Origin of the sequence: Macromonas nakdongensis (assembly GCF_002837145.1) — a bacterium.
GTDB lineage: Bacteria > Pseudomonadota > Gammaproteobacteria > Burkholderiales > Burkholderiaceae_C > Macromonas_B > Macromonas_B nakdongensis.
Map to the genome: position 1 here is coordinate 1 of NZ_NWMV01000020.1, position 43455 is coordinate 43455.

Consider the following 43455-nt stretch of genomic DNA (forward strand, 5'->3'; position numbering starts at 1 on the left):
CCCCCGCCCGGCAAGGCCTATGTACCCGGGCCGGCGGTGCGCGCCCACCTTGACCGCCTGGTGCTGCAGGTCGTCAAAAGCCTGAACCCCGCCGCCGCAGCGCCCCTGGGCCAGCTGGCGGCCGGCCTGGCGCGCGGCGCCACCGAGCCGGCCGAGCGCCACTTCTGGCTGGCCGCGGCCGCCTACTTCGAGGCCGTGGCCCAGGGTGGCCTGCCCGACAGCGTCTACGTCAAGCGCGCCGCCTCCAGCATCTTGCTGCAGTACACCCACCTGAGCCAGGGCGAAGTGCAAGGGCTGCTGCCCTTGACGCACGACCTGTGTTTCCTGGCGGCCCAGGCCCAGGTGCCCGACCCGAGTGCCGCCCCGGCGCTGCAAGCCCTGTGGATGGCCCAAGGCTGGCGCGCCGCCGAGCGCTGGGACTGGGAACGCCAGGCCCTGGGCCTGACCGACCCCGCCTTGCTGGTCCGCCTGCGCGAAGCGGTGGCCGCGGCCCAGCGCGCCTGGGCTTTGTGGACCGAAGGCGACGCCCAGGCCCTGGGTCGCGCCTGCGAACAGCTGGGGGCCCTGTCCACCGACTTGCCGGCCCTGCACCCTGCGGCCCAGCCCCTGGCCGAGGCCTGGGCGGCTGTGGTGCAGCGGCACGCCACGGTCGCCGCCAGCACGCCCTGGCCGGCCGGGCTGGCGCTGGAAGCGTCCCACAGTCTCCTGTGCCTGGGCGCCGAACTCGACGATTTCGACCCGCTCGACCCCGCCCTGGCCGCCCGCCACCAGACCTTGGCCCAACGCCTGCGGGGCGCGCTGGACGGGCAGCCCGCCCCGGCGGCCGAGCCGTGGATGACGGCGCTGTACCGCCGCCTCAGCGAGCGTCAGACCCTGGGCCATGTCGTGGCCCAGCTGCACCACGAACTGGCGGCCGTGGAAGCGGCGCTCGACGCCGTGGTCCGCCGTGCCCAGAGCGCAGACCCGGTCGATGGGGTCGCGGCCAGCGTACCGGGCCTGGCCGACGTGCCGGCCCAGGCCGAAGCCATGGCCGGCGTCGCCCAGATGCTGGGCCTGGACGCGGCGGCCGAGGCCTTGCAGGTCCTGCGTGCCGAGGTGGCCGGCTGGGCGCAGTCCCCCGGGCCCGACGCCGCCGCGGTGCGGACCGCGGCGACCCGCCTTGCCCCCAACCTCAGCGCCCTGGGGTGGTTGTTCGACACCCTGGCCCGCCAGCCCGATCTGGCCCGCGATGGCTTTGTGTTCGACCCCGCCACCCAGAGCCTGCGCTCCCTGCTGGGGCCCACCCCCCCGACCGACGCGGTCGAAGTCCCGGTGCCTGCCGCACCCACGCCCGAGGCACTGCCTGCGGTGCCGCCCCAGACCGCCACCGCCCCGGCCCCGGCATCGGCCGGTCCAGACATTCCCGCCGCAGGTGTCGACGAAGCCCCCGAGCCTGAAGACGACGGCGCCGAACTCCTGGCCATCTTCAGCGAAGAGGCCCGCGAGGTCTTCGTCCACGCCCGCGCCACCCTGGACGTGCTGCGCGGCCAGCCGGCCAGCCTGCCCGACCTCACCGCCTTGCGCCGCGCCTTCCACACCCTCAAGGGCAGTGCGCGCATGGTCGGTCTGGCCCAGGTCGGCGAAGCCGCCTGGGCGCTGGAGCAGCTGCTCAACGCCTGGCTCGCCGACCAGCGACCCGCCCAGCCGGAGTTGCTGGCCCTGTGCGAACAGGCCCTGACCCGGCTGGCCGAATGGGTCGATGCCCTGGCGGCCGGGCGGTCCGAGGCCGACGCCGTCGACCCCGCCCCCCTGCGCGTCAGCGCCGACGCCCTGCGCCTGCACGGCGAATACCGTCCCTGGTCCGCGCCGGCCGCCCCCCTGCCGCCAGAGCCAGAGCCAGAGCCCGACGCGCCGCCGGTGCTGGAGGAGGCGGTCAAGGTCATTGGGCCGCTGTGCATCGATCTGGAGCTGTACAACGTCTTCCTGAACGAGGCGGACGAATGGTCGCGTCGGCTCAGCCACGGCTTGTCGGAGTGGGCACTCACTCCTGACGAGGCCCTGCCTGCGGAACTGTCCGCCCTGGCCCACTCCCTGGCCGGAGGTTCCGGCACGGTGGGGTACATGGGCCTGTCGCGCCTGGCCCGTGGGCTGGAGCACGCGCTCGACCGCACCCAGGCCCTGCCGGCCGGCGCCGCCCTGGCACCGGTCGAAGTGGCCCTGCTCGTGGCCGCGGCCGACGAGGCCCGCCACCTCTTGCACCAGTTCGCGGCCGGCTTCCTCAAGGACCCGAGCGACGACACCCTGGCCCTCCTGGCCGATGTGGCCACGGCCGCACAGGTGGCCCCCGCACCGGCAGCGGAGCCGGCGTCTGTCGCGCCCAGCCCGACCGAGCCCCCGCCCGCCGAGCCGGCGCCCCCAATTGCCATCCAGGCACCCCCTGCTGAACGGGTTCCGCCGCCGACACCGCCCGCCGCAGCCGCACCCGCAGCCTGGCCGCCGTCCATGCCAGGGACTGCGTCACCGCTGCCCGGCCCCGTCATCGATCGGCTCGACACCGACCTGTTCGCCGTGTTCGAGGACGAAGCCCAGGAACTGCTGCCGCGCCTGGGCTCGGCCTTGCGCCAATGGGCCTCGCGCCCTGACAACACCAGCGCCCGGGCCGAGGTGCTGCGCAACCTGCACACCTTCAAGGGCAGCGCCCGACTGGCCGGCGCCCTGCGCCTGGGCGACCTCGCGCACCAACTGGAAGCCGACGTGCTCGCCCTGCCCGAAGTGCCGGGCGCGCCGGAGCAGGTGCGCCCGCTGCTGCCCGCGCTGGATGCGCTGGTGGCGCGTTTCGACGGGTTGCGCGCCGCCTTCGCCCCGGCACCGGCGGGCCAGTCCGCGCCCGTGGTGGACGGGGTGCAACTGCTGCCGCCCGAAGGCCTGCCCCAGCCCGCCGCGCCGCTGCGGCCAGAGGCGCCGGCCGGCCCGGGCGTGACGGTGCGCGTGCGCGCCGATCTGCTCGACCAGCTCATGACCCAGACCGGCGACGTGATGCTCACCCGCAGCCGGCTGGAAACCGACATGCGCGCCCTGCGCCAGTCATTCAAGGACATGTCGGGCAACATCGAGCGCCTGCGCAGCCAGTTGCGCGACCTGGAGCTGCAGACCGAAACCCAGATGCAGTCGCGGCTGGCCCAGAACCGCGACACCGACCCGCGCTTCGACCCGCTGGAATTCGACCGCTACACCCGGGTGCAGGAACTGACCCGGCTGCTGGCCGAATCGGTCAACGACGTGGCCACGGTGCAGCACCACCTGCAGCGCGCGGTGGAAGGCGCCGAGGGCAACCTGGCCGCTCAGGCGCGCCAGACGCGCGAACTCCAGCGCGACCTGCTGCGCACCCGACTGGTGGCCTTCGACTCGCTCGCCGAACGCCTGCACCGCGTGCTGCGCCAGGCCGCCGACGCTTCGGGCAAGCAGGCCGAATTGCTGTTGCAAGGCGCCGAGGTGGAGGTGGACCGTGGCGTGCTGGAACGCCTGGCCCCGGTGCTGGAACACCTGCTGCGCAACGCGGTGGCGCACGGCATCGAACCCCCGGCCGACCGCCATGCCGCGGGCAAGCCCGAGGTAGGTCACGTCACCCTGGTCTTGCACCAAAGCGGCAACGACCTGGCGCTGGAACTGGCCGACGACGGCGCCGGCCTGAACCTGCCGCGCCTGCACGAACGCGCCGTGGCCCTGGGCCTGGTGCCGTCCGCCTCGCCCTTCACCGAAGCCGAGGCGGTGCGCTGCATGTTCGCCCCCGGCGTCAGCACCGCCACCGAGGTGACGGAAACCGCCGGCCGCGGCATCGGCCTGGACGTGGTGCGCACCGAGGTGCTCGGCCTGGGCGGCCGCATTGAATACCTGCCCCCGGCTGGCGCAGGCACCGGCTTCCGCCTGGTGGTGCCGTTGAGCACCGCCGTCACCCAGGTGGTGATGCTGCGCGTCGGCGACTTCACCTTCGGCGTGCCCGCCCCCTGGGTAGAGGCGGTGCGCCGCGCACATGCGCCCGAGCTCACCGCGGCGTATGTGAGCGGCCAGTGGCGCGAAGGCCCCACGCTCATGCCCTTCTTCTGGGCCGGCGCCTTGCTGGCGCTGTCCACCGAAAGCACCGACCCGCAGGCCCACGCCGCCCGCAGCTGGCCGGTGCTGGAGTTCTACAGCGCCGGCCAGCGCGTGGCCTGGCACGTGGACGAGGTGCTGGGCCACCAGGAGGTGGTGGTCAAACCTCTGGGGCCGCAACTGGCGCGCCTGCCCGGCCTGGCCGGAGCCACGGTGTTGGCTTCGGGCGCGGTGGCGCTCATCTACAACCCGGTGGCACTGGCCTCGCTGTACGGCGACGCGGCCCGGGCCTGGGTGCGCAGCCAGCGGGCGCAGGGCATCCAGGGCGCGGTACCGGTGGCCCCGGCCTTGCCGCACACCGCCCCGGGGGCGGCCGGCCAGGCGCCGCTGGTGCTGGTGGTGGACGACTCCATCACCGTGCGCCGCGTCACCCAGCGCCTGCTCAAGCGCGAGGGCTACCGCGTGGCCCTGGCCTCCGACGGCCTGCAGGCCCTGGAGCGCCTGCGCGAAGAAGCGCCGGTGGTGGTGCTGTGCGACATCGAAATGCCGCGCATGGATGGCTTCGAGTTCGTGCGCCACCTGCGCGACGAGCCCCAGTGGGCCGACCTGCCGGTGGTGATGATCACCTCGCGCCTGGCCGACAAGCACCGCGACCACGCCCAGGCCATGGGCGTGGACCACTACCTGGGCAAGCCCTACTCGGAAGAGGAACTGCTGGCGCTGGTGGCGGCCTACGCACGGCTGGCGCCCCAGCCCGAGCCGCCCCGGGGCTGACTCAGCCTTTTTTCACCACCGCGTAGCGTTCCAGCGTCTGCGCCCGCGCCACCGCGTGGTCCACCACGGGCGCCGGGTAGTCGCGCCCGATCACCAGCCCGGCCGACTCCAGTTCCACCGGCTTGGCCAGCCAGGGCGCGTGCAGCGCGTGGCTGGGCAGCCCGGCCAATGCCGGCAGGTAGCGGCGGATGAACTTGCCGTGCGGATCGAACTTTTCGCTCTGGCTCACCGGGTTGAAGATGCGGAAGTAGGGCTGCGCGTCGCAGCCGCTCGATGCGGCCCACTGCCAGCCGCCGTTGTTGGCCGCCAGGTCGAAGTCGATCAGGTGGTCGGCAAAGTAAGCCTCGCCGCGCCGCCAGTCGATTCCCAGGTCTTTCGTCAAGAAGCTGGCCACCACCATGCGCAGGCGGTTGTGCATGTAGCCGGTCTGGTTGATCTGGTGCATGGCGGCGTCCACCAGCGGGTAGCCGGTGCGGCCCTCGCACCAGGCGGCAAACAGCGCGTCGGCGTGCTTGCCACGTTCCCAGCGGATGGCGTCGTACTCGGGCTTGAAGGCGCCGCTCACCGCGTGTGGGAAGTTGGCCAGAATCTGGTGGTAAAAGTCGCGCCAGACCAGTTCGCTCAACCAGGTGCTGGCGCCGGCCAGGCCCTGCAGGTGCATGACGTAGGCCACGCCTGCCAGCGCACGGATGCTGATGGTGCCAAAGCGCAAATGCACGCTCAGGTAGCTGGGGCCTTTGACGGCCGGAAAGTCCCGCGCCTGGTGGTAGTGGTCGATGCGGCTGGCAAAGTCCTCGAACAGTGCTTGGGCGCCCCGGCTGCCGGTGCGGACTTTGAGTTCGCGCAGGTTGCTGCGCACGAAGCCCAGGTCCTCCAGCGCGGGCACGCCGGGTGGCGTGTGGGCCGGGCAGGGTGCCAGCGTGTCGGCGTAGCGTTCCACCGGGTAAGCCTTCAGGTGAAAGTCGGTCAACGCCTTCAGCCAAGCGTTCTTGTACGGCGTGAACACGGTGAAGGGCCGGGCGTTCTGCGTCAGCACCTCGTGCCGCTCGAAAATCACATGGTCCTTGAAGGTGTGCAGCACCGCGCCCCCGTGGGCCAGCGCGCCCAGCACCTGGGCATCGCGCGCCTGGGCGGCGGGTTCGTCGTCGTGGTTGGCAAACACCGCCTGAACGCCCAGTTGCGCGGCCAGGCGCGGAATCTCGTCGCTGGCCGCGCCGTGGCGCACGATCAGCCCCACCCCCTCGGCGCCGTTGGAGCGGCCCAGGGCGCGCAACTGCTCGTCCAGGTCGATCAGCGATTCGTGGATGAACTCCACCCGCCGGTCGGCCACCAGCCCGCGGTCCAGCAGCGGCTGCAGGATGGTGGTGTCGAACACGAACACGCACCACACCTTTTGACAGCGTTTGAGCGCGTGGTACAGCGCGGCGTTGTCCGCGGCCCGCAGGTCGCGGCGGAACCACATCAGGCCGGTGTTGTAGGTGCGGTGGGCTTGCATAGAGGGAGTCAGCATATCAGCACCACCGACTACAAAAACAGCAAGGTCGATAAAACCGGTGGATTCTGCGCAGAGGCCGATACCTGACCATCCACCGCCAAGCGGGTCAAGAAAGAATCCCCCTCATGGGGCCCCAAGTCTTTGGGGTGCACTTGCCGTAGAACAGAACGAAACGCTTGACCCAATGGACGTACTGCCGCTTCGTGGACCGGCCATCGCGTCTCAGACGCACCTCATCACGCAATTGATTGACCAACTTGGGGGAGCGGGATGTGTTTGTAGGGGAAGTCTGCACAAGCACCGTTTGGGGTGCCCGTATCCCATGGATTGGGAGCATCACATGGACATTCATATCCCAAAAACTTCATTTTCAGCGTCTGGGGCGGTGGATCAAACCCGGGATTTGATCCACCGCCCCAGCGGCGCCTCCACCCAGCGTTCGAATGCCCAGCCGAGCAGCACGCTCACGCCCCACACCGCCAGGAACAACGCCACCCCGGCCGCCGGGCCGCTCAGCTCCAGGGCCGCGAACAGCGCGTTGCCCAGCAGCAGCACCGGAAAATGCACCAGGAACAAGGCGTACGACGAGCGCCCCAACGCGTGCAGCGCCGCGCCCAGGCTGCAGGGCAAGGGCAGGCGCCAGGAGGCCCAGCGCTGCGCGGTGGCCAGCCACAGGGCCACGGCCAGCGCCAGGGCGATGCGGTGTCGGAATTCCAGCAGCAGGGCCAGCGTGCCCAGCACGACCAGGCCGGCGAGCCACGCACCCCGGGCCCACGCCTGTGGCCATTGCCCGGACCAGCGCGCCATCACCCCCAGCCCGTAGGCGCCGAAGAAGTAGATCGACCAGTCGTCCAGCCCCGGGGCGCGGTTCCACCACAGCAGGGAGGCGGCCGCCACCCCCAGCACCAGCGCCTGTGCCGTGCGCGCTTGCCCGCCGCGTTGCCCCAACCACAGCAGCAAGGCCAGCAGCGCGTGCAGTTGGAAGTCGATGGCCACGTACCAGATGCCGGCCGACAGGGCTTCCACCCCCATCACCTCCTGCAGCAGCAGGGCGTGGGCCAGCCATTCGTCCAGCGAGGGGTGCTCGGGCACCAGGTCGGCGCTCAGCCAGGGGCGGGACACGGCCGCGGCCGCCATGGCCAGCGCCAGCGCCACCAGGAACGGCGGGGCCAGCCGCAGGTAGCGCCGCCACAGGCTGAGCCCCAGGGCCGACACACCGCCCGCCATGGCCGGCATCAGGCTGGGCACGGCCAGGTAGCCGCCCAGCACCAGGAACACCTGCACCGCCATGCGGCCGTAGCCGTAGAGCCAGTCCATCAGGGCCGGGGCGGCGTGTTCCATGGCCTCGGCCACCGGCCCGTAGGCCGACAGGTGGTGCAGCACGATGATTTGCGACGCCAGCACCTTCAGGGTGTCGATGCCGGGTTGGCGGGCGTGGGGCTTCATGGGGTGTCGGGCCAGTCCAGCTGGCGCGGGCTGACGAAGCGCCGTGGCGCGCCGGTCACCGGGTCGGTGAAGGCGATGGCCTGGGCCAGCAGGCGCAGCGGGTCGGCAAAGTCTTCGGCCTCGCCCGGCGCGCGCCGCACCACCGGGTAGAACTGGTCGCCCACCATGGGCAGGCCCAGGCCGTGCAGGTGCACGCGCAACTGGTGGCGTTTGCCGCTCACGGGTTCCAGCCGGTAGCGCGCCCACGGGCCGCGTTGCTCCAGCAGGTGGATGTGGGTTTCGCTGTTGTCGGGCAGGCCTTCGTGCGGCGCGGCTTCGCGCATTTTGTAGAAGGCGTCCTCGCACTCCAGAATGTGGCTGCGGCGCGTCTGCGGCCAGGCCAGGTGCGGCGCAGCGGGGGCGATGGCTTCGTAGGTCTTATCGATGCGCCGTTCGCGGAACAGGCGCTGGTAGGCGTCGCGGTCTTGCGGGCGCACGCTGAACACCACCAGCCCGGCGGTTTCGCGGTCGATGCGGTGCAGCGGGCTGAGGTTGGGCAGGTCCAGCCGTTTTTTCAGGCGCACCAGCAGGCTTTGCTGCACGTAGCGCCCACCGGGAGTGACGGGCAGAAAGTGCGGTTTGTCGGCCACCACCAGGTGTTCGTCCTGGAACACCACCGTTTCTTCGAACGGAATGGCCGGCTCCTGCGGCAGCGCGCGCCAGTAGTACACGCGGGCGCCGTTCTCGTAAGGCGCGTCGGGCAGCAGCACTTGGCCGTCGTCGCCCACCACCTCACCGGCCTGCAGGCGCTGCAGCCATTCGGTGCGCGGCACGCGCGGCAGGCGCTCGGCCAGAAAGTCCAGCAGCGTGGGCCAGGGCGCCACGCGCATGCGCGGCAGCGCCACGCAACTGGGCGAGACCCCGTCGCGCATGGGGATGGCGGCGTTTTTGGGCACGTGGGCCATGGTGGCTTTCGGGGGTGGGCGAGGTCAGCGCAGGAAGCGGGCGCGCACCCGCAGGTCCGGCCCCACGGGCGTCACCTCGTGGAAAGCCAGCTTGGGCCCTTGGTCCAGCGCGGTGAACGGGCCGATGTTCGCCAGTCCGGCGCCGGGGCCCAGCAATTGCGGCGCCAGGTAGAGCAGCAGTTCGTCCACCAGCCCTTCGCGCAGGAAGGAGCCGTTGAGCTTGTGACCGGCCTCCAGGTGCAGTTCGTTCACGCCACGCCGGGTCAGGTCGGCCAGCACCGCGGCCAGATCCACCTTGGGGTGGCTGCCCGAAGCGCCGGGGGCACCGGGACAGTCCACCACGGTGGCGCCTGCTTGCGCCAGCGCGGCGCGCTGGGCGGCGGTGGCGGCCGGGTCGCTGGCGGTGTAGACCAGCGCCTCGCCCGGTGGCGGCAGAATGCGCGCGGTCGGCGCGATCTCCAGCCGGGAGTCCACCACCACGCGCAGCGGTTGGCGCGCGGTGGACACCAGCCGCACGTCCAGCCGGGGGTTGTCTTCCAGCACGGTGCCGATGCCCGTCAGCACGGCCGAGGCGCGCTGGCGCCAGGCGTGGCCGTCGGTGCGTGCGGCTTCACTGGTGATCCACTGGCTCACGCCGTTGGCCAGCGCGGTGGTGCCGTCCAAGGACGCCGCCACCTTCAGCCGCACCCAGGGCCGGCCGCGTTCCATGCGGCTCAAAAAGCCGATGTTCAGCTCGCGGCTGGCCACGGCCAGGGGGTGTTGCGGGGCCAGCAGGTGCACGTCGATGCCAGCGGCGCGCAGCCGCGCCAGCCCTTGGCCGCCCACCAGCGGGTTGGGGTCGGGCAGGGCCACGACCACACGCCCCACCTGGGCGGCGATCAGCGCTTCGCAGCAGGGCGGGGTGCGGCCGTGGTGGCTGCAGGGTTCCAGCGTGACCAGGGCTGTGGCCCCACGCAGGTCGGCCCCAGCGGCCTGGGCGGCGCGCAGCGCCACCACCTCGGCGTGCGGGCCGCCGGCCTGCTGGGTGTGCCCTTCAAACACCTGCCCGTTGCGGGTGACCAGTCGGCACGCCACCCGCGGGTTCGGGTCGGACAAGCCAATGGCTTGGGCCGCCAGCGCGTCCAGGCCGTCCAGCCAATCGGGGGGGCAGGGGGCAACGTCGGTCATGGCCGGGGCGGCGAAAGGCGGCGCCAACGCGTCAGGTCCGGCGGCGGAACACCAGGTCCCACACGCCGTGGCCCAGGCGCAGACCACGGTTTTCGAACTTGGTCAGCGGCCGGTAGTCGGGCTGAGGCGCGTAGCCGCCCAGGCCGGCGTCGGCGGCGGTGTTGACCAGGGCCGGTTCGGCGCTCAGCACCGCCAGCATCTGTTCGGCATAGGGTTGCCAGTCGGTGGCGCAGTGGAGGTAGCCGCCGGGTTTCAGGCGGCTGACCAGCTTGGCCACCAGCGGCGGTTGGATCAGGCGGCGCTTGTTGTGCTTCTTTTTGTGCCAGGGGTCGGGGAAAAAGATGTGCACGCCGTCCAGGGTGGCCTCGGGCAGCATGTGGTCCAGCACCTCGACCGCGTCGTGCTGCAGGATGCGGATGTTGGCGATGTCCTGCTCGCCGATGCGCTTGAGCAGCGCGCCCACGCCGGGCTCGTGCACTTCGCAGCAGAGGAAGTTGTCGTCCGGACGCACACGGGCGATGTGCGCGGTGGCTTCGCCCATGCCAAAGCCAATTTCCAGGACCAGCGGCGCGCTGCGGCCAAAGGCGCTGGCGGCGTCGAGCGGCTGCGGCGCATAGGGCAGCACAAAGCGCGGACCCAGGTCGGCGAAGGCCTTGGCCTGGCCGGTGGTGGTGCGGCCGGCGCGTTTGACGAAGCTCTTGATGGTCTTGGGGTGGGCCACGCTGGCCGGGGCCGTTGCGCCGTCGGCGCTGGGCTGGTCGGGGGTGGGCGCGTTCGCCGAGGCGGTGGGGAAGGGGGCAGGGGTAGCGTTCACAGCCCGGCATTGTAGGCACCCGGGGCGGGGCTGGCCAGTTCGGTGCAGGGGTGCGGGTTCAGGCGGGGCGGTGGGGGACCGCCCAGGTCTGGGCCCAGTGTCCCGTCCACGTGGCCAGGGCCTGGTCCAGCGGGCCGTGCTGCGCCGGCAGGCCCAGCACCTGGGCGGCGGTGTTCAGGGCGGTCAGCGGGGCGCTCACGTCCAGCGCCGGGGCGCCGTGCTGTTTCGACAGCTTTTCGCCGTCGGTCCCCAGCACCAGCGGGGTGTGCAGGTACTGTGGCGTGGGCAGCCCGAGGGCGCGCTGCAGCAGGATCTGGCGCGGCGTGTTGTCGGTCAGGTCGGCGCCGCGCACCACGTGGGTGATGCCCTGGTCGGCATCGTCCACCACCACCGCCAGTTGGTAGGCCCAGAGGCCGTCGGCGCGGCGCAGCACGAAGTCGCCCACCGTGTCGGCCACGTCTTGCGCTTGCGGACCCAGGCGGCGGTCGTGCCAGACCAGCGGGCTGGGGGTGTGGGTGGCGCGCAGACAGGCCGGCACGTGCAGCCGCCAGGCGCGCCCGGGCCGGCCCCGCAGGCCCCCGAGTTCGGGGCGGCAGGTGCCGGGGTAGGGGCGCTCCACGTGGCGCTCGTGCGCCCAGCCCTGGGCCGCGAGCGCCTGCGCAATGTCCTTGCGGGTGCAGGCGCAGGGGTAAGCCAGGCTGGCAGACACCAAATGGTCCAGCGCTTGCTGGTAGCGTTCGCCATGGGCCGACTGCCAGACCGGTTCGGCGTCGCCCACCAGGCCCAGGGCCGCCAGCTGGCGCAGGATTTCGCGGTCAGCGCCCGGCACGCAGCGGCCCAGGTCCACGTCTTCGATGCGCACCCGCCACGCACCGTGGTGGGCGCGGGCGTCCAGCCAGCTGGCCAGGGCCGCGACCAGCGAACCGGCGTGCAACGGGCCGGTGGGCGAGGGGGCGAAGCGGCCGCGGTAGCCCGCGGGGGGCCGCGTCATGCCATGGCCAACGCCAGTTCCAGGCCCGAGATGAAGGCGTGCTCCACCCGGTGCCCCAGGCACCAGTCGCCACACAGGCCCAGGCCCTGGCGCGCGTCCCACAGGAAAGCGCTGCCCAGCGGGGCCTGGGTTTGCGCGTAGCGCCAGCGGTGCACTTCGGCGTGGCTGGGCTGGGCGCGGATGCCGGTGATCTCGGCGAAACCCTTGAGCAGTTTGGCCTTCACCCGGTCGGGGTCGTCTTCCAGGTGCTCGGCCGACCAGGCCGGGCTGGCCTGCACGGTCCAGCGTTCCACCGGACTGCGCCCGGGTTTGCTGGTTTCCCGCGCCAGCCAGCGGATGCGGTGGTGCTCGCCCCGGGCGGCGTGCCAGCGTGGCCCGAAGCCGGACAGGCCGGGCTGCATGGCCTGGGGGAAGGCGATCATCAGGGTCCAGCAGGGCGCGGTGTCGACCGCCTGCAGCGCGGTGTGCCAGGGCTGGGCCAGGTCGCTGGCGCGCAGCAGGTCCGCGGCCTGTGCGGCGGGCAAGGCCAGCACCACCTGGTCGAAACCGCCGTGCACCTGCTGCGCGTCCTGCGGGCCCTGGGTGCGCAGCTGCCAGCGCAGCGGCGACAGGACGTCGGGTTCGAGGCGGCTGACCCGGGTCTCCAGCAGGGTCTGCGCCGCCAGGCTGCCGTCGGCCAGGGGCGCGGCCCAGGCCTGGGGCAAGGCGTTCATGCCGGGGGTGGCCACCCAATGGGCGTCGCGCGGTGGCGGGGCGCTGGCCATGGTCTGACCCAGGTGGTCGAGTACCCGCACCGTGTTCACCCGCCAGGGTTGGAGCAGCCCGGGCACCGTGTCCAGCGCCCGCTGGAAGCGGGCATCGTGCACGGTGAAGAATTGCGCGCCGTGGTCGAAACCGCCGAAATCGCTGCGGCGGGTGGCCATGCGCCCGCCCACGCCGCGGCTTTTCTCGAACAGCGTGACGCGGTGGCCGGCTTGCACCAGGGTGCGGGCACAGGCGATGCCGGCCATGCCGGCCCCCACCACAGCAATGTGTCGGGGGGCGGCGGGCGGGACGCTGGGCGTGGGTTGGCGGCGCGGTGGGGGCATGGTGCAGGGCTCCTGGGCGGTGTTTCGCAAACACTGTACCAGCCTGGGCGCCGCGTGGGCGTCAGCGCGCGTGGTGGTTGTGCAGCAGGGCGTGGCGGGTGGTGGGATGGGCCAGTTGCGACAACCACCAATCCAGCGCCCGGCCGGGCACGGCGGGGGCCCGCCGCCCAGCCGTTGCGGCGCCGCCGCGCCAGGCGTAGCTCGGCCGGTAGATCCGGTCGGGCAGGGTGGTGGCTTTGGCCACCAGCCGGCCGGTGTCGAGGAAGGGCTGCACCAGCGGCTGTGGCAGGGAGCCGCAGCCCAGCCCGCGCAATTGGGCTTCCAGTTTGTGCTGCATGGTGGGCACGGTGAGCACGTCCTGCCCGGGCAGCAGGCCGAAGGTCAGGCCGCCGCCGCGCTGGGTCGAATCCGCCACCGCCACCACCCGATGCTGTTGCAGCTCCGCCTGGGTCAGCGGGGCGCTGGCCTGGGCCAGGGGGTGGTGCGGCGCCACCACGAACAGGAACTGCACCTCGCCCAGCGGGGCGCTGTGCAGCCCCTGCGCGTTCACGCTGTCCAGCGTCACGCCCAGGGCCAGGTCGGCCTGGCCGGTCAGCAGGGTTTCCAGCGTGCCCGACAGCGTTTCCACCCGCAGCCGCAGCCGGGTCGGCGCACCCAGGGCGTAGAACGCCTCGCACAGTTCGAACAGGGTGGTGCGCGAGACGATGGCGTCGGCGGTGATGGTGAGTTGCGGCTCCCAGCCGGTGGCGATGCGCTTGACGCGCTGCGCCACCGCGTCCAGTTCCAGCAGCAGGTGTTCGCCCACCCGCAACAGCTCGGCACCCGCCGGGGTGAGCTGGGCGCGGCGCGAATGCCGGTCGAACAGCAGCACGTCCAGCGCCTCTTCCACCTGGCGCACCCGGTAGGTCAACGCGCTGGGCACCAGGCCGAGTTCGCGCGCCGCCGCCGCCATGCTGCCGGTGCGGGCCACGGTGTCGATCAGGTGCAGGTTTTCGGGCGACAGGGCCGCGCGCTGTTTTTGCATTTTTGAGCTGTATGCGTTCAGTATTTTTGAATCATGCCAGCAAATGGCTGCGCCGTCATGCCGGTCGGGGCGCACTACAGTGGAGCCATCGCTTTCTCACCTCACAGGACACCGCCATGATCCAATTGCGCCGTTCGCGTGAACGCGGCTACGCCGATCACGGTTGGCTGCAGAGCCACCATTCCTTTTCTTTCGCGGAATATGTCGACCCCGCCTTCATGGGCTGGGGCAACTTGCGCGTCATCAACGAAGACCGCATCGCCCCGGGCCGCGGCTTCGGCACCCATGGCCACCGCGACATGGAAATCCTCAGCTACGTGCTGGCCGGCAACCTGGCCCACCGCGACAGCATGGGCAACGTCGAGGGCATTCCGCCCGGCGAGGTGCAACGCATGAGCGCCGGCCGGGGCGTGACGCACAGCGAGTTCAACCACGCGCCGAACCAGACCACGCATTTCCTGCAGATCTGGATCGAGCCCCAGGTGCGCGGCATCGCCCCCGGTTACGAGCAGAAGGCCTTTGCCTCGGCCGACAAGCGCGGCCGCCTGTGCCCGATCGCCGCGCCCGACGGCGCCGAGGGCGCGGTCACCGTGCACGCCGATGCGCGCGTTTACGCCGGCCTGTTCGACGGCGCCGAGGCGGCCGAACTGGCGCTGGACCCGGCACGCAAGGGCTATGTGCACGTGGTGCGCGGCAACGTCCAGGTCAACGGCCAGTCGCTGGCGGCGGGCGACGCCCTGCTGTTGCAAGACGAATCCCGCATCACCCTGGCCCAGGGGCAGGACGCCGAGGTGCTGGTGTTCGACCTGGCCCCCTGACCCCCCTTTCTTTTCACGTTTCACACCCCCGGCCCGGCAGCGGGCCACCTCATCCAGGAGTTTTTGCATGACCCAAGTCGTCGTTGTTTTCCATTCGGGCTACGGCCACACCCAGCGCGTCGCCCAGCTCGTGGCCGAAGGCGCCAACGCCGAGCTGCTGCCCATCGACGCGGACGGCAACCTCCCTGCCGGCGGCTGGGAGACCCTGAACGCGGCCGACGCCATCATCTTCGGTACGCCCACCTACATGGGCGGCCCGAGCTGGCAGTTCAAGAAGTTTGCCGACGCCTCGTCCAAGGCCTGGTTCGGCCGCCAGTGGCAGGACAAGGTCTTTGGCGGTTTCACCAACAGCGCCAGCATGAACGGCGACAAGGCCGCCACCCTGATCCAGTTGCAGACCCTGGCTTCACAGCACGGCGGCCTGTGGGTCAGCCTGGGCCTGCTGCCGGCCAACACCCTGGCCGCCACCCGCAACGACGTCAACAACCTCGGCGGTTCGGTGGGCCTCCTGGTGCAGTCGCCGTCCGACGCGGGCGCCGACAAAATCCCCCAAGGCGACCTGGACACCGCCCGCCTGTACGGCGCGCGGGTGGCGGCGGTGGCGGCCAAGCTGCGCGGCTGATCCGGCCTTCCACCCTGCCCGGGCGGCCCTTGCAAAGGGGCCGCCTTTTTCATGCGCCTTCTACAATCCGTGGATGTTTGTCCACCTGCGCCTGCACACCGAATTTTCCGTGGTCGATGGGACCACCCGCGTTGACGAAACGGTGGAGGCCGCCGCCGCCGACGGCCAGCCGGCCCTGGCCATCACCGACCTGAGCAACCTCTTCGGCGCGGTCAAGTTCTACAAGGCCGCGCGCGGCGCCGGCGTCAAGCCGGTGATCGGTGCCGAGGTGTTTGTGCAGGGCCTGGGTGGCGAAGTCGCCCCCGGTGCGTCGGTGCAGGCGCAAAGCTTGCCGCGCCTGCTGCTGCTGGTGCAAAGCCACCCGGGCTACCTGAACCTGTGCGAGCTGCTGGCCCGCGCCTGGACGCGCAACGTGGTGCGCGACCAGGCCGGCGTCAAGTGGGAGTGGTTGCAGGAGCTGAACGACGGGCTGATCGTGCTGTCCGGCGCCCACAGCGGCCCAGTGGGCCAGGCCCTGTTGGCCGGCGACGAGGCCAAGGCCGCCGACCTGGCGCTGCAACTGGCCGGCGCCTTCCCGCACCGCTTCTACCTGGAGCTGCAACGCGCCGGCCGCGCCGACGACGAGCGCCACGTGGCCGCCGCCGTGCCCCTGGCCGCACGGCTCAAGTTGCCGGTGGTGGCCACGCACCCGGTGCAGTTCCTCGGCCCGGACGACTACGAGGCCCACGAAGCGCGCGTCTGCATTGCCGAAGGCGAAATCCTGGGCAACCACCGCCGGGTGCGCAAGTTCACCCGCGACCAGTATTTCAAGTCGTCCGAAGAAATGGCCGCGTTGTTCGCCGATGTGCCCAGCGCCTTGGCCAACACGGTCGAAATCGCCAAGCGCTGCAACCTCACCTTGACGCTGGGCAAGCCGCAGCTGCCCAACTTCCCCATTCCGCCGGTCGATGGCGTGGTGATGTCGGTGGAGGACTACTTCCGCCACGTCTCGCACGAGGGCCTGAAGGCGCGCCTGATCCACCTCTATCCGGACGAAGCCAAGCGCGAAGCCGAGCGCCCGCGCTACGTGGAACGGCTGGAGTTCGAGCTCAACACCATCCTCAAGATGGGCTTCCCCGGCTACTTCCTCATCGTGGGCGACTTCATCCAGTGGGCCAAGGAAAACGGCTGCCCGGTGGGGCCGGGCCGGGGTTCCGGGGCCGGTTCGCTGGTGGCCTACGCCCTGCTCATCACCGACCTGGACCCGCTGCAGTACAACCTGCTGTTCGAGCGCTTCCTGAACCCGGAGCGGGTGTCCATGCCCGACTTCGACATCGACTTCTGCCAGACCAACCGCGACCGCGTCATCGACTACGTCAAGGACAAGTACGGCAAGGACGCGGTGAGCCAGATCGCCACCTTCGGCACCATGGCCGCGCGCGCCGCCATCCGCGACGTGGGGCGGGTGCTGGACTTTGCCTACGGCTTTTGCGACGGCATCTCCAAGCTCATCCCCAACAAGCCGGGCATGAGTGTGACGCTGCAGTACCCGCCCGACCCGCCCAAACCCGGCGACAAGAACAACTACGCGATCGCCATGGAGCCGGTACTGGCCGAGCGCATCCAGAAAGAGGAAGAGGTCAAGCAGCTGATCGAGCTGGCGCAGAAGCTCGAAGGCATGACGCGCAACATCGGCATGCACGCCGGGGGGGTGCTGATCGCGCCCGGCAAGCTGACGGATTTTTGCCCGCTGTACCAACAGCCGGGCAGCGAATCGGCCGTCAGCCAGTACGACAAAGACGACGTGGAGGCCGTGGGCCTGGTGAAGTTCGACTTCCTGGGCCTGGCCACGCTGACCATTCTGGAACTGGCCAAGGAATTCATCCTGCGGCGCCACCCCAGCCAGGCCGGCTTCGCGTTCGAGAACATCCCGCTGGACGACAAGGCCACCTACAAACTGTTCCAGGACGGCAAGACCGAAGCCGTGTTCCAGTTTGAAAGCCGCGGCATGCAGGGCATGTTGCGCGACGCCAAACCCACCCGGCTGGAAGACCTGATCGCCCTGAACGCGCTGTACCGCCCGGGCCCGATGGACCTGATTCCCAGCTTCGTGGCGCGCAAGCACGGCCGCGAAGAAGTGGAGTACCCGCACCCGGCCGTGGCCGATATGCTGTCCGAAACCTACGGCATCATGGTCTACCAGGAGCAGGTGATGCAGACCGCGCAGATCCTGGGCGGCTACAGCCTGGGTGGCGCCGACCTGCTGCGCCGCGCCATGGGCAAGAAAAAGGCCGAGGAAATGGCCGAGCACCGCGAGAAGTTCCGCGCCGGTGCCCTGGCCACCCACGGCATCGGCCAGGACAAGGCCGACGAGGTCTTCGACCTGATGGAAAAGTTCGCGGGCTACGGCTTCAACAAGTCGCACGCGGCCGCGTACTCGCTGCTGGCCTACCACACCGGCTGGCTCAAGGTCCATTTCACGGCGGAGTTCTTCTGCGCCAACATGACCATTGAAATGGACGACACCGACAAGCTCAAGGTGTTGTACGAGGACGCCAACAAGTTCGGCATCACCTTCGAGGCGCCCGACGTCAACCGCGGCACTTACCGCTTCGAGCCTGTGAGCGACAAGGTCATCCGCTACGGCCTGGGTGCCGTCAAAGGCACAGGCCAGCAGGCCATTGAAGCCATCGTGGCGGCCCGCGAAGGCAAAGGTGTCGGGCCGGCGGGCGACACCGTGGGCCCGTTCAAGAGCCTGTTCGACTTCTGCAACCGCGTGGACCGCAGCCGCCTGAACAAGCGCACGGTCGAGGCGCTGATCAAGGCCGGCGCCTTCGACCATTTCGACCTCAACCGCGCGGCCTTGCTGGCCTCGGTGGAGCGGGCCTTCGACTACGCCAACGCCCAGCAGGCCAACGCCAACCAGGGCGGCCTGTTCGACATGTTCGGTGCCGACGACCACGGCGCCAGCACCCAGGAACCCGACCTGGTCGAGATGCTACCCTGGGGCATCAAGGAACGCCTGACGCACGAAAAAACCGCCATCGGCTTCTACCTCAGCGGCCACCTGTTTGACGAGGTGGAGCGCGAGGTGCGCCGCTTCGCCCGCACCCCCATCGGCGATGTGGTGGACAGCCGCGACCCGGTGCTGCTCGCCGGCATCGTCACCGACCTGCGCGTCATCAACGGCCAGCGCGGCAAGGTGGCGATCTTCAAGCTCGACGACAAGACCGGCACGATGGAGGCGACCGCTGACGAGGCCCTCATCAACCAACACAAGCAGCTGTTGAAAGACGACGAGCTGGTGTTGGCCCAGGTGCTGGCGCAACCCGACCGTTTTTCCGGCGGCCTGCGCCTGAAGGTGCAGCAGTTGTGGGATCTGGGCGCGGCGCGCTGCCGCTTCGGCAAATACCTGCGCGTGGCGGTCAATGGCCAGGCGCCCGACGTGGCGGCGCTGTTGCGCGAGTTCCCGGCCAAGCGCGAGATGAGCGAGCAGGGCGAACTGGTGCGCGGCTTGCCGGTGCGCTTGCAGGTGTTGCGCGAGACCGCGCGTTGCGACATCCAGCTGGGCGAGCAGGCGCTGGTGTTCCCGTCGGACGCGGCCCTGGCCGCCTGGAAGGCCCAGGCCCACGGACGCCGCGCCGAAATCGTTTTCGACTGAACCCGACCCGCTCGCCGCGGCTCAGTCCTGCGGCCGGAAGCCCAGGATCAGGGTGCCCGGCACCCTGCCGTTCTCGTCCTGCGGCAGCTTGCCGGTGCGCTCCACCGCGCGCAGCACGGCATCGTCCCAGGCGCGGTGCCCGCTGGATTTCAACAATTTGCTGCCGACGATGGTGCCGTCGGGCAGGGCCCGCACCTCCACCTCGGCCCGGGGGTTGCCGGCAGGGGTGTCGGCAAACACGATGTTGGGCCTGATGCGCGCCACCAGCTTGCCCGCGTAGCTGGCCGACGGTCCGCTGGACTGCTGGGCCTGGCCTTTGGCGCCTGGGCCGCCTGTGGCGCCCAATTGGCCCATCATGCGCTCCAGGTTCTTTTTGCGGTCGGCTTCCAACTGGGCCTCGAGCTGGGCCGCAGCGGCCTTTTGCGCCTTGTCGGCTTTGTCGCGCGCGGCTTTCTCGGCCTGGACTTGGGCCGCGGCTTTGTCCTTGGCGGCCTTCTCTTTGGCCGCTTTTTCCGCCGCCGCCTTGTCCTTGGCCTGTTGTTCGCGCTTCTCTTGCTCTCGCCGTTGGGCTTCGGCCTCGCGCTGCAGGGCTTGGCGTTTGGCCTGCTCCTCACGTTCGCGCTGGCGGGCCAAGGCAATCTCCGCGTCCTTCACCGCTTGGGCAGCGGGTGGCGGTGGTTCGGCTGGACTTTCCACCGGGCGTGGGGCCGGGCTGGTCCTGGGCTCGGGGGGCGGTTCTGGCGCCACCAGCTTGGGCGCCGCCACTTGCGGCAGGCGCGACCACAACTCGGCCTCGGCCACCGTCACGGTGTCGGTCTGCCAAGACACGCCCCAGGTCAGCGCCAGCACCAGCAGCAGGTGCACCCCAAAGGCCAGTCCCAGCGGGCCGCGCCAGCGGCCGCCGTCGGGCGGGTTCAGGTCCAGGGCGTCGGCGGTGGCTTGCATGGCCCCGGGTCAGCGGCTTGGCTGCACCGACAGGCCCACCCGTGCCACGCCGGCGCGCTGCAACGCGTCCATGGCCTGGACGACCTGCTCGTATTTCACGGCTTTATCGGCGCTGATGATCACCGGCGCCGGGCCCTCGCCCGCGGCCGGGGTGCCCTGCAGGTCGCGCACGCGCGCCACCAGCGCCGCGTCGGTCACCGGCTCGCCGTCGCCGGAACGGCCGCCTTCCTTCACCGCCATGCGCCCTTCCCGGTCGATCAGCACTTCGACGAAGCGCTTGGGCGGGTTGGCGCCCTTGCCGACCGAAGGCAGTTCGATCTGGCTCGGCGTCAACATGGGCGCGGTCACCATGAAGATGATCAGCAGCACCAGCATCACGTCGATGAAGGGCACCATGTTGATGTCGTTCATGGTGCGGCGGCCTTTGCCACGGGAAGCGACGGCGGGCATGGGCGGCTCCTGGTCAGCGGCCCGCGCCGGGCGTGCCGGCCGGTCCCATGGCGCCGACGTTGCGGTGCAGGATGTTGGAGAACTCTTCCATGAAGGTTTCCAGCCGGTTGGCCACGCGGTCGATGTCGTGGGCAAAGCGGTTGTAGGCCACCACCGCCGGGATCGCCGCGAACAGGCCGATGGCGGTGGCCACCAGCGCCTCGGCGATGCCGGGGGCCACGGTGGCCAGGGTCACCTGGGTCAGCGCGGCCAGGCCGGTGAAGGCGTGCATGATGCCCCAGACCGTGCCGAACAGCCCGACGTAGGGAGACACCGAGCCCACCGAGCCGAGGAAGGAGAGGTTGACCTCCAGCGCGTCCACCTCGCGTTGGTAGCTGGCGCGCATGGCGCGGCGCGCGCCGTCCAGCAACGCGTCGGGCTGGTTGATGCGGCGTTCGCGCAGCTTGTGGAACTCTCGCATGCCGCTGGCGAAAATCCGCTCCATCGGGCTGCCTTCCTGGGCGTTGCGGCTGGCCGCGTCGTACAGGTCGTTCAGGTTCGCGCCCGACCAGAAGTCGCGCTCGAAGGTCTCGGTCAGGCCGTTCACGCGCTTGAGGGCGACCACCTTGCGGAAGATGGCCGCCCAGCTGATGACCGACACCGTGATCAGCAGGGCCACCACGGCCTGCACCACCCAACTGGCGTTGAGCATCAGCGAGACGATGGAAAAGTCGTGGTTCATGGGGTCAGGGCGTCGAGTATGGGGTCGGGGATGCGGCCGGGACGCAGGCGGGTGGCGTCCACCCAGCCGATGCGGATCGTGCCTTCGCACAACCGCACTTCGGGCCGGCCGTCGCGCAGCAGCCAAGCCTCCTGTTGCAGTGTCATGGAGGCGCGGCCAAGTTCCGTCACCCGGGCGCTGACTTGCAACAAATCGTCCAGCCGCGCCGGGCGGTGGTAGCGCAGTTCGGTGCCGGTGACCACGAACATGCCGCCGGTCGTGTCGCGCAGCCGCTGCTGCTCCACCCCCAGGCTGCGCAGCCATTCGGTGCGGGCGCGCTCAAAAAACTTCAGGTAATTGGCGTAGAAGACGATGCCGCCCGCGTCGGTGTCTTCCCAGTACACCCGCACCGGCCAGTGGAAATCGCTCACGCCGGGGTCCTGTCAGGCCGTGTCGCCGTCCGCGGCGGGCGGCAGCGGTGCGCGGGCGGGTTTGCCCACGCCGCGTTTCTGGTCGCGTTCCACCTCCAGCGCCCGCCACTGCGGCGCGAGCTGGTTGAGCACGCCGTTGACGTACTTGTGCCCATCGGTGCCGCCGAAGGACTTGGCCAGTTCGATGCACTCGTTGATCACCACGCGCCACGGCACGTCCACGCAGTGGCGGAATTCGTAGGCACCGATCCACATCACGCCGCGTTCGATCGGCGAAATCTCGGCCAGGGCGCGGTCAAGCAAGGGGGTGATGGCCGCGTCCAGTTCGGCCGCTTCGGCCACGCAGCCGTGCAGCAGGGCGTCGTAGTGCGCGCTGTCGGCCTTGTGGAAGCCGCTCAGGTCGCGGGTGAACAGGTCCACGTCCTCGGCGCTGTTGCCGCCGACCAGGTGCTGGTACAGGGCCTGCAGGGCGAATTCGCGGGCACGGGTGCGGGCCGACTTGTCGGCCGCCTTGCGCGGCCGGTCGGCGGTCTGGGGGGCGTTGGGCTGGCTCATGCGCGGTTCAACCGGGCCAACAGGCGGGCCATTTCCACCGCGACCTGGGCCGCGTCGCGGCCTTTCTCGTCCTGGCGGGCCACCGCCTGCGGCAGGTTTTCGGTGGTCAGAATGGCGTTGGCCACCGGGATCTGGTGGTCCAGTGACACCCGGGTCACGCCCGCGGCCGATTCGTTGCACACCAGCTCGAAGTGGTAGGTCTCGCCGCGGATCACGCAGCCCAGGGCGATCAGCGCATCGAAGCGCTCGCTCTCGGCCATGGCTTGCAGCACCACCGGCACTTCCAGCGCACCGGCCACCTTCACGTGTTCCACCTCCGCCACGCCCAGGGCTTGCAGTTCGCTCAGGCAGGCCTGGGCCAGGGCGTCGGTGATGCCCTGGTTGAAGCGGGCCTGCACGATCCCGATGCGCAAACCCTGTCCGTTCAGCGCCTCGGCGCTGCCTTTGTCGGCACCCAACATGTCAATTTCCTTCGTTCTTGCTCAAAAAGCCGGTCACTTCCAGCCCATAGCCGGCCATGCTGGGCATGCGCCGTGGCGTGCCCAGCAGCTGCATCTTGTGCACGCCGCATTCGCGCAGGATCTGCGCGCCAATGCCGTAGGTGCGCAGGTCCATGCGGCCCCGTTCCGGTGCCTGGGCCGAACGTGCCGTGCCTTCGAACTGGGCCAGCAACTGTTCGCCGCTTTCGCCGCAGTTCAGCAGCACCACCACGCCCCGACCCTGCTCGGCCATGTGGCGCAAGCTGGTTTCCAGCGTCCACGAGTGCATGGCGCGCCCCACTTCCAGGGCGTCCAGCACGCTCAGCGGTTCGTGCACGCGCACGTCCACCGTGTCGCCAGCGTCCCAGCTGCCCTTGACCAGGGCCAGGTGCACCGCGCCGCCGGTGTCGTCGCGGAAGGCATGCGCCTGGAATTCGCCGAATGCGGTGTTCAGGGGGCGGCAGCCCACCTGCTGCACCAGGCTTTCCACGCGGCTGCGGTGTTCGATCAGGTCGGCGATGGTGCCGATCTTGAGGCCGTGCTCGGCGGCGAACACCTGCAGGTCCGGCAGGCGCGCCATGGTGCCGTCGTCCTTCATGATTTCGCAGATCACCGCCGATGGCGTGCAGCCGGCCATGGCCGCGAGGTCGCAGCCGGCCTCGGTGTGGCCGGCGCGCATCAGCACCCCGCCTTCCACCGCCTGCAGCGGGAAGATGTGACCGGGCTGCACCAGATCGGCGGCATGGGCGTTGGCGGCCACCGCCACCTGCACGGTGCGGGCGCGGTCGGCGGCCGAAATGCCGGTGGTCACGCCCTCGGCGGCCTCGATCGACACGGTGAAAGCCGTGCCCATCTTGGTGCCATTGCGCGGCACCATGGGCGGCAGTTGCAGGCGTTCGCAGCGCTCGCGCGTCAGCGTCAGGCAGATCAGGCCGCGGCCGAAGCGCGCCATGAAGTTGATGGCTTCCGGCGTCACGTGGTCGGCGGCCAGCACCAGGTCGCCTTCGTTCTCGCGGTCTTCCTCGTCCACCAGGATGACGATCTTGCCGGCCTTCATGTCGGCGACGATGTCTTCCACGGGCGAGATGGCGACCGGTGCCAGGGGGGTAGGGGAGTTCATGGTGTGTGGGGTGGGGTCAGGCGGCCGTGGCGGGCGCGCCCAGCATGCGCTCGACGTAGCGGGCGATCAGGTCGATTTCGAGGTTCACCGGGCTGCCGGCCTGCAAGCGGCCCAGCGCCGTGTGTTCCACCGTGTGCGGAATCAGGTTGATGCTGCAGGCGCAGCCGTCGGGCTGGTCGTCCACGCGGTTGACGGTCAGGCTCACGCCGTTGACGGTGAGGGAGCCCTTGTACGCCAGGTACTTGCTCAGGGCGACCGGGGCCAGCACGCGCAGCTCCCAGCTTTCGCCGACGCGCTCGAAACGCGCCACCCGGCCGATGCCGTCCACGTGACCTGACACGATGTGCCCGCCCAGGCGGTCGTGGGCGCGCAGGGCCTTTTCCAGGTTCACGGTGCCGGTCTGGTCCAGGCCGGCGGTCTTGTCCAGCGACTCGGCCGACACGTCCACGGTGAACTGGCGCTGCGGCAGGTCCAGGGTGGTCACGGTCATGCAGGCGCCGTTGATCGCGATGCTGTCGCCCAGGCCCACGTCGTCGAGGTAGCCGGGTGGCGTTTCGACGGTCAGGCGCTTGCCGTGCTGGGAAGAAGAGCCAAGGGAGTGGACAGCGGCGATGCGCCCCACGCCGGTGATGATGCCGGTGAACATCCCGCTATTGTCGCAGGAAAGCCGGTGGGCGGCGACGGCGGCGTCATTGACGCACTTCGTCAACCAGGGTCTTGAATTCGTCGATGTCCTCGAAGCTGCGGTACACGCTGGCGAAGCGGATGTAGGCCACCTTGTCGAGCTTCTTGAGTTCGCGCATCACCATTTCGCCCAGGCGGTGCGAGGGCACCTCGCGCGCCGGCAGGTTCAGCAGCTTTTCCTCGATGTGTTCCATGGCCGCGTCCACCTGTTCGGTGCTGACGGGGCGTTTGCGCAGGGCCAGGGCGAAGCTGGCGCGCAGTTTGGCCGGGTCGTAGTCGATGCGCCGGCCGTCCTTCTTCACCACGGCCGGGAAGGTGACCTCCGGCCGTTCGTAGGTGGTGAAGCGTTTGTCGCAGGCGCCGCAGCGGCGCCTGCGGCGGATGAAAGTCCCCTCCTCGGCGACACGCGTCTCCACCACCTGGGTGTCGGCGTGGCCGCAGAAGGGGCACTTCATGGCGGCTTACTTGTAAACCGGGAAGCGGGCGGTCAGGGCGTTGACCTTGGCACGCACCGCTTCGATGTTGGCCGGGTCGCGCGGGTTGTCCAGCACGTCGGCGATCAGGTTGGCCGTGATGCGGGCCTCTTCGTCCTTGAAGCCGCGGGTGGTCATGGCCGGGGTGCCGATGCGCACGCCGCTGGTCACCATCGGCTTTTCCGGGTCATTCGGAATCGCGTTCTTGTTGATGGTCATGTGGGCGCTGCCCAGCACGGCCTCGGCTTCCTTGCCGGTGATGCCCTTGGCGCGCAGGTCCACCAGCATCACATGGCTTTCGGTGCGGCCGCTGACGATGCGCAGGCCACGCTGGGTCAGCGTTTCGGCCACGATCTGGGCGTTCTTCACCACCTGTTGCTGGTAAGCCTTGAACTCGGGCGTCAGCGCTTCCTTGAAGGCCACGGCCTTGGCCGCGATCACGTGCATCAGCGGGCCGCCTTGCAGGCCGGGGAAAATCGCGCTGTTGATGGCCTTCTCGTGCTCGGCCTTCATCAAAATGATGCCGCCGCGCGGGCCGCGCAGGCTCTTGTGGGTGGTGGAGGTCACCACGTCGGCGAACGGCACCGGGTTGGGGTACACGCCAGCGGCGATCAAGCCGGCGTAGTGGGCCATGTCCACCATGAAGATGGCGCCGATTTCCTTGGCGATCTTGGCGAAGCGCTCGAAATCGATGCGCAGGGCGTAGGCGGAGGCACCGGCCACGATCAGCTTGGGGCGGTGCTCTCGCGCCTTGGCTTCCATCGCGTCGTAGTCGATCTCTTCCTGGGCGTTCAGGCCGTAGGACACGACGTTGAACCACTTGCCCGACATGTTCAGCGGCATGCCGTGGGTCAAGTGGCCGCCTTCGGCCAGGCTCATGCCCATGATGGTGTCACCGGGCTTGAGGAAAGCCAGGAACACGGCCTCGTTGGCCGAGGCGCCGCAGTGCGGCTGCACGTTGGCGGCGTCGGCGCCGAACAGCTGCTTGACGCGGTCGATGGCGAGTTGCTCGGCCACGTCCACGTACTCGCAGCCGCCGTAATAGCGCTTGCCGGGGTAGCCCTCGGCGTATTTGTTGGTGAGCTGGGTGCCCTGGGCGGCCATCACGGCCGGCGAGGCGTAGTTCTCGCTGGCGATCAGCTCGATGTGGTGTTCCTGGCGCGCGTTTTCGGCCTGGATGGCGGCGAACAGCTCGGGGTCGGTCTGTTCGATGAGGATGTTGCGGTCGTACATGGCAGTCCTGGAGTCGTCGAATGACCCTTGGTGACCAAGGGCTGCCCAGGCGAACGGCTCAGCGCCGCACCAGCGGTTGCCGGCAGGGCGGCGCGCTTCCCAGTGGTGAACCCACGTCAGTCCGTCATGGCCAGCCCCAAGGCTGACCGAACCTATCGCCAGTCGCGCGCGGGGCGGATTTTATCAGGAGGTTTTGGCCACCGGACCGATTTGGCTCGGCGCGGCTTCGGCTTCCAGGTCGCTGTCGTGCGGCAGGTTCGGAGCGGCCGGGGCCGTGGCGGGCGCCGCGGTGCGGCGCTGGTGGGCGGTGAAGGCCACGCGCTGGCCCTGGGCCACGCGCTGCAGGCGACCGTGTTCCGACAGCACCTTGTCGATGTAGTCCTGGCCGTCCGAGGTGATGGCACCGACGTAAAGGCGCAAGCCGCCTTCCACACTGCCGGCCTGGCGGATCGTGCCCTGCAGCACCTGGGCTCCCACGCGCAGGTTGCTCAGTGGATCGAAAGCGGCCCACTGGCCGCCAAAGTCCTCGTATTTGTCGGCGTGCACGCGGGTCATGACCTGCATCAGGCCCTGGGCGCCCACCGGGCTGGCGGCGAAGGGGTTGAACCGCGACTCGATGGCCATCACCGCCAGGATCAGCGTCGGGTCCAGGCGGGCGCGCACGCCCACTTCATAGGCTTCGGCCACCAGGGCGGCGATCGGTTCCTTGGCCACGCGGTACTTGCGGCTCAGCCAGTCGGCCACTTGGGCTTGCTGGCGCGGCAGGTCTTGCAGGTCGGCCGCGGTCACGCGGTCGATCGCGCTTGGGTCGGCCGGGATCTCGGCGCTGGCGCTCTGGCGCTCCATCAGCCAACCGAACAGTTGGCGTTCGGCGCTGTCGCGCAGTTGCGGCTGGCTCACGAGCAGCACCAGGCTGGCGGCGAGCAGCAGGCCCAGCAGGGCCATACCGTTGTGTGTCACGGAAACGAAGCCCTGGGCCACGTCTTTCAACGCGGTGCGGGTCGTCTGCAAAGCCCCGGACAAGCGGGGCAGGTTGGGCGCTGGCATAGCACTCTCCTTTCTGGGCACCGGGGTGGCCATGGGGCCGGGCGGTGCGAGATTGGGGGGTCGCCATCGACCACCACGCGGTGGTCAATCGGGCCGGTATCGGCGGCGTCTAAGGGTTCTCACGGATGAAAGTGGCGCGATATTAGGGGGCTCGTCATGCCAAGTCAATACTTTAGAAATTGTTTTTTATATTGAAAATTGAATTTAATGCCGACCCGTTCAGGGGGGGGTTCACGGTTTGTTGCAAAAAATCAATGGCCTTTTTCTGGGCGATTGGGGAAATTCAGTAGGCCATGGACCGTCGGCGCGGCTACACTGAAACCGTCTGAGGGTGGCACCACTTCAACCGCCCTCTCAGGCCACTGCCCGCCGTCCAGTCCGCTGGATAGCCTGGCATCTCAGAGGAAGCAATACCTTGCTTCCGACAGGGTGCGACATCCAACTCCACCTTGTCACACGGCACGAACTGGGTTCTGCCGAAGGCCCTGGCGGGTGCAGCCTGCCGGGGCCTTTTCGTTTTCAGCGTTGTGTGGCGCGTGCCCGGACCGCCTCGATGTAGGCTTGCCCGTCGGGTGGGCGCCCGCTGCGCTGGCTTTCCCAGAGCATGCGCCCCAGGCATTCCATCACCTGGTGGTGGGCTTCATGCACCGAATCCAGCCGCGCGGCCAGCAGTTCCACCGCCTGGCGTATGCCCGGGGGCTGGTCGATCGAGCATTGTTCGCTGATGCTCAGGTGCATGGACAGGTGCAGGAAGGGGTTGTCGCGCACCTCGGAGGCCTCGTGCATGCGGCGCAGGGCCGCGTCCACGTCCGCCAGCTCGGCGTGGTACTCGGGGTGGCGCTGTATCCATTCGTGGGCCAGCACCTCGATGGCTTCCATCGGCGCGGCTTGCTGGGCTTTGTCGTACACCGCGCAGAAAAAGCGGCGCACATCGGCTTGGGAGGGGGCAAACATGGGGGTCGATTCTCGCCGTTGCAGGGATTTCAGATGCGCCAGGCCGGCAGTGCCCAGTTGCGCCACAGGGCCAGGCCGCGCAGGCCGGCCGTCACCAGCACGCACACCAGCAGGGCCTGGCTGGGGGCGCCGCTGACCTGCCACCAGCCCACGTAGGCCCAGCCCCCGAGGAAGGCGCAGATGGCGTAGGGCCGGTGGTCGCGGAAGGCGCGCGGAATTTCGTTGCAGACCATGTCGCGCAGCACGCCGCCGAAGACGCCGGTGACCACGCCCATCAGCACCGCCACCAGCATGGGCGAGCCGCTGTGCAGGGCCTTGCTCACGCCGGCCGCGGCGAACAGGCCCAGGCCTAGGGCGTCGGGCCACTGCATGGCGCGTTCGGTCGGCTCGAAGTGGCGGTGGCGCAAAAACGCCATGGCCGTCACGGTCATGCCCATCAGGGCCCACAGCCAGTGCACATGGGCCACCCAAAAGAAGGGGCGCTGGTCCAGCAGCAGGTCGCGCAGGGTGCCGCCACCGAAGGCGGCCAGGAAGGTCACGGTGAAGACGCCCACAGCGTCCAGCCGTTTGCGGGCGCCTTCGAACAGGCCCGACAGGGCAAAGGCCAGTGTCGCCGCGACTTCCACCGACACGCGCAGCGTTTCGGCCCAGGGATTGAGGTCTTGCATGGCGCCGATGGTAGCGCTCCGGTACGATGCGGCCCCTGCCATGACGCTGTCCGCCTTCACCTTCACGCCCATCACCGACCCGGGCTTTTACGCCGTTGCCGTGCCGGCGGTGTTGCTCATGGGCGTCAGCAAAAGCGGTTTCGGCTCGGGGTTCGGCTCGCTGGCCGTGCCCCTGATGGCGCTGGCTGTGTCGGTGCCGCAGGCCGCGGCCATCCTGATGCCGCTGCTGTTTGTGATGGACGTGCTCGGCATGGCCGCGTTCCGCCAGGACCTGGACCGCCGCTTGCTGGCCTTCCTGTTGCCGTTTGCACTGATGGGCACGGCCCTGGGCACCGCCCTGTTCCGGGTGGTCGATCCGCGCGTGGTGGCCGGTGTGGTGGGGGTGGTCACCCTGCTCTTTCTGGCCCAGCGCCTGCTGTTTCCACCGCGCGCCGATGCGCCCCCGCCGCCGCGCTGGCTGGGGGCGGTGCTGACGGTCACCGCCGGTTTCACCAGTTTCGTGGCGCACGCCGGCGGGCCGCCGGTCAACGCCTACGTCCTGCCCTTGCGGCTCAAGCCGGTGGTCTTCACTGCCACCATGGCCTTCCTGTTTTTTGCGGTCAACCTGAGCAAGTGGCTGCCGTACGCCTGGCTGGGTTTGCTGGACACGCGCAACTTCGCCACCTCGCTGGTGCTGCTGCCCCTGGCCCCGCTGGGCGTGTGGGCGGGGGTGCGCATGGCCCGGCGCATCGATGCGCGCCTGTTCTACCGGCTGGTCTATGCCGGCATGTTCCTGACCGGCGTGAAACTGGTCTGGGACGGCTGGTTCTGAGCCGCACCGGGCGCTTGTCGCTGGCCGGACATGCGGGCCGCGGTGGCCGGCCTACAGTGGGGCCATGAAAATCTTTTCCACCCTCGACGAGTTGGCCGCCTGCGTTGGCCAGGACGTGGCCGTCAGCGACTGGCACGCAGTCACCCAGGCCCAGGTCCAGCAGTTTGCCGACGCCACTGGCGACCAGCAGTGGATCCATGTGGACCCGGAGCGGGCGCGCCAGGGGCCTTTTGGCGGGCCGATCGCGCACGGCTTTCTGACGCTGTCGCTGATGCCGCGCTTTCTGGAAACCGCCCTGCGCGTGGACGAGGTCCGCATGGGGGTGAATTACGGCCTGAACCGGGTGCGTTTCACCGCGCCGGTGCCGGTGGGCAGCCGCTTGCGCGCCCACCTGTTTTTGAAGGCTTGCGAGGCGATCGAGCCGCGTGGCCGCCAGATGACGTGGGACGTCAGCGTCGAGCGCGAAGGCAGCGACAAGCCGGTGTGCGTGGCCGAATTCGTGGCACGCAGCTACGCCTGAGGCGCTTGCGGCGGCTTCAGGCGAAGCCGTTCTGGCGCCAGGCTTCGTAGGCCACCACCGCCACCGCGTTCGACAGGTTCAGACTGCGTTGGCCAGCGCGCATGGGCAGGCGCAGGCGCTGGTCGGCGGGGAAGCGCTCGCGCAGCTCGGGGCGCAGGCCCTGGGTTTCCGAGCCGAACACCAGCCAGTCACCGGGCTGGAAGGCGACCTCGTGCACCGCGCGCGTGCCGCGGGTGGTCATGGCGAACAGGCGCTCGGGGTGGGGTGCCATGTCGCGCACAAACGTGTCCCAGTCGGCGTGGCGGCGCACCTCGGCGTACTCGTGGTAATCCAGACCGGCGCGGCGCATGTGCTTGTCGTCCATCGAAAAACCGAGCGGCTCGATCAGGTGCAGGCGGCAGCCGGTGTTGGCGCACAGGCGGATGACGTTGCCGGTGTTCGGCGGGATTTCGGGTTGAACCAGAACGATGTGGAACATGGGGCCGGGATTATTCCACGCTGCCCGGGGCTGGGGTGCGGGCGAACACCCAGGCGCTGACCGCGGCGGCACCGGCGTCCCGCAGGGCCTGGGCCGCGGCGGTCAGGGTGGCGCCGGTGGTCATCACGTCGTCCACCAGCAGCACGTGGCGCCCGGCCAGGCGCGGTCGGTGGGCCGGTGCCACGGCGAAGGCGTGGCGCGCGTGAACGAGCCGTTCGGCCCGGGGCAGGGTGTGGATCGGCGTGGTGGCGTCGGCACGCTGCAGCAGGTCGGCCACTGCCGGAGGTGCTTCGGGCACGCGCCGGCGCAGTTGTCGCACCAGTTCCCAGGCCTGGTTGTAGCCGCGCTCCAGCAGGCGCGGCAGCGGCAGCGGGATCGGCGCCACCCAGTCGGCTTGGGCCAGGGTGTCGCTGGCCTCTGGGTCCTGCAGCATCAGTTCGGCCAGCGTGCGCGCCCAAGCCGGCTCGCCGTGGAACTTGAATCGCTGCACCAGGCCGGTCCAGGGGTAGGTGTAATCCACCCGCGCGTGGCTGCGCCGCAGCGGGTGGCCGTGCCGGCCCTGGCAGCGGGTGCAGTGGCTCAGGCCCGGTGCCAGGGGCAGGGCGCAACCCGGGCAGCGCGGCAACACCCGTCCGTGGTCGTGGAGGCAGGCGGCACACACCGGGCGGCTGGGCCAGCCGGCGCAGATTTCGCAGGTGGCGGGCCATGACCAGCCGTCGAGCAGGGGGCGCATGTGGCGACTATACTGCGCCGGATTTGCGCCCCCCCATCCCATGGCTGTAGCCCCCGTCTCCCCCACCACCGTGCCTGCCCTGGACCCGACCGCGGCGGCGCGCTGGCGCGACCAGGCCCGCACCGCCAGCCCCTGGCTGAACGAGGAAATCGCGGCGCGCATGGCCGACCGCTTGGGTTGGATCCGCCAGCAGCCCCGGGATTGGGTGGATTGGGCCGCATCATGGGGTGGTTTGGACGCGCACCGACAGATCGCGGCGCGTTACCCGCAGGCCAAAGCCTGGCTGGCCGGTGAGCAGGCCGCGGCGGCCCGCACGGCGCTCTCGCCACCGGCCCCACGTGGCTGGGGTGCTTGGCTGCAGCGCTGGGCGGCCCCACCCACCGCCGGGCTGGCGTTGGTCGCCCCCGACGCCGCCGAACTGGCCGATCTGGTGTGGGCCAACATGGCCTTGCACCTGCATCCCGAGCCGTCCGCCTTGCTGGCGCGCTGGCGCGGCCTGTTGCGGGTCGGCGGCTTCGCGATGTTTTCCAGCCTCGGGCCCGACACCCTGATCGAGTTGCGGGCGGTGCACGAGCGCATGGGCTGGCCCGCGCCCATGGCGCCCTTGACCGACATGCACGACTGGGGCGACATGCTGGTCGAAACCGGTTTTGCCGAGCCCGTGGTGGACATGGAACGCATCACCCTGACCTATCCCAGTGCCGAACGCCTGTTGGCCGATTTGCGTGCCTGGGGGCGCAACCTCCACCAACAGCGGTGTGCGCACTGCCGCGGACCGGGTTACCGGCAGGCCTGGCTGGAGGCCGTCGAGCGTGAGCTGCCGCGCAACGCCGAGGGCCTGCTGACGGTGACCGTCGAGGTGGTGTACGGCCACGCCTTCAAGCCAGAGCCGCGCGTGCGCCTGGCGGCCAGCAGCGAGGTGTCGCTGCAGGATATGCGGGCCTTGTTGCGCCAGCCCCGCCCTGGCCACTGAGTGTCTGTCCCAGGCCCGGCTGCCGGGTCCAGCGGGTGTGTCAGCGATGTGGGGGAAAGCCCGGCTACAATTGACATAGATCAAGGCTCGGTGGGCGTCCGCAAGGTGTTGTCCCTGGGCCTTGCCTGTGTCTTGCCAAAGCCGTGCACGTGTCTTCCGTCGGTTCGCCTTACCGTTTGGCCACGGTGACCCCGCAAGGGGTGGGGTGGCTGCTCAAGCGCAATTGCTCGCTCTCGCCCGTGCAGTTGTTGCTCGCGTACGGCTTGCTGTCCGGGGTGTCGTTGGTGGTGGCGCTGGGGTTCTGGTTCCTCGGGGCGGTGATGGTCTTGCCATACACCGCGCTGGAGTTGCTGGCTCTAGCCGCAGCCTTCCTGTGGTATGCCAGGCATGCCGCGGACCAGGAGCGGATACACATCGGGCCTTCCAGCCTGGTGGTGGAGTGGGAGAGCGGTGGCCGTCTGCGCCGCCACGAATGGTCCAGGCATTGGGTCCGGGTCTTGCCGGACGTCTCGGGTCGGGGTCTGGTGGCCTTGCAGGTGGCGGGAAGCACGGTCCATGTGGGCCGCTACCTCCGGTCCGACCTGCGTGGGCAGCTGGCACGGGAAATTCGCCATGTCCTGCATGGCGCCCGAGATCGGGGCTAGGAATAGTCCGCGGCGTTTGGGTAGAAAATTTGGTGTAATCGGCGTTGATATAAATCAATGCTTATATTTGAGGCGAGAAAAGTGAGCACGATGAAGAAGTCAGGTCATTCGTTGCGCCGGCTGTGGGCCAGCGCCAAAGCCGCGGTAGGCACCGTGTCCCTGGGTGCCGCCGCCTGGGTTTCCACCGCGGCCCACGCGGTGGGCGACTTGCCCGGTGGTCCGGCGGTCAACCAGTTGAACTTCCACCCGCCGGTCACCAAAATCGCCGAAGAGCAGCATTGGCTGCACTGGTTCATGTTGGTGCTGTGCACGGTGATCTTCGTGCTGGTGTTCGGCGTGATGTTCTACTCCATCGTCAAGCACCGCAAATCGGTCGGTCACAAATCGCAGGAGCTGCCCGAGCCGATCTGGGTGGAACTGGGTTGGACCATCGTGCCCTTGCTGATCGTCATCGGCATGGCGCTGCCCGCCACCAAGGTGTTGGTGGCCCAAAAAGACACCACCAACAGCGACCTGACCATCAAGGTCACCGGCATGCAGTGGAAGTGGGGCTACGACTACATCAAGGGCGAGGGCGAGGGCATCGGCTTCCTGTCCACCCTGGACCAGAAGCAGCGCGTCATGTCCGACAGCGGCAAGCCCGAGGCGACCGACGACTACCTGCTGAAGGTGGACCACCCCATGGTTGTGCCCGTGGGCAAGAAGGTCCGTCTGATCACCACCGCCAACGACGTGATCCACTCCTTCATGGTGCCGTCTTTCGGCATCAAGCAGGACGCCATCCCCGGTTTCGTGCGCGACACCTGGTTCCGTGCCGAAAAAACCGGTGACTACTACGGTCAGTGCGTGGAACTGTGCGGCAAGGAACACGCCTACATGCCCATCCATGTGAAGGTGGTGACGGCCGAGGAATACACCGCCTGGGTGGATGGTCAGAAGAAGGCCATGGCCGCCAAGGCCGACGACCCGAACAAGGTCTGGGCCCTGACCGACCTCGTCAAGCGTGGCGAGTCTGTCTATGCAGCCAACTGTGCCGCCTGCCACCAGGCCAACGGCAAGGGCGCTGGCCCGATCAAGCCGCTGGACGGTTCGGCCATCGTGACCGATGCCGACCACCTGAAGATGACCCAGGTGCTGCTCAACGGCGCCGCCGGCGGTGCCATGCCGGCCTGGAAGCAGTTGTCCGACACGGAAATCGCTGCGGTCATGACTTACGCCAAGAACAGCTGGTCGAACAACACCCAGCAGCTGGTGCAACCGGCCCAAGTGCTGGCCGCGCGCAAGTGATCGGGCTTTGGAATTTTTGAAACGAGGAAAATGCCATGAGTGCAGTTCTTGATCACCACGACGCGCACGCGCACGATCATGACCACCACGCCCCCGCCGGGTGGCGTCGCTGGGTGCTGGCCACCAACCACAAGGACATCGGGACCCTGTACCTGCTGTTCAGCTTCGCCATGCTGATGATCGGCGGCGTGTTGGCCCTGTTGATCCGCGCCGAGTTGTTCCAGCCGGGCCTGCAGCTGGTCAACCCCGAGCTGTTCAACCAGTTCACCACCATGCACGGCATCATCATGGTGTTCGGTGCCATCATGCCGGCCTTCGTGGGCTTCGCCAACTGGATGCTGCCGCTGCAGATCGGCGCCTCCGACATGGCGTTCGCACGGATGAACAACTTCAGCTTCTGGCTGATGATTCCTGCGGCCATCATCATCGTGCTGTCGTTCTTCATGCCCGGTGGCGCCCCCGCCGCCGGCTGGACGCTGTACGCGCCGCTGACGCTGCAGATGGGGCCGTCCATGGACGCCGCCATCTTCGCGATGCACATCCTGGGCGCCTCGTCCATCATGGGCTCGATCAACATCATCGTCACCATCCTCAACATGCGCGCCCCGGGCATGACGCTGATGAAGATGCCGATGTTCGCTTGGACCTGGCTGATCACCGCCTACCTGCTGATCGCCGTGATGCCCGTGCTGGCCGGCGCCATCACCATGACGCTGACCGACCGCCACCTGGGTACCAGCTTCTTCAACCCCGCCGGCGGCGGTGACCCGGTGATGTACCAGCACATCTTCTGGTTCTTCGGCCACCCCGAGGTGTACATCATGATCCTGCCGGCCTTTGGCATAGTCAGCCAGGTCGTGCCCGCCTTCGCCCGCAAGAAGCTGTTCGGCTACGCCTCCATGGTGTACGCCACCGGCTCCATCGCCATCCTGTCCTTCGTCGTGTGGGCGCACCACATGTTCACCACCGGCATGCCGGTGACCGGCCAGCTGTTTTTCATGTACAGCACCATGCTGATCGCCGTGCCCACGGGCGTGAAGATCTTCAACTGGATCGCCACCATGTGGAAGGGTTCGATGACCTTCGAGACCCCGATGATGTGGGCCGTCGGCTTCATCTTCGTGTTCACCATGGGCGGTTTCACCGGTCTGATGCTGTCGATGGCCCCCATCGACATCAACTTCCAGGACACCTATTACGTGGTGGCCCACTTCCACTACGTGCTGGTCGCCGGCTCGCTGTTCGCCATGTTCTCGGGTGTGTACTATTGGCTGCCCAAGTGGACCGGCGTGATGTATTCCGAGACCCGCGGCAAGCTGCACTTCTGGTGGTCGATGATTTCTTTCAACATCACCTTCTTCCCGATGCACTTCCTGGGTCTGGCCGGCATGCCCCGCCGCTACGCCGACTACCCGATGCAGTTCGCCGATTTCAACGCCATCGCGTCCGTCGGTGCCTTCGCCTTCGGTCTGGCCCAGGTCTACTTCTTCCTGTTCGTGATCGTTCCGGCCATGCAAGGCAAGGGCGAAAAAGCGGTGCAGAAGCCTTGGGAAGGCGCTGAAGGTCTGGAATGGGAAGTGCCGTCGCCGGCTCCCCACCACACCTTCGAGAACCCGCCCAAGCTGGACGCCACCGCCACCAAGGTGATTGGCTGAGCCACAAAACACGGACCGCACCATGACGCCTGAACAAAGAAAGCAGAACGTGAAACTGGGCCTGATCCTGGCTTCGGTGGCGCTCGTCTTCCTGGCCGGTTTTGTGGGCAAGTTCGTGCTGTTTGGGAAGTGAGCCGCATGTCTTTGCGCAAGGAAAACCTCAAGGTGACCGGCAAGCTGGCCGTGATCGCCTTGGGCATGTTCGCCTTTGGCTACGCCCTGGTGCCGATTTACCGCGCGATCTGCGAGATGACCGGCATCAACGTGCTGGCGCTTTCGGAGCGCCAGGTGCCCGGCATGGGTCCGGTGCTGCCGGCCAACACCCAGGTGGACACCTCGCGCAAGGTCACGATCGAGTTCGACACCAACGTCCGTGGTCCCTGGGATTTCAAGCCCAAGGTCCGCTCTCTGGAGGTGCACCCCGGTGAACTGACCACCGTGATGTACGAGTTTCAGAACATCCAGAACCGGACGATGGCGGCTCAAGCCATCCCGAGTTACGCACCGCGGCAGGCGGCCAACCATTTCAGCAAGGTAGAGTGTTTCTGCTTCACGCAGTACACCCTGGCACCGGGCGAGAAAAAGGAGTGGCCGGTGGCGTTCATCATCGACCCCCGCCTGCCCAAGGATGTGAAAACCATCACCCTGTCCTACACCTTCTTCGAGGTGGGGGGCAAAACCCCGGCAGCGCCGACGGCTCAGTGGATGCCGAGTCCGTCTGCGGTGCCGGTACAGGCGAGCGCATCGTGAACACCCCCGTCCACCAACGCAAAGGCTCCCTGGGCGCCACGGTGAAAGCCGTGCTCTGGGGTTTCCTGGGCGTTCGCCGCCGCCAGGATTTCCAGGATGACATTGCCAAGCTCAACCCCATCCACCTGCTGGTGGTGGGCGTGGTGCTGGCCTTCCTGTTCGTGGCCACCCTGATGGGTGTCGTCTTCTGGGTGACCCGTTGATCGCCACGCAAGTACCACCATTCAATTCAACAAGCAAGCGCAAGTAGGAGTGAGCATGTCCGCAGCAACGCATGGCACAACGCCATACTATTTCGTCCCCGGGCTGTCCCGGCACCCGGTCATGTCGGCGATCGGCCTGTTCTTCGTGGCGCTGGGCGCGGGCCAGTGGATCAATGGCGTGAGCTGGGGCAAGTTCTCGGTCGCCTTCGGTCTGGCCTGGTGGCTGATCGTGCTCTACCAATGGTTCCGCGATGCCGTGGCCGAGAGCGAAGGCGGCATGTACGGCCGCAAGATCGACATCTCCTACCGCTGGAGCATGAGCTGGTTCATCTTTTCGGAGGTGATGTTCTTCGGCGCCTTCTTCACCGCGCTCTGGTGGGCCCGCACCCACTCGGTGCCGGCGCTGGGCAACATCGAGAACGCGCTGATCTGGCCGGACTTCAAGGCGATCTGGCCGTCGCTGCAAGCCGGTGTCACCGCCTCGCCGGCCGGCATCGTCGAGCCCTTCCAGTCGGTGGGGCCGTTCTGGCTGCCCACCATCAACACCGCGCTGCTGCTGACCTCGGGCGTGACCCTGACCATCGCCCACCACGCGATGCAGGACGGCAACCGCAGCAAGACCATCGCCTTCATGTGGCTGACCGTGCTGCTGGGTGTGGTGTTCCTGTTCGTGCAGGGCTACGAATACGCCCACGCCTACGCCGACCTGAACCTGAAGCTCACCTCCGGCATCTTCGGTTCCACTTTCTACATGCTGACCGGCTTCCACGGTTTCCACGTGTTCGTCGGCATGCTGATGCTGCTGTTCGTCACCCTGCGCCTGCAAAAGGGCCATTTCACCCCGGAACGCCACTTCGGTTTCGAAGGCGCTGCCTGGTACTGGCACTTCGTGGACGTGGTGTGGCTGGGCCTGTACATCCTTGTTTACTGGATGTGATCTGGCGTGCCACGCACGACAAAAAAGCGCCTGAGGGCGCTTTTTTGCTGGGTGCACGGGGGTGGTTGGGGTACCTGGCCCCATGCGGGGCTCTGTGCAGCCGTATCAGTGCGCTGGCAGGCCGGTGGGCTGGATCCAGCCCATCAGGTAGCTGAACAGGACGACCATGAACAGCAGCACCGACAGTCCGATGCGCAGGGTCAGGGCGCGCGCCATGCGGCGCGATTTGGCGTGGTCGGTCTGGGCGGATTCGCCGCGCATCATCGACACCAGCGCCACCGCCAAACTGCACAGGATGGCCACGAAGGCGAAGATCACAAGGTATTTCATGATGGGGATTATCCGATGAGCGCTGCCCGCCGGCGTCTGTGGGTGACCGTGGGGGCGGTGCTGGGGCTGGCGGTCACGTCGGCCCTGGGGGTGTGGCAGCTGGGGCGCGCCAGCGAAAAATCGGCCCTGTGGGCGCAGCGCGAGGCGCGCGAACACCTGGCCCCTTTGGGTTGGGACGATTTGCGCGTCGCCGCCGGCAGTGGCGAATGGGCCGCCTTGCACGACCGGCGCGTTCGGTTGCGTGGGCAGTGGCAGCACGCCGCCACGGTGTTTCTGGACAACCGGCCGATGAACGGCCGCACCGGTTTCATCGTGGTGACGCCCTTGCGCGCCGACAACGGCGCGACGCTGGCGGTGCAGCGCGGTTGGGTGCCGCGGCGCCTGGACGACCGCACCGCCTTGCCCCACTTGCCCGAGCCGGCCGGTTGGGTCGAGTTGACCGGCCGATTGGCCCCGCCACCGTCCAAGCTTTACGAGTTCGATGCCCAGGGACAGGGCCGTATCCGGCAAAATATCGACCTTGACGCCTACGGGGCGGAATGGTCCTTGCGCCTGTACCCCGTTTCGCTCCAGCAATCTGCCCCTCCCGGCGTGGCCGACGGCATGGACCGCGACTGGCCCAAAGTGGGCGCCGACGTTCACAAGCACTACGGTTACGCCTTCCAATGGTTTGGCCTGGGTGCGCTCATCACCGTTTTGTATGTCTGGTTCCACTTCATCGTCCCCCGGCGCCAGCGCGCCTGAGTCGCGCGCCGACAGCGTCGAACGCGACGAGCCCCTGACGCTCACCGTGCATTCGCTGCCGAACGCCAGCGCGGCGTCCACGCGCGACGCCGCCATGACCCGTTCCGGCCGCTGGAAGATGTTCCTGGTGTTGCTGGTCTGTGCCTCGCCGGTGATCGCCTCGTACTTCACCTACTACGTGATCCGGCCCGAGGGGCGGCGCAATTACGGCGAGCTGATCGACCCGCAGCGGCCCTTGCCGGCGCTGCAAGGCACCGATGCCCAGGGGCGGTCGGTGTCCTTGCAAAGCCTGAAGCAGCAGTGGCTGTTCATCAGCGTGGCCGACAGCGCCTGCGATGCACAGTGCGAACGGCACCTGTACCTCCAACACCAGCTGCGTGAAGGCCTGGGCAAGGAGCGCGACCGCATGGACTGGGTCTGGCTGCGCACGGGGTCGGGCGAACTCTCTGCCACGCTGCGCGAGGCCACCCAAACCGCGGTGGTGTTGCAGATGGACGCCGCCGCCCTGGCCCAGTGGCTGGAGCCCGCGCCCGGGCAGCAGCTCAAAGACCACCTCTACGTGGTCGATCCGCTGGGCAACTGGATGATGCGCTTCCCGGCGAACGCCGATCCGAAGCTGATGCGCAAGGACCTGGAGCGCCTGATCCGTGCCTCCGGCTTCTGGGACCGGGCGGGGCGCTGAGCATGGACGCGCAGGCTTTGTACGACTACAGCCCGGTGCTGCGGATGATGGGCCTGGGCCTGGTCATCGCGCTCGGGCCGCTGGCCTGGGTCTGGTTGCGCCAGCGCGGGGCCAGCAGCGGGCAACGCTTGGCCGCGCTGACGGCCCTGACGCTGTTTCTGACCTTCGACCTGGTGCTGTTCGGTGCCTTCACCCGGCTGACCGATTCCGGTCTGGGCTGCCCCGACTGGCCCGGCTGCTACGGCAGCGCCAGTCCGATCGGGGCGCACGCCGCCATCAGCAGCGCGCAGGCGGTTATGCCCACCGGTCCGGTGACTTGGTCCAAAGCCTGGGTGGAGATGGTCCACCGCTACCTGGCCACCGCGGTGGGGGTGCTGATTCTGGTGCTGGCGCTGGCCAGTTGGTGGCAGCGGCGGCGCAGCCAGGTCCACTGGGTGTGGCCCTGGGTGACGTTGGTGTGGGTGTGTCTGCAAGGGGCGTTTGGCGCCTGGACGGTGACCATGAAGCTGTTCCCGGCCATCGTCACCTTGCACCTGCTCGGCGGCCTGGGCCTGCTGGCGCTGCTGCGCGTGCAGGCGGTGCGCTACGGCCAGACGCTGGGCACGGCCGGGGGCGCGGCGGCTTACGGGGCCAGCACCCGGCGCGCCCTGTGGTGGGTCTTCGGTCTGCTGTGCGTGCAGATTGCCCTGGGGGGCTGGGTCAGCACCAACTACGCCGTGCTGGCCTGCCGCGATTTCCCCACCTGTCAGGGCAGCTGGTGGCCGGTCATGGACTTCGCCCGCGGTTTTGAATGGTGGCGCGAACTGGGCCAGCAGGGCTCGGGCGAGGCCATCACGTTTGCGGCGCTGACCGCGATCCACTACACCCACCGGCTGATGGCCTACCTGGTGCTGGCGGCGCTGGTGGCGCTGGCCTGGCACTTCCGCCGGCAGGGGCAACTGCGCCAGACCCGCTGGCTGTGGGCGCTGGCCGGATGGCAGCTCTTGACCGGACTGTCGAACGTGGTGCTGGAGTGGCCGCTGGTGGCCGCGGTCGCGCACACCGGGGGCGCGGCCGCCCTGGTCGTGGCCCTGACCGGTTGGCTGGCCGAAGCCCATCCACCCACCCTGGCCCGGAACGCGGCGCCTTCGAACCCCAAGGGACATCCCGCATGAGCACCGCCGACACGACCTTGTCCACCCCCTTGCCGCCCACCTGGCGGCAGTTCTACGCGCTGATGAAGCCGCGCGTCATCCAGCTGATCGTGTTTTGCGCGCTCATCGGCATGGTGCTGGCGGTGCCCGGCCTGCCCACCGGGGAGCAGGTGGTGCTGGCCGCGGTAGCCTGCTTCGGCATCTGGCTGGTGGCGGGAGCCGCCGCCGCCTTCAACTGCGTGGTGGAGCAGCACATCGACGCCAAGATGAAGCGCACCGCCTGGCGCCCGACCGCCAAGGGCGAGCTCACCAACCGCCAGACGCTGACGTTTTCGGCCATCCTCTGCGGCATCGGTTCGGTCGTCCTGTACGTGTGGGTGAACCCGCTGACGATGTGGCTGACCTTCGCCACCTTCGTCGGCTACGCCATCATTTACACGGTGGTGCTCAAGCCACTGACGCCGCAGAACATCGTGATCGGGGGCGCGTCCGGGGCCATGCCACCGGTGCTGGGCTGGGCCGCCATGGCCGACACCGTCACGCCCGAAGCCCTGGTGCTGTTCCTGATCATCTTCCTCTGGACACCGCCGCACTTCTGGGCGCTGGCCCTGTACCGGGTGGAGGACTACCGCAAATCCGGCCTGCCGATGTTGCCGGTGACGCACGGCTCGGCCTTCACCCGCTTGCAGATCCTGCTGTACACGCTGATTCTGTTCGCCGCCTGCCTGCTGCCTTTCATGCTGAAAATGAACGGCTGGCTCTACCTGGCGGTGGCGGTGGCCCTGAGCGTGGGCTTCACCGGCTATGCCTGGGCCTTGTGGCGCGACTATTCCGACCAACTGGCGCGCAAGACCTTCCGTTTTTCCCTGATCCACCTGTCGCTGCTGTTCGCGGCCATGTTGGTGGACCATTACCTGGTGTGACGGCGATGCGTGCGACGACTTTCCTCCAACGAAGGAACTGGTTTTCTGTGGTGGCGGCGGTCTGCCTGGCCGCGGGGCTGGCGGGGTGCGGCGAGAAACCGGCGTTTTCCGGCATCGACATCACCGGGGCCGACTACGCCACCGGCTTCGACCTGACCGACCACAACGGCCAGCGCCGCACCCTGAAGGATTTCCAGGGCAAGGTGGCGGTGGTGTTTTTCGGCTACACCCAGTGCCCGGACGTGTGCCCCACCTCGCTCGGCGAGCTGGCCCAGGCCAAGGCCTTGCTGGGCGCCGACGGGGACAAATTGCAGGGCCTGTTCATCAGCGTGGACCCAGCGCGCGACACGCCCGAGATCATGAAGGCCTACATGGCCAACTTCGACCCGACCTTCCTGGCGCTGTACGCCGCGGCCGATGCCTTGCCGGCGCTGGCTCAGTCGTACAAGGTGTACTACAAGAAGGTCGAGGGCAAGACCCCGACCAGCTACACCATGGACCACTCGGCCGGCAGCTATGTGTACGACACGCAGGGTCGCATCCGGCTCTACCACCGCTACGGCAGCGGCGCCCAGGCCCTGGCGGGCGACGTCAAGCGCCTGCTGGCAGAGTGATGGATTGAGGCCCCACCTGCCGGCCCAGGCTGGGGGCTGGCGGGGGCGGGGGTTCAGGCGCCCAGCTTGTCTTTTTCCGAGGTGAACGAGTCGGCGTAGAACTCCTCCGGCGGCAGGCCCGCCGCCACGTAGTCGCGCTGGGCCGACTCCACCACGATGGGCGCGCCGCAGGCGTAGACCTGGTGGCCGGACAGGTCGGGGGTGTCCTGCAGCACGGCCTGGTGGACGAAGCCGCTGCGCCCGGTCCAGCCGTCTTCGGGCAGCGCGTCGGACACCACCGGCACGTAACGCAGGTTCGGCATGGCGGCGCATTGCGCTTCCACCCAGGCGTTCTGGTACAGGTCGGCCGGGCGGCGGCCGCCCCAGTACAGCGTGGCCGGGCGGGTGATGCCGCGGTGCTGCATGTGCTCGATCAGCGCTTTGATGGGGGCAAAACCGGTGCCCGAGGCCAGCAGCACGATGGGTTTGTCGCTGTCTTCGCGCAGGTAGAAGCTGCCGAACGGGCCTTCGATGCGCTGGATTTCCTTTTCTTTCATGGCACCGAAGACGTGGTCGGTGAACTTGCCACCGGGCATGTGGCGGATGTGCAGCTCCATGCTGGGGCCTTCGGCCTGGCGGTGCGGGGCGGTGGCCATGGAGTAGCTGCGGCGGGCACCGTCGCGCAGCAGGAATTCGACGTACTGGCCAGCGTGGTACTGGAAGGTGTCGCTGGCCGGGAGTTGCAGCTTGAGCACGATGACGTCGTGCGAGACCTTTTCCAGGCTGGTGACGCGCACCGGCATTTTCTTGATCGGGAAGGCGCCGGCCTCGGTCACCTGTTTCGATTCCAGCACCACGTCGCTGGTGGGGGTGGCGCAGCAGGTCAGCACGAAGCCGGCGGCTTCTTCCTCGGCCGACAAGGCCTTGCTCTGGTGGGTGCCGTGGACCACGCTGCCTTCGAGTTTCTTGCACTTGCAGGAGCCGCAGGCACCGTCCTTGCAGCCGTAGGGCAGGCCGATGCCCTGGCGGATGCCCGCGGCCAGGATGGCCTCGTCGGCGTTGGCGGAGAAGGTGCGCCCGCTGGGCTGGACGGTGATCTGGAATGTCATACTGTCTGCAATGGTGCGGGCGCCCTGTGCGCCCGTGAGCCGTGGATTTTCTCAAATTTGCGAGGACGCATGGTCTGGATGGGTGCTTTGCCGGCGCGGTTCCGCCGCGAACGGGTGTTGGTGGTGGGCTGCGGCGACGTCGGCTTGCGCAGTGTGCGCGAATTGGGGGCAGGGCGGCGTGCGCGCGTGTTGGCGCTGACCTCGTCGCCCGAACGGGTGCCGGCGCTGCGCGGGGCGGGTGTCACGCCTTTGCGTGGCGACCTGGACGACCCGCGCAGCCTGCAGCGCCTGGCGGGGCTGGCGACGCGGGTGCTGCACCT

General features: G+C 68.7%; 45 protein-coding genes and 1 riboswitch. Of the genes, 20 read left to right on the forward strand and 25 right to left on the reverse strand.

The window, feature by feature from the left end; translation table 11 throughout:
* The first annotated feature begins 36 nt into the window (after positions 1-36).
* Positions 37-4842: an Hpt domain-containing protein gene (locus tag CON77_RS03705; RefSeq protein WP_232788391.1), complete on the forward strand. Its 4806-nt coding sequence runs from the start codon at positions 37-39 to the stop codon at positions 4840-4842.
* Position 4843: 1 nt separating this feature from the next.
* Here CON77_RS03705 and CON77_RS03710 read toward each other — a convergent pair whose 3' ends face one another.
* The 8 genes from CON77_RS03710 to CON77_RS03745 form a co-directional block, all read right to left on the reverse strand.
* Complete coding sequence (locus CON77_RS03710; RefSeq protein ID WP_232788392.1) at positions 4844-6352, reverse strand: cryptochrome/photolyase family protein; 1509 nt, start codon at positions 6350-6352, stop codon at positions 4844-4846.
* Positions 6353-6727: 375 nt separating this feature from the next.
* Positions 6728-7783 (reverse strand): acyltransferase family protein, encoded by a 1056-nt coding sequence (locus CON77_RS03715; RefSeq protein ID WP_101047798.1) that lies wholly within the window; start codon positions 7781-7783, stop codon positions 6728-6730.
* Positions 7780-8727: a pseudouridine synthase gene (locus CON77_RS03720; RefSeq protein WP_101047799.1), complete on the reverse strand. Its 948-nt coding sequence runs from the start codon at positions 8725-8727 to the stop codon at positions 7780-7782. Before CON77_RS03720 ends, CON77_RS03715 begins: the two co-directional genes overlap by 4 nt.
* Positions 8728-8751: 24 nt before the next feature.
* Positions 8752-9894 (reverse strand): bifunctional diaminohydroxyphosphoribosylaminopyrimidine deaminase/5-amino-6-(5-phosphoribosylamino)uracil reductase RibD, encoded by a 1143-nt coding sequence (gene ribD, locus CON77_RS03725; RefSeq protein WP_101047800.1) that lies wholly within the window; start codon positions 9892-9894, stop codon positions 8752-8754.
* Between the two features lie 31 nt (positions 9895-9925).
* On the reverse strand, positions 9926-10708 hold the full coding sequence (gene trmB / locus CON77_RS03730; RefSeq protein WP_101047801.1) for a tRNA (guanosine(46)-N7)-methyltransferase TrmB: 783 nt from the start codon (positions 10706-10708) through the stop codon (positions 9926-9928).
* Positions 10709-10766: 58 nt separating this feature from the next.
* Positions 10767-11699: a tRNA glutamyl-Q(34) synthetase GluQRS gene (gene gluQRS, locus CON77_RS03735; RefSeq protein ID WP_101047802.1), complete on the reverse strand. Its 933-nt coding sequence runs from the start codon at positions 11697-11699 to the stop codon at positions 10767-10769.
* A complete protein-coding gene (locus CON77_RS03740) occupies positions 11696-12787 on the reverse strand; it encodes an NAD(P)/FAD-dependent oxidoreductase (protein WP_101047803.1) in 1092 nt (363 codons plus the stop codon). Before CON77_RS03740 ends, gluQRS begins: the two co-directional genes overlap by 4 nt.
* 61 nt (positions 12788-12848) lie before the next feature.
* Positions 12849-13811 carry a LysR family transcriptional regulator gene (locus CON77_RS03745; RefSeq protein WP_101047804.1) on the reverse strand — a complete coding sequence of 321 codons (963 nt, stop codon included), beginning with the start codon at positions 13809-13811 and terminating at the stop codon, positions 12849-12851.
* A 116-nt stretch (positions 13812-13927) separates the two neighbouring features.
* On the opposite strand from CON77_RS03745, the gene CON77_RS03750 reads away from it, so the two are divergent.
* The 3 genes from CON77_RS03750 to dnaE all read left to right on the forward strand — a co-directional run bounded on the left by CON77_RS03750 (position 13928) and on the right by dnaE (position 18891).
* Positions 13928-14629, forward strand: a complete 702-nt coding sequence (locus tag CON77_RS03750; protein WP_101047805.1) for a pirin family protein — start codon at positions 13928-13930, stop codon at positions 14627-14629.
* 67 nt (positions 14630-14696) lie between these two features.
* Entirely contained in the window at positions 14697-15251 is a 555-nt protein-coding gene (locus CON77_RS03755) for a flavodoxin family protein (RefSeq protein WP_101047806.1), read from the forward strand.
* Between the two features lie 73 nt (positions 15252-15324).
* Positions 15325-18891: a DNA polymerase III subunit alpha gene (gene dnaE, locus CON77_RS03760; RefSeq protein WP_101047807.1), complete on the forward strand. Its 3567-nt coding sequence runs from the start codon at positions 15325-15327 to the stop codon at positions 18889-18891.
* Positions 18892-18912: 21 nt separating this feature from the next.
* Here dnaE and tolA read toward each other — a convergent pair whose 3' ends face one another.
* From tolA to CON77_RS03825, 13 genes are all read right to left on the reverse strand, one after another.
* Complete coding sequence (gene tolA / locus CON77_RS03765) at positions 18913-19836, reverse strand: cell envelope integrity protein TolA (RefSeq protein ID WP_101047808.1); 924 nt, start codon at positions 19834-19836, stop codon at positions 18913-18915.
* A 9-nt stretch (positions 19837-19845) separates the two neighbouring features.
* Complete coding sequence (locus CON77_RS03770) at positions 19846-20286, reverse strand: ExbD/TolR family protein (protein ID WP_101047809.1); 441 nt, start codon at positions 20284-20286, stop codon at positions 19846-19848.
* Between the two features lie 13 nt (positions 20287-20299).
* Positions 20300-21007 (reverse strand): protein TolQ, encoded by a 708-nt coding sequence (tolQ, locus tag CON77_RS03775; RefSeq protein WP_101047810.1) that lies wholly within the window; start codon positions 21005-21007, stop codon positions 20300-20302.
* Positions 21004-21417: a tol-pal system-associated acyl-CoA thioesterase gene (gene ybgC, locus CON77_RS03780; RefSeq protein WP_101047811.1), complete on the reverse strand. Its 414-nt coding sequence runs from the start codon at positions 21415-21417 to the stop codon at positions 21004-21006. The genes tolQ and ybgC overlap by 4 nt, the downstream gene beginning before the upstream one ends.
* A 12-nt stretch (positions 21418-21429) precedes the next feature.
* Positions 21430-21972, reverse strand: a complete 543-nt coding sequence (gene nusB / locus CON77_RS03785; protein ID WP_101047812.1) for a transcription antitermination factor NusB — start codon at positions 21970-21972, stop codon at positions 21430-21432.
* Entirely contained in the window at positions 21969-22433 is a 465-nt protein-coding gene (gene ribH / locus CON77_RS03790; protein WP_101047813.1) for a 6,7-dimethyl-8-ribityllumazine synthase, read from the reverse strand. The genes nusB and ribH overlap by 4 nt, the downstream gene beginning before the upstream one ends.
* Position 22434: 1 nt before the next feature.
* A complete protein-coding gene (gene ribBA / locus CON77_RS03795; protein ID WP_101047814.1) occupies positions 22435-23571 on the reverse strand; it encodes a bifunctional 3,4-dihydroxy-2-butanone-4-phosphate synthase/GTP cyclohydrolase II in 1137 nt (378 codons plus the stop codon).
* A gap of 16 nt (positions 23572-23587) precedes the next feature.
* Positions 23588-24217, reverse strand: a complete 630-nt coding sequence (locus CON77_RS03800; protein ID WP_101047815.1) for a riboflavin synthase — start codon at positions 24215-24217, stop codon at positions 23588-23590.
* A 43-nt stretch (positions 24218-24260) separates the two neighbouring features.
* On the reverse strand, positions 24261-24710 hold the full coding sequence (gene nrdR / locus CON77_RS03805; protein ID WP_101047816.1) for a transcriptional regulator NrdR: 450 nt from the start codon (positions 24708-24710) through the stop codon (positions 24261-24263).
* Between the two features lie 6 nt (positions 24711-24716).
* A complete protein-coding gene (gene glyA, locus CON77_RS03810; protein ID WP_101047817.1) occupies positions 24717-25961 on the reverse strand; it encodes a serine hydroxymethyltransferase in 1245 nt (414 codons plus the stop codon).
* Between the two features lie 36 nt (positions 25962-25997).
* Positions 25998-26137, reverse strand: a riboswitch (ZMP/ZTP riboswitch).
* 7 nt (positions 26138-26144) lie between these two features.
* A complete protein-coding gene (locus CON77_RS03815; protein ID WP_101047818.1) occupies positions 26145-27008 on the reverse strand; it encodes a lytic transglycosylase domain-containing protein in 864 nt (287 codons plus the stop codon).
* 519 nt (positions 27009-27527) lie between these two features.
* Positions 27528-27962 carry a DUF1841 family protein gene (locus tag CON77_RS03820; RefSeq protein WP_101047819.1) on the reverse strand — a complete coding sequence of 145 codons (435 nt, stop codon included), beginning with the start codon at positions 27960-27962 and terminating at the stop codon, positions 27528-27530.
* A gap of 29 nt (positions 27963-27991) precedes the next feature.
* Entirely contained in the window at positions 27992-28630 is a 639-nt protein-coding gene (locus CON77_RS03825) for a trimeric intracellular cation channel family protein (RefSeq protein WP_101047820.1), read from the reverse strand.
* A 40-nt stretch (positions 28631-28670) separates the two neighbouring features.
* Here CON77_RS03825 and CON77_RS03830 point away from each other — a divergent pair, with 40 nt between their 5' ends.
* Together CON77_RS03830 and CON77_RS03835 are read left to right on the forward strand one after the other, a co-directional pair.
* On the forward strand, positions 28671-29441 hold the full coding sequence (locus CON77_RS03830) for a sulfite exporter TauE/SafE family protein (RefSeq protein WP_101047821.1): 771 nt from the start codon (positions 28671-28673) through the stop codon (positions 29439-29441).
* 64 nt (positions 29442-29505) lie between these two features.
* Complete coding sequence (locus CON77_RS03835; RefSeq protein WP_101047822.1) at positions 29506-29961, forward strand: MaoC family dehydratase; 456 nt, start codon at positions 29506-29508, stop codon at positions 29959-29961.
* Between the two features lie 16 nt (positions 29962-29977).
* Here the strand turns inward: CON77_RS03835 and trmL are convergent, their stop codons facing one another.
* Together trmL and CON77_RS03845 are read right to left on the reverse strand one after the other, a co-directional pair.
* On the reverse strand, positions 29978-30439 hold the full coding sequence (gene trmL, locus CON77_RS03840; RefSeq protein WP_101047823.1) for a tRNA (uridine(34)/cytosine(34)/5-carboxymethylaminomethyluridine(34)-2'-O)-methyltransferase TrmL: 462 nt from the start codon (positions 30437-30439) through the stop codon (positions 29978-29980).
* Positions 30440-30449: 10 nt separating this feature from the next.
* Positions 30450-31172 carry a ComF family protein gene (locus CON77_RS03845; protein ID WP_101047824.1) on the reverse strand — a complete coding sequence of 241 codons (723 nt, stop codon included), beginning with the start codon at positions 31170-31172 and terminating at the stop codon, positions 30450-30452.
* Positions 31173-31212: 40 nt separating this feature from the next.
* Between CON77_RS03845 and CON77_RS03850 the strand changes: the two genes are divergently transcribed.
* From CON77_RS03850 to CON77_RS03880, 8 genes are all read left to right on the forward strand, one after another.
* Entirely contained in the window at positions 31213-32145 is a 933-nt protein-coding gene (locus CON77_RS03850) for a methyltransferase domain-containing protein (protein WP_101047825.1), read from the forward strand.
* Positions 32146-32294: 149 nt separating this feature from the next.
* Positions 32295-32789, forward strand: coding sequence for a DUF2244 domain-containing protein (locus CON77_RS03855; RefSeq protein WP_101047837.1), 495 nt, complete (start codon positions 32295-32297; stop codon positions 32787-32789).
* 90 nt (positions 32790-32879) lie between these two features.
* The gene (coxB, locus tag CON77_RS03860) at positions 32880-34076 is read left to right on the forward strand and encodes a cytochrome c oxidase subunit II (RefSeq protein WP_101047826.1); all 1197 of its coding nucleotides are present in this window, start codon (positions 32880-32882) and stop codon (positions 34074-34076) included.
* A gap of 35 nt (positions 34077-34111) precedes the next feature.
* Positions 34112-35731: a cytochrome c oxidase subunit I gene (ctaD, locus tag CON77_RS03865; protein ID WP_101047827.1), complete on the forward strand. Its 1620-nt coding sequence runs from the start codon at positions 34112-34114 to the stop codon at positions 35729-35731.
* A 22-nt stretch (positions 35732-35753) separates the two neighbouring features.
* Positions 35754-35864 carry a cytochrome oxidase small assembly protein gene (locus tag CON77_RS15470; protein ID WP_232788393.1) on the forward strand — a complete coding sequence of 37 codons (111 nt, stop codon included), beginning with the start codon at positions 35754-35756 and terminating at the stop codon, positions 35862-35864.
* A 5-nt stretch (positions 35865-35869) separates the two neighbouring features.
* Entirely contained in the window at positions 35870-36481 is a 612-nt protein-coding gene (locus CON77_RS03870) for a cytochrome c oxidase assembly protein (protein ID WP_101047828.1), read from the forward strand.
* The gene (locus CON77_RS03875; RefSeq protein ID WP_232788394.1) at positions 36478-36684 is read left to right on the forward strand and encodes a DUF2970 domain-containing protein; all 207 of its coding nucleotides are present in this window, start codon (positions 36478-36480) and stop codon (positions 36682-36684) included. The genes CON77_RS03870 and CON77_RS03875 overlap by 4 nt, the downstream gene beginning before the upstream one ends.
* Positions 36685-36739: 55 nt before the next feature.
* On the forward strand, positions 36740-37621 hold the full coding sequence (locus CON77_RS03880; protein ID WP_101047829.1) for a cytochrome c oxidase subunit 3: 882 nt from the start codon (positions 36740-36742) through the stop codon (positions 37619-37621).
* Between the two features lie 105 nt (positions 37622-37726).
* Here the strand turns inward: CON77_RS03880 and CON77_RS03885 are convergent, their stop codons facing one another.
* The gene (locus tag CON77_RS03885; RefSeq protein ID WP_101047830.1) at positions 37727-37951 is read right to left on the reverse strand and encodes a twin transmembrane helix small protein; all 225 of its coding nucleotides are present in this window, start codon (positions 37949-37951) and stop codon (positions 37727-37729) included.
* A 15-nt stretch (positions 37952-37966) separates the two neighbouring features.
* Between CON77_RS03885 and CON77_RS03890 the strand changes: the two genes are divergently transcribed.
* From CON77_RS03890 to CON77_RS03910, 5 genes are read left to right on the forward strand one after another with little or no spacing between them, the layout of a single operon-like run.
* The gene (locus tag CON77_RS03890) at positions 37967-38695 is read left to right on the forward strand and encodes an SURF1 family protein (protein WP_101047831.1); all 729 of its coding nucleotides are present in this window, start codon (positions 37967-37969) and stop codon (positions 38693-38695) included.
* Positions 38652-39377 carry an SCO family protein gene (locus tag CON77_RS03895; RefSeq protein WP_101047832.1) on the forward strand — a complete coding sequence of 242 codons (726 nt, stop codon included), beginning with the start codon at positions 38652-38654 and terminating at the stop codon, positions 39375-39377. Before CON77_RS03890 ends, CON77_RS03895 begins: the two co-directional genes overlap by 44 nt.
* A gap of 2 nt (positions 39378-39379) precedes the next feature.
* Entirely contained in the window at positions 39380-40531 is a 1152-nt protein-coding gene (locus CON77_RS03900) for a COX15/CtaA family protein (protein WP_101047833.1), read from the forward strand.
* Complete coding sequence (gene cyoE / locus CON77_RS03905; RefSeq protein WP_101047834.1) at positions 40528-41433, forward strand: heme o synthase; 906 nt, start codon at positions 40528-40530, stop codon at positions 41431-41433. The genes CON77_RS03900 and cyoE overlap by 4 nt, the downstream gene beginning before the upstream one ends.
* 5 nt (positions 41434-41438) lie before the next feature.
* Positions 41439-42047: an SCO family protein gene (locus CON77_RS03910; protein ID WP_101047835.1), complete on the forward strand. Its 609-nt coding sequence runs from the start codon at positions 41439-41441 to the stop codon at positions 42045-42047.
* 53 nt (positions 42048-42100) lie between these two features.
* Here CON77_RS03910 and CON77_RS03915 read toward each other — a convergent pair whose 3' ends face one another.
* Positions 42101-43135 carry a CDP-6-deoxy-delta-3,4-glucoseen reductase gene (locus CON77_RS03915; RefSeq protein WP_101047836.1) on the reverse strand — a complete coding sequence of 345 codons (1035 nt, stop codon included), beginning with the start codon at positions 43133-43135 and terminating at the stop codon, positions 42101-42103.
* Between the two features lie 78 nt (positions 43136-43213).
* Here CON77_RS03915 and CON77_RS03920 point away from each other — a divergent pair.
* On the forward strand, positions 43214-43455 hold a 242-nt coding region (locus tag CON77_RS03920; protein ID WP_198552258.1), incomplete at its 3' end, for an NAD-binding protein.

What these genes read in the sequence shown, in the direction of transcription:
- coxB (WP_101047826.1), top strand. Translation starts at nt 32,880, where the DNA reads ATGAAGAAGTCAGGTCATTCGTTGCGCCGGCTGTGGGCCAGCGCCAAA.
- cyoE (WP_101047834.1), top strand. Translation starts at nt 40,528, where the DNA reads ATGAGCACCGCCGACACGACCTTGTCCACCCCCTTGCCGCCCACCTGG.
- tolA (WP_101047808.1), bottom strand. Translation starts at nt 19,836, where the DNA reads ATGCAAGCCACCGCCGACGCCCTGGACCTGAACCCGCCCGACGGCGGC.
- ribD (WP_101047800.1), bottom strand. Translation starts at nt 9,894, where the DNA reads ATGACCGACGTTGCCCCCTGCCCCCCCGATTGGCTGGACGGCCTGGAC.
- CON77_RS03770 (WP_101047809.1), bottom strand. Translation starts at nt 20,286, where the DNA reads ATGCCCGCCGTCGCTTCCCGTGGCAAAGGCCGCCGCACCATGAACGAC.
- CON77_RS03825 (WP_101047820.1), bottom strand. Translation starts at nt 28,630, where the DNA reads ATGCAAGACCTCAATCCCTGGGCCGAAACGCTGCGCGTGTCGGTGGAA.
- glyA (WP_101047817.1), bottom strand. Translation starts at nt 25,961, where the DNA reads ATGTACGACCGCAACATCCTCATCGAACAGACCGACCCCGAGCTGTTC.
- CON77_RS03890 (WP_101047831.1), top strand. Translation starts at nt 37,967, where the DNA reads ATGAGCGCTGCCCGCCGGCGTCTGTGGGTGACCGTGGGGGCGGTGCTG.
- ribH (WP_101047813.1), bottom strand. Translation starts at nt 22,433, where the DNA reads ATGTTGGGTGCCGACAAAGGCAGCGCCGAGGCGCTGAACGGACAGGGT.
- ribBA (WP_101047814.1), bottom strand. Translation starts at nt 23,571, where the DNA reads ATGAACTCCCCTACCCCCCTGGCACCGGTCGCCATCTCGCCCGTGGAA.
- CON77_RS03750 (WP_101047805.1), top strand. Translation starts at nt 13,928, where the DNA reads ATGATCCAATTGCGCCGTTCGCGTGAACGCGGCTACGCCGATCACGGT.
- CON77_RS03740 (WP_101047803.1), bottom strand. Translation starts at nt 12,787, where the DNA reads ATGCCCCCACCGCGCCGCCAACCCACGCCCAGCGTCCCGCCCGCCGCC.
- trmL (WP_101047823.1), bottom strand. Translation starts at nt 30,439, where the DNA reads ATGTTCCACATCGTTCTGGTTCAACCCGAAATCCCGCCGAACACCGGC.
- tolQ (WP_101047810.1), bottom strand. Translation starts at nt 21,007, where the DNA reads ATGAACCACGACTTTTCCATCGTCTCGCTGATGCTCAACGCCAGTTGG.
- CON77_RS03820 (WP_101047819.1), bottom strand. Translation starts at nt 27,962, where the DNA reads ATGTTTGCCCCCTCCCAAGCCGATGTGCGCCGCTTTTTCTGCGCGGTG.
- CON77_RS03830 (WP_101047821.1), top strand. Translation starts at nt 28,671, where the DNA reads ATGACGCTGTCCGCCTTCACCTTCACGCCCATCACCGACCCGGGCTTT.
- CON77_RS03845 (WP_101047824.1), bottom strand. Translation starts at nt 31,172, where the DNA reads ATGCGCCCCCTGCTCGACGGCTGGTCATGGCCCGCCACCTGCGAAATC.
- CON77_RS03710 (WP_232788392.1), bottom strand. Translation starts at nt 6,352, where the DNA reads ATGCTGACTCCCTCTATGCAAGCCCACCGCACCTACAACACCGGCCTG.
- CON77_RS03885 (WP_101047830.1), bottom strand. Translation starts at nt 37,951, where the DNA reads ATGAAATACCTTGTGATCTTCGCCTTCGTGGCCATCCTGTGCAGTTTG.
- CON77_RS03870 (WP_101047828.1), top strand. Translation starts at nt 35,870, where the DNA reads ATGTCTTTGCGCAAGGAAAACCTCAAGGTGACCGGCAAGCTGGCCGTG.
- CON77_RS03815 (WP_101047818.1), bottom strand. Translation starts at nt 27,008, where the DNA reads ATGCCAGCGCCCAACCTGCCCCGCTTGTCCGGGGCTTTGCAGACGACC.
- CON77_RS03850 (WP_101047825.1), top strand. Translation starts at nt 31,213, where the DNA reads ATGGCTGTAGCCCCCGTCTCCCCCACCACCGTGCCTGCCCTGGACCCG.
- CON77_RS03720 (WP_101047799.1), bottom strand. Translation starts at nt 8,727, where the DNA reads ATGGCCCACGTGCCCAAAAACGCCGCCATCCCCATGCGCGACGGGGTC.
- CON77_RS03910 (WP_101047835.1), top strand. Translation starts at nt 41,439, where the DNA reads ATGCGTGCGACGACTTTCCTCCAACGAAGGAACTGGTTTTCTGTGGTG.
- CON77_RS03755 (WP_101047806.1), top strand. Translation starts at nt 14,697, where the DNA reads ATGACCCAAGTCGTCGTTGTTTTCCATTCGGGCTACGGCCACACCCAG.
- dnaE (WP_101047807.1), top strand. Translation starts at nt 15,325, where the DNA reads ATGTTTGTCCACCTGCGCCTGCACACCGAATTTTCCGTGGTCGATGGG.
- CON77_RS15470 (WP_232788393.1), top strand. Translation starts at nt 35,754, where the DNA reads ATGACGCCTGAACAAAGAAAGCAGAACGTGAAACTGGGCCTGATCCTG.
- CON77_RS03835 (WP_101047822.1), top strand. Translation starts at nt 29,506, where the DNA reads ATGAAAATCTTTTCCACCCTCGACGAGTTGGCCGCCTGCGTTGGCCAG.
- CON77_RS03745 (WP_101047804.1), bottom strand. Translation starts at nt 13,811, where the DNA reads ATGCAAAAACAGCGCGCGGCCCTGTCGCCCGAAAACCTGCACCTGATC.
- gluQRS (WP_101047802.1), bottom strand. Translation starts at nt 11,699, where the DNA reads ATGACGCGGCCCCCCGCGGGCTACCGCGGCCGCTTCGCCCCCTCGCCC.
- ctaD (WP_101047827.1), top strand. Translation starts at nt 34,112, where the DNA reads ATGAGTGCAGTTCTTGATCACCACGACGCGCACGCGCACGATCATGAC.
- CON77_RS03800 (WP_101047815.1), bottom strand. Translation starts at nt 24,217, where the DNA reads ATGTTCACCGGCATCATCACCGGCGTGGGGCGCATCGCCGCTGTCCAC.
- CON77_RS03715 (WP_101047798.1), bottom strand. Translation starts at nt 7,783, where the DNA reads ATGAAGCCCCACGCCCGCCAACCCGGCATCGACACCCTGAAGGTGCTG.
- nusB (WP_101047812.1), bottom strand. Translation starts at nt 21,972, where the DNA reads ATGAGCCAGCCCAACGCCCCCCAGACCGCCGACCGGCCGCGCAAGGCG.
- CON77_RS03915 (WP_101047836.1), bottom strand. Translation starts at nt 43,135, where the DNA reads ATGACATTCCAGATCACCGTCCAGCCCAGCGGGCGCACCTTCTCCGCC.
- nrdR (WP_101047816.1), bottom strand. Translation starts at nt 24,710, where the DNA reads ATGAAGTGCCCCTTCTGCGGCCACGCCGACACCCAGGTGGTGGAGACG.
- CON77_RS03895 (WP_101047832.1), top strand. Translation starts at nt 38,652, where the DNA reads ATGTCTGGTTCCACTTCATCGTCCCCCGGCGCCAGCGCGCCTGAGTCG.
- CON77_RS03900 (WP_101047833.1), top strand. Translation starts at nt 39,380, where the DNA reads ATGGACGCGCAGGCTTTGTACGACTACAGCCCGGTGCTGCGGATGATG.
- CON77_RS03880 (WP_101047829.1), top strand. Translation starts at nt 36,740, where the DNA reads ATGTCCGCAGCAACGCATGGCACAACGCCATACTATTTCGTCCCCGGG.